The organism is Bacillus sp. 7705b (assembly GCF_002289525.1).
In the GTDB taxonomy this organism is placed as follows: domain Bacteria; phylum Bacillota; class Bacilli; order Bacillales; family Bacillaceae; genus Bacillus; species Bacillus halotolerans.
The window spans coordinates 1-57,671 of record NZ_NSDH01000051.1 but is presented as its reverse complement, the minus strand read 5'-3'; the positions used below and the strand labels follow the sequence as shown (position 1 = coordinate 57,671).

General features: G+C 42.1%; 61 protein-coding genes (1 of these 61 running past the window's edge). 14 read left to right on the top strand and 47 right to left on the bottom strand.

Annotated elements, in window-relative coordinates:
• The 4 genes from pdhC to CJU60_RS19695 all read right to left on the bottom strand — a co-directional run.
• A protein-coding gene (gene pdhC / locus CJU60_RS19710; protein ID WP_024121262.1) for a pyruvate dehydrogenase complex dihydrolipoyllysine-residue acetyltransferase crosses the window boundary here: on the bottom strand, positions 1–931 show its 5' portion. 398 nt of this gene lie to the left of the window's left edge; only the first 931 of its 1,329 coding nucleotides appear in the window; it begins with the start codon at positions 929–931; its stop codon lies off the left edge, out of view.
• 114 nt (positions 932–1,045) lie between these two features.
• A complete protein-coding gene (pdhB, locus tag CJU60_RS19705; RefSeq protein ID WP_014113660.1) occupies positions 1,046–2,023 on the bottom strand; it encodes a pyruvate dehydrogenase complex E1 component subunit beta in 978 nt (325 codons plus the stop codon).
• A gap of 3 nt (positions 2,024–2,026) precedes the next feature.
• Positions 2,027–3,142, bottom strand: coding sequence for a pyruvate dehydrogenase (acetyl-transferring) E1 component subunit alpha (pdhA, locus tag CJU60_RS19700; RefSeq protein ID WP_024121261.1), 1,116 nt, complete (start codon positions 3,140–3,142; stop codon positions 2,027–2,029).
• A 407-nt stretch (positions 3,143–3,549) separates the two neighbouring features.
• Positions 3,550–4,221 (bottom strand): YkyA family protein, encoded by a 672-nt coding sequence (locus tag CJU60_RS19695; protein ID WP_095714719.1) that lies wholly within the window; start codon positions 4,219–4,221, stop codon positions 3,550–3,552.
• 218 nt (positions 4,222–4,439) lie between these two features.
• On the opposite strand from CJU60_RS19695, the gene CJU60_RS19690 reads away from it, so the two are divergent.
• Together CJU60_RS19690 and def are read left to right on the top strand one after the other, a co-directional pair.
• A complete protein-coding gene (locus tag CJU60_RS19690; protein ID WP_010334100.1) occupies positions 4,440–4,592 on the top strand; it encodes a YjcZ family sporulation protein in 153 nt (50 codons plus the stop codon).
• 112 nt (positions 4,593–4,704) lie between these two features.
• Positions 4,705–5,259: a peptide deformylase gene (gene def, locus CJU60_RS19685; RefSeq protein ID WP_095714718.1), complete on the top strand. Its 555-nt coding sequence runs from the start codon at positions 4,705–4,707 to the stop codon at positions 5,257–5,259.
• A 41-nt stretch (positions 5,260–5,300) separates the two neighbouring features.
• On the opposite strand, the gene CJU60_RS19680 is transcribed toward def, so the two are convergent.
• Positions 5,301–6,074 (bottom strand): Cof-type HAD-IIB family hydrolase, encoded by a 774-nt coding sequence (locus CJU60_RS19680; RefSeq protein ID WP_010334098.1) that lies wholly within the window; start codon positions 6,072–6,074, stop codon positions 5,301–5,303.
• A 382-nt stretch (positions 6,075–6,456) separates the two neighbouring features.
• Between CJU60_RS19680 and rnpZA the strand changes: the two genes are divergently transcribed.
• Together rnpZA and rnjA are read left to right on the top strand one after the other, a co-directional pair.
• Positions 6,457–6,666: an RNA polymerase subunit omega 1 gene (gene rnpZA / locus CJU60_RS19675; protein ID WP_010334097.1), complete on the top strand. Its 210-nt coding sequence runs from the start codon at positions 6,457–6,459 to the stop codon at positions 6,664–6,666.
• 5 nt (positions 6,667–6,671) lie between these two features.
• The gene (gene rnjA / locus CJU60_RS19670) at positions 6,672–8,339 is read left to right on the top strand and encodes a ribonuclease J1 (protein WP_010334096.1); all 1,668 of its coding nucleotides are present in this window, start codon (positions 6,672–6,674) and stop codon (positions 8,337–8,339) included.
• 33 nt (positions 8,340–8,372) lie between these two features.
• Here rnjA and ade read toward each other — a convergent pair whose 3' ends face one another.
• The 5 genes from ade to abhA all read right to left on the bottom strand — a co-directional run bounded on the left by ade (position 8,373) and on the right by abhA (position 13,601).
• Positions 8,373–10,106 carry an adenine deaminase gene (gene ade, locus CJU60_RS19665; RefSeq protein ID WP_095714717.1) on the bottom strand — a complete coding sequence of 578 codons (1,734 nt, stop codon included), beginning with the start codon at positions 10,104–10,106 and terminating at the stop codon, positions 8,373–8,375.
• A gap of 156 nt (positions 10,107–10,262) precedes the next feature.
• Positions 10,263–10,928, bottom strand: coding sequence for a Ktr system potassium transporter KtrC (gene ktrC / locus CJU60_RS19660; protein WP_010334094.1), 666 nt, complete (start codon positions 10,926–10,928; stop codon positions 10,263–10,265).
• 71 nt (positions 10,929–10,999) lie between these two features.
• On the bottom strand, positions 11,000–11,830 hold the full coding sequence (locus CJU60_RS19655; RefSeq protein ID WP_095714716.1) for a gamma-glutamylcyclotransferase family protein: 831 nt from the start codon (positions 11,828–11,830) through the stop codon (positions 11,000–11,002).
• A 15-nt stretch (positions 11,831–11,845) separates the two neighbouring features.
• Positions 11,846–13,132, bottom strand: a complete 1,287-nt coding sequence (gene kinC / locus CJU60_RS19650) for a two-component sensor histidine kinase KinC (RefSeq protein ID WP_095714715.1) — start codon at positions 13,130–13,132, stop codon at positions 11,846–11,848.
• Between the two features lie 190 nt (positions 13,133–13,322).
• Complete coding sequence (abhA, locus tag CJU60_RS19645) at positions 13,323–13,601, bottom strand: transcriptional regulator AbhA (protein ID WP_095714714.1); 279 nt, start codon at positions 13,599–13,601, stop codon at positions 13,323–13,325.
• Positions 13,602–13,882: 281 nt separating this feature from the next.
• On the opposite strand from abhA, the gene mreBH reads away from it, so the two are divergent.
• The 3 genes from mreBH to CJU60_RS19630 all read left to right on the top strand — a co-directional run bounded on the left by mreBH (position 13,883) and on the right by CJU60_RS19630 (position 16,470).
• On the top strand, positions 13,883–14,890 hold the full coding sequence (mreBH, locus tag CJU60_RS19640; protein WP_024121252.1) for a cell shape-determining protein MreBH: 1,008 nt from the start codon (positions 13,883–13,885) through the stop codon (positions 14,888–14,890).
• A gap of 102 nt (positions 14,891–14,992) precedes the next feature.
• Positions 14,993–15,124 (top strand): protein YkpC, encoded by a 132-nt coding sequence (locus CJU60_RS19635; protein WP_024121251.1) that lies wholly within the window; start codon positions 14,993–14,995, stop codon positions 15,122–15,124.
• A 113-nt stretch (positions 15,125–15,237) separates the two neighbouring features.
• Complete coding sequence (locus CJU60_RS19630; protein WP_095714722.1) at positions 15,238–16,470, top strand: aminopeptidase; 1,233 nt, start codon at positions 15,238–15,240, stop codon at positions 16,468–16,470.
• A 27-nt stretch (positions 16,471–16,497) separates the two neighbouring features.
• Here CJU60_RS19630 and CJU60_RS19625 read toward each other — a convergent pair whose 3' ends face one another.
• Both CJU60_RS19625 and CJU60_RS19620 read right to left on the bottom strand, forming a co-directional pair.
• A complete protein-coding gene (locus tag CJU60_RS19625; protein ID WP_095714713.1) occupies positions 16,498–17,409 on the bottom strand; it encodes a ketopantoate reductase family protein in 912 nt (303 codons plus the stop codon).
• Positions 17,410–17,469: 60 nt separating this feature from the next.
• Complete coding sequence (locus CJU60_RS19620) at positions 17,470–19,089, bottom strand: ABC-F family ATP-binding cassette domain-containing protein (protein WP_024121248.1); 1,620 nt, start codon at positions 19,087–19,089, stop codon at positions 17,470–17,472.
• A gap of 184 nt (positions 19,090–19,273) precedes the next feature.
• Between CJU60_RS19620 and CJU60_RS19615 the strand changes: the two genes are divergently transcribed.
• A complete protein-coding gene (locus CJU60_RS19615; protein WP_010334087.1) occupies positions 19,274–19,543 on the top strand; it encodes a hypothetical protein in 270 nt (89 codons plus the stop codon).
• A 35-nt stretch (positions 19,544–19,578) separates the two neighbouring features.
• Here the strand turns inward: CJU60_RS19615 and sipT are convergent, their stop codons facing one another.
• The 16 genes from sipT to CJU60_RS19535 form a co-directional block, all read right to left on the bottom strand.
• A complete protein-coding gene (gene sipT, locus CJU60_RS19610; RefSeq protein ID WP_024121247.1) occupies positions 19,579–20,160 on the bottom strand; it encodes a signal peptidase I sipT in 582 nt (193 codons plus the stop codon).
• A 142-nt stretch (positions 20,161–20,302) separates the two neighbouring features.
• Positions 20,303–22,204, bottom strand: coding sequence for a PTS fructose transporter subunit IIABC (locus CJU60_RS19605; protein WP_095714712.1), 1,902 nt, complete (start codon positions 22,202–22,204; stop codon positions 20,303–20,305).
• 14 nt (positions 22,205–22,218) lie between these two features.
• Positions 22,219–23,130: a 1-phosphofructokinase gene (pfkB, locus tag CJU60_RS19600; RefSeq protein WP_024121245.1), complete on the bottom strand. Its 912-nt coding sequence runs from the start codon at positions 23,128–23,130 to the stop codon at positions 22,219–22,221.
• Positions 23,127–23,882, bottom strand: a complete 756-nt coding sequence (locus CJU60_RS19595) for a DeoR/GlpR family DNA-binding transcription regulator (RefSeq protein ID WP_024121244.1) — start codon at positions 23,880–23,882, stop codon at positions 23,127–23,129. The genes pfkB and CJU60_RS19595 overlap by 4 nt, the downstream gene beginning before the upstream one ends.
• Positions 23,883–24,160: 278 nt before the next feature.
• A complete protein-coding gene (skiZ, locus tag CJU60_RS19590) occupies positions 24,161–25,354 on the bottom strand; it encodes a sporulation-delaying-protein transporter subunit SkiZ (protein ID WP_095714711.1) in 1,194 nt (397 codons plus the stop codon).
• Entirely contained in the window at positions 25,351–26,043 is a 693-nt protein-coding gene (locus CJU60_RS19585) for an ABC transporter ATP-binding protein (protein WP_024121242.1), read from the bottom strand. Before CJU60_RS19585 ends, skiZ begins: the two co-directional genes overlap by 4 nt.
• Positions 26,044–27,180: an efflux RND transporter periplasmic adaptor subunit gene (locus tag CJU60_RS19580; RefSeq protein ID WP_044156044.1), complete on the bottom strand. Its 1,137-nt coding sequence runs from the start codon at positions 27,178–27,180 to the stop codon at positions 26,044–26,046.
• A 4-nt stretch (positions 27,181–27,184) separates the two neighbouring features.
• Positions 27,185–27,880, bottom strand: coding sequence for a YknW family membrane protein (yknW, locus tag CJU60_RS19575; protein WP_095714710.1), 696 nt, complete (start codon positions 27,878–27,880; stop codon positions 27,185–27,187).
• A 121-nt stretch (positions 27,881–28,001) separates the two neighbouring features.
• Positions 28,002–29,816, bottom strand: a complete 1,815-nt coding sequence (locus CJU60_RS19570; RefSeq protein ID WP_095714709.1) for an ABC transporter ATP-binding protein — start codon at positions 29,814–29,816, stop codon at positions 28,002–28,004.
• A 10-nt stretch (positions 29,817–29,826) separates the two neighbouring features.
• Positions 29,827–31,584 (bottom strand): ABC transporter ATP-binding protein, encoded by a 1,758-nt coding sequence (locus CJU60_RS19565; protein ID WP_095714708.1) that lies wholly within the window; start codon positions 31,582–31,584, stop codon positions 29,827–29,829.
• 236 nt (positions 31,585–31,820) lie between these two features.
• Positions 31,821–32,054 carry a molybdopterin converting factor subunit 1 gene (gene moaD / locus CJU60_RS19560; protein ID WP_095714707.1) on the bottom strand — a complete coding sequence of 78 codons (234 nt, stop codon included), beginning with the start codon at positions 32,052–32,054 and terminating at the stop codon, positions 31,821–31,823.
• Positions 32,047–32,520, bottom strand: coding sequence for a molybdenum cofactor biosynthesis protein MoaE (locus tag CJU60_RS19555; RefSeq protein WP_095714706.1), 474 nt, complete (start codon positions 32,518–32,520; stop codon positions 32,047–32,049). The genes moaD and CJU60_RS19555 overlap by 8 nt, the downstream gene beginning before the upstream one ends.
• The gene (mobB, locus tag CJU60_RS19550) at positions 32,520–33,041 is read right to left on the bottom strand and encodes a molybdopterin-guanine dinucleotide biosynthesis protein B (protein WP_095714705.1); all 522 of its coding nucleotides are present in this window, start codon (positions 33,039–33,041) and stop codon (positions 32,520–32,522) included. Before mobB ends, CJU60_RS19555 begins: the two co-directional genes overlap by 1 nt.
• Positions 33,002–34,294, bottom strand: coding sequence for a molybdopterin molybdotransferase MoeA (locus CJU60_RS19545; protein WP_010334072.1), 1,293 nt, complete (start codon positions 34,292–34,294; stop codon positions 33,002–33,004). Before CJU60_RS19545 ends, mobB begins: the two co-directional genes overlap by 40 nt.
• Before the next feature lie 17 nt (positions 34,295–34,311).
• Positions 34,312–35,331 (bottom strand): MoeB/ThiF family adenylyltransferase, encoded by a 1,020-nt coding sequence (locus CJU60_RS19540; protein WP_095714704.1) that lies wholly within the window; start codon positions 35,329–35,331, stop codon positions 34,312–34,314.
• A gap of 51 nt (positions 35,332–35,382) precedes the next feature.
• A complete protein-coding gene (locus CJU60_RS19535; protein ID WP_095714703.1) occupies positions 35,383–35,982 on the bottom strand; it encodes a molybdenum cofactor guanylyltransferase in 600 nt (199 codons plus the stop codon).
• Between the two features lie 132 nt (positions 35,983–36,114).
• Here CJU60_RS19535 and CJU60_RS19530 point away from each other — a divergent pair, with 132 nt between their 5' ends.
• Positions 36,115–37,080, top strand: coding sequence for a coiled-coil domain-containing protein (locus CJU60_RS19530; protein ID WP_024121231.1), 966 nt, complete (start codon positions 36,115–36,117; stop codon positions 37,078–37,080).
• A 41-nt stretch (positions 37,081–37,121) separates the two neighbouring features.
• On the opposite strand, the gene rok is transcribed toward CJU60_RS19530, so the two are convergent.
• From rok to ahpA, 3 genes are all read right to left on the bottom strand, one after another.
• Positions 37,122–37,697: a transcriptional regulator Rok gene (rok, locus tag CJU60_RS19525; RefSeq protein ID WP_024121230.1), complete on the bottom strand. Its 576-nt coding sequence runs from the start codon at positions 37,695–37,697 to the stop codon at positions 37,122–37,124.
• A gap of 451 nt (positions 37,698–38,148) precedes the next feature.
• Positions 38,149–38,607 carry a thiol-disulfide oxidoreductase YkuV gene (gene ykuV, locus CJU60_RS19520; protein ID WP_024121229.1) on the bottom strand — a complete coding sequence of 153 codons (459 nt, stop codon included), beginning with the start codon at positions 38,605–38,607 and terminating at the stop codon, positions 38,149–38,151.
• Positions 38,608–38,688: 81 nt separating this feature from the next.
• The gene (gene ahpA, locus CJU60_RS19515) at positions 38,689–39,231 is read right to left on the bottom strand and encodes a biofilm-specific peroxidase AhpA (RefSeq protein ID WP_010334066.1); all 543 of its coding nucleotides are present in this window, start codon (positions 39,229–39,231) and stop codon (positions 38,689–38,691) included.
• A 244-nt stretch (positions 39,232–39,475) separates the two neighbouring features.
• Here ahpA and CJU60_RS19510 point away from each other — a divergent pair, with 244 nt between their 5' ends.
• Positions 39,476–40,279 carry a mechanosensitive ion channel family protein gene (locus CJU60_RS19510; protein WP_024121228.1) on the top strand — a complete coding sequence of 268 codons (804 nt, stop codon included), beginning with the start codon at positions 39,476–39,478 and terminating at the stop codon, positions 40,277–40,279.
• 34 nt (positions 40,280–40,313) lie between these two features.
• Here CJU60_RS19510 and CJU60_RS19505 read toward each other — a convergent pair whose 3' ends face one another.
• The 16 genes from CJU60_RS19505 to fadH all read right to left on the bottom strand — a co-directional run bounded on the left by CJU60_RS19505 (position 40,314) and on the right by fadH (position 54,146).
• A complete protein-coding gene (locus CJU60_RS19505; protein WP_010334064.1) occupies positions 40,314–40,559 on the bottom strand; it encodes a YkuS family protein in 246 nt (81 codons plus the stop codon).
• 60 nt (positions 40,560–40,619) lie between these two features.
• The gene (locus CJU60_RS19500) at positions 40,620–41,744 is read right to left on the bottom strand and encodes an N-acetyldiaminopimelate deacetylase (RefSeq protein WP_095714702.1); all 1,125 of its coding nucleotides are present in this window, start codon (positions 41,742–41,744) and stop codon (positions 40,620–40,622) included.
• 70 nt (positions 41,745–41,814) lie between these two features.
• A complete protein-coding gene (dapD, locus tag CJU60_RS19495) occupies positions 41,815–42,525 on the bottom strand; it encodes a 2,3,4,5-tetrahydropyridine-2,6-dicarboxylate N-acetyltransferase (protein ID WP_024121226.1) in 711 nt (236 codons plus the stop codon).
• A gap of 105 nt (positions 42,526–42,630) precedes the next feature.
• The gene (locus CJU60_RS19490) at positions 42,631–43,086 is read right to left on the bottom strand and encodes a flavodoxin (RefSeq protein ID WP_024121225.1); all 456 of its coding nucleotides are present in this window, start codon (positions 43,084–43,086) and stop codon (positions 42,631–42,633) included.
• Positions 43,087–43,101: 15 nt separating this feature from the next.
• A complete protein-coding gene (locus tag CJU60_RS19485; protein WP_095714701.1) occupies positions 43,102–43,995 on the bottom strand; it encodes a WD40/YVTN/BNR-like repeat-containing protein in 894 nt (297 codons plus the stop codon).
• Positions 43,985–44,461 (bottom strand): flavodoxin, encoded by a 477-nt coding sequence (locus tag CJU60_RS19480; RefSeq protein ID WP_095714700.1) that lies wholly within the window; start codon positions 44,459–44,461, stop codon positions 43,985–43,987. The genes CJU60_RS19485 and CJU60_RS19480 overlap by 11 nt, the downstream gene beginning before the upstream one ends.
• 117 nt (positions 44,462–44,578) lie before the next feature.
• Positions 44,579–45,460: a transcriptional regulator CcpC gene (ccpC, locus tag CJU60_RS19475; RefSeq protein WP_095714699.1), complete on the bottom strand. Its 882-nt coding sequence runs from the start codon at positions 45,458–45,460 to the stop codon at positions 44,579–44,581.
• A gap of 146 nt (positions 45,461–45,606) precedes the next feature.
• Positions 45,607–46,050: a cyclic-di-AMP-binding protein CbpB gene (gene cbpB / locus CJU60_RS19470; RefSeq protein ID WP_024121221.1), complete on the bottom strand. Its 444-nt coding sequence runs from the start codon at positions 46,048–46,050 to the stop codon at positions 45,607–45,609.
• Positions 46,051–46,188: 138 nt separating this feature from the next.
• Positions 46,189–46,380 (bottom strand): AbrB antirepressor AbbA, encoded by a 192-nt coding sequence (abbA, locus tag CJU60_RS19465; protein WP_003218673.1) that lies wholly within the window; start codon positions 46,378–46,380, stop codon positions 46,189–46,191.
• Positions 46,381–46,519: 139 nt separating this feature from the next.
• The gene (locus tag CJU60_RS19460) at positions 46,520–47,038 is read right to left on the bottom strand and encodes a ribonuclease H-like YkuK family protein (RefSeq protein ID WP_095714698.1); all 519 of its coding nucleotides are present in this window, start codon (positions 47,036–47,038) and stop codon (positions 46,520–46,522) included.
• A gap of 109 nt (positions 47,039–47,147) precedes the next feature.
• Positions 47,148–47,387, bottom strand: coding sequence for a YkuJ family protein (locus tag CJU60_RS19455; RefSeq protein WP_003218671.1), 240 nt, complete (start codon positions 47,385–47,387; stop codon positions 47,148–47,150).
• 190 nt (positions 47,388–47,577) lie between these two features.
• Positions 47,578–48,486 (bottom strand): manganese catalase family protein, encoded by a 909-nt coding sequence (locus tag CJU60_RS19450; protein WP_095714697.1) that lies wholly within the window; start codon positions 48,484–48,486, stop codon positions 47,578–47,580.
• A gap of 247 nt (positions 48,487–48,733) precedes the next feature.
• Positions 48,734–49,957, bottom strand: a complete 1,224-nt coding sequence (locus CJU60_RS19445) for an EAL domain-containing protein (RefSeq protein ID WP_024121218.1) — start codon at positions 49,955–49,957, stop codon at positions 48,734–48,736.
• A 152-nt stretch (positions 49,958–50,109) separates the two neighbouring features.
• Positions 50,110–50,658, bottom strand: coding sequence for a hypothetical protein (locus CJU60_RS19440; RefSeq protein ID WP_024121217.1), 549 nt, complete (start codon positions 50,656–50,658; stop codon positions 50,110–50,112).
• 95 nt (positions 50,659–50,753) lie between these two features.
• Positions 50,754–53,069, bottom strand: coding sequence for a glycoside hydrolase domain-containing protein (locus CJU60_RS19435; protein ID WP_095714696.1), 2,316 nt, complete (start codon positions 53,067–53,069; stop codon positions 50,754–50,756).
• Between the two features lie 312 nt (positions 53,070–53,381).
• Positions 53,382–54,146, bottom strand: coding sequence for a 2,4-dienoyl-CoA reductase (gene fadH, locus CJU60_RS19430; RefSeq protein WP_095714695.1), 765 nt, complete (start codon positions 54,144–54,146; stop codon positions 53,382–53,384).
• A gap of 144 nt (positions 54,147–54,290) precedes the next feature.
• Between fadH and CJU60_RS19425 the strand changes: the two genes are divergently transcribed.
• From CJU60_RS19425 to CJU60_RS19410, 4 genes are all read left to right on the top strand, one after another.
• The gene (locus CJU60_RS19425; RefSeq protein WP_095714694.1) at positions 54,291–55,151 is read left to right on the top strand and encodes a metallophosphoesterase; all 861 of its coding nucleotides are present in this window, start codon (positions 54,291–54,293) and stop codon (positions 55,149–55,151) included.
• A gap of 57 nt (positions 55,152–55,208) precedes the next feature.
• A complete protein-coding gene (locus CJU60_RS19420; RefSeq protein WP_081638296.1) occupies positions 55,209–55,703 on the top strand; it encodes a L,D-transpeptidase family protein in 495 nt (164 codons plus the stop codon).
• A gap of 75 nt (positions 55,704–55,778) precedes the next feature.
• Positions 55,779–57,071, top strand: coding sequence for an MFS transporter (locus tag CJU60_RS19415; protein ID WP_044156081.1), 1,293 nt, complete (start codon positions 55,779–55,781; stop codon positions 57,069–57,071).
• Positions 57,072–57,196: 125 nt separating this feature from the next.
• Positions 57,197–57,661 (top strand): YkyB family protein, encoded by a 465-nt coding sequence (locus CJU60_RS19410; RefSeq protein ID WP_024121211.1) that lies wholly within the window; start codon positions 57,197–57,199, stop codon positions 57,659–57,661.
• The last annotated feature ends 10 nt before the right edge of the window (positions 57,662–57,671 follow it).

Genomic DNA, 57,671 nt, shown 5'->3' with positions numbered 1-57,671 from the left:
CAGCAGCGATACCGATGTTGAAATAATGTTTTTGGATTACTTCATCTGTTTTATCGTCAATTGACGTGTTTAAAACAGGGAATTTTTTCAGTGCAGATGTAAGAGCTTTTACAACGTAAGGCAAGTATGTCAGCTTGATGCCTTGATCAGCAGCAACCTGTTTGAACTGTTTACGATGTGCAACAAGGTTTGTTACGTCCACTTCGTCCATTAGTGTTACGTGAGGAGCAGTGTGTTTAGAGTTAACCATCGCTTTTGCAATTGCTTTACGGATACCACTCATTTTTTCGCGAGTTTCTGGGAATTCACCCTCTGGAGCCGGTGCAGCAGCCGGTTTAGCAGCTGTTTCTTGAGGTGCAGCAGTTTCTTGCGGCGCAGCTTCTTGCGCTCCTCCGTTTACAAAGCTGTCGATATCTTCTTTCACAACACGTCCGTTGTTGCCTGAACCTGTTACTTTACGGATATCTACGCCTTTTTCACGAGCGTATTTACGTACAGAAGGCATAGCGATCACGCGTTTGTTCGGGTCAACTTCAGCTTGATCCTGCTGTCCTGCACCAGTTTCTTTAGCAGGCTCTTCAGCACGCTCTTCTTTCGCAACATCTTGTCCAGCTTCACCAGTAGACTGAACTTGTGCTTCAGTTTTTGCGTCGCCAGACTCATCGCTGCCTTTAAATTGAAGGTCTTCGTAACCAGGTGCATCAAACGTAATGATCGTTTGTCCAACAGTTGCAACCGTTCCCTCTTCAACTTTTAATTCTAATACTTTTCCTTTAACAGGTGAAGGAATTTCTACTACTGCTTTATCATTTTGGACTTCCGCCAGTACATCATCTTCGTCAACCTCATCGTTAGGCTTGACAAACCATTTTACGATTTCGCCTTCGTGGATACCTTCCCCGATATCTGGAAGTTTAAATTCAAATGCCACAGTTCTCGACCTCCTAGTTTGATTAAGCAATTTTAAAGTTTACAACGTAAGCATTGAAAACAGATATATAATAGAGGGAAAACGTTCATCTTCCCTCTCGATTATGCAGTTTGATTAAAATTCAAGTACTTTTCTTGCTGTTTCAAGAACATCTTTATGGTTTGGAAGCCATACGCTCTCCGCTTGAGAGAAAGGAAATACTGTATCAGGCGCAGCCACGCGAAGTACAGGTGCTTCCAAGCTCAAGATCGCACGGTCATTAATTTCTGCTACTACGTTTGCAGCAATACCGGCTTGTTTTTGTGCCTCTTGAACAACAATCGCGCGTCCTGTTTTTTCTACAGATGCGATGATTGTATCAATGTCAAGCGGGCTTACAGTGCGAAGGTCGACAACTTCAGCAGAAATGCCGTCTTTTTCAAGCTCCTCGGCAGCTTTTAATGATTCATGAACCATTGCGCCGTAAGTGATGATTGAAAGGTCAGTACCTTCACGTTTTACGTCAGCTTTGCCAAGCTCAATTGTGTATTCTTCTTCAGGAACTTCCTGACGGAAAGAACGGTAAAGCTTCATGTGCTCTAAGAAAACAACAGGATCGTTGTCTCTGATCGCAGAAATCAAAAGTCCTTTGGCATCGTAAGGAGTTGATGGAATAACAACTTTGATACCAGGCTGTTGTGCAACAAGACCTTCTAAGCTGTCAGCGTGAAGCTCAGGAGTATGAACACCGCCGCCGAACGGAGAACGAATGGTTACAGGTGAAGTCCAGCGTCCGCCAGAACGGTAACGCATACGAGCCATTTGGCCAGAAACTGAATCCATTACTTCGTAAACAAATCCAAAGAATTGGATTTCCATTACCGGACGGAAGCCGTTTAAGCCTAAACCAAGGGCAAGACCGCCGATACCAGATTCAGCAAGTGGCGTGTCAAACACACGGTCTTCACCGAATTCTTTTTGCAATCCTTCTGTCGCACGGAATACGCCGCCGTTAACACCAACGTCTTCTCCGAAAACTAAGACATTTTCGTCATTTTTCAGTTCTGTGCGTAACGCATCCGTGATTGCTTGAATCATTGTCATTTGCGCCATGGCTTACTTCGACTCCTTCTGTGTATAAATTTCAAATTGCTCCTCAAGGTTATGAGGCATTTTTTCGAACATGATTTTCATTAAATCAGTTACTTTTTGCTTAGGCTCAGCATCCGCTTTTTTGATCGCCTGCTTAATTTCTTCTTTTGCATCCTCAATTACTTTTGTTTCTTCTTCTTCAGACCATAGGCCTTTGTTTTCAAGGAACGCACGGAAGCGTACAAGCGGATCTTTTTGCTCCCACTCGTTTTCGATTTCTTTTGTGCGATATTTAGTCGGATCGTCACCAGCCATTGTGTGCGGGCCATAACGGAATGTCAGTGTTTCAATCAGTGTCGGGCCTTCGCCGTTAATCGCGCGTTCGCGTGCTTCAGCAGTTGCAGCGTATACAGCAAGCGGATCCATTCCGTCTACTTGTACACCCACAATACCGGCAGCTACTGCTTTTTGTGCAATTGTGCCTGCTGCAGATTGTTTTTCAACTGGAGTTGAAATCGCGTAACGGTTGTTTTGTACAACGAAGATCGCAGGTGCTTTATAAGCGCCGGCAAAGTTAATTCCTTCGTAGAAGTCCCCTTGTGAAGCTCCGCCGTCACCAGTGTAAGTGATTGCGACAGCTTTCTTACCGCGTTTTTTAAGACCTAGCGCAACACCGGCCGTTTGAATGTATTGAGCACCGATAATGATTTGTGGAGAAAGGGCATTTACATCATCAGGCATTTGGTTACCCCGGAAATGTCCGCGAGAGAACAGGAACGCTTGATATAATGGAAGGCCGTGCCAGATTAACTGAGGCACATCACGGTATCCCGGAAGAACGAAGTCTTCTTTTTCAAGCGCGAAATGTGTAGCAATCTGAGAAGCTTCTTGGCCCGCAGTAGGAGCGTAGAATCCGAGACGTCCTTGACGGTTTAATGAGATAGAGCGCTGATCAAGCACACGCGTAAATACCATGCGGCGCATAAGCTCTTTCAATTGATCATCAGTTAAATCAGGCATCGCCGCTTCATTCACGACTTCTCCCTTTTCATTTAAAATTTGGAACGTTTCGAACTGCTTTTTAATGGCATCAAATTGCTTCTTACTATCAACGATTACTTTTTTCGTTTTTGCAGCCATACTAAGTCACCTCTTCCTTTCTTTTAAACAGTCATTAGACGTGCATTCCTTTTATACATACAAACTTAGGGTACCCTAAAGTATCAGCAGCAAGTCGTATATATTTTAGCCGATCCCCAGTTTGCCGAAACCATTTATGTAGGATAGTTACACTCTGCTTTGAACTGTATTATTTCGAAGTTGTAAAAAACTAATACAACACCGCTTAACATGGATTAGTTTACACCATATAAAGAAGAACCGTCAATCGTTTTCATCGCTGATTTTCAATAAATGTATTCGCTTTACATTTTCTATAAAAAAACAGATGCAACCTGCACCTCAAACTGTACTAGTATAACCTATCACACTGTACTACAATAGAAATTTAAATTTTGAATAGAATTTAAAAAAAGAGCTGATCATAGTCAGCTCTTTTTTATGTGATAGCCTGCGGCGTCATATAAATCTTCGCGGGCTTTATTATATTTCTCCGTTTGCACATCAAATTCTCCGCTTTGTTTAAGGACTTTTTTATAAGAAGCATTTGCTTTTTCGATCTGCTTTTCAAGCTTATCCAGCGTCAAGTCTTTGTCTTTCAGAAGCTTATACAGTTTTTTATCAAGTTTAATGGCTTTTTCATATTCTTCAGACATAGAGCTGTATGCTGCATATCTTTTTTCCATATGATCTGCCGCAGTCTCAGCCTTTTTCTTTATGTGTCTATCCTTAATAGTTTCAGCGGATTTTTTTGCTTCCTCAAATTCTGATTCGGATTTCTCGATGCTCTCATTTTCAAGCTTTAGATGTTCTTCACGTTTATTTACATTCTCTAACGCCTCATTTGATAAAGAAACGATTTTTTTATAATCATCCATATTAAGCTTGATGACATCATTGTAAAGAGCATGTTCTTTTTTCTCTAATTCCTCGAGCGTTTTCTGTTCTTCTTGAAACGGCTTTTCTAGATCAGCGACTTTTTCTAATGAGTCATGAAGTGAGTCCAGCGGATCCTGTCCCACACACCCGGTTAAAAGTAAACTCAAAGCGCAAAAGGCTCCGATTTTCACACCGTGTCGCCGTTTTATTCTGTCTTTCACGTTAAATCCCCCAATCTTGACATTTTCTACTATAGAATCCATAAAGATATTTGACAATAGCCAGATGGTTATCTCATGGTTTGCTGAACAAAAAATCAAATCTAAATCGTGAAAAATCAGGACAGATGACCATACAACTTTTTTGTTTTTACATAGGTTATTGTAGACGCTATGCCTACTACAAGGCTCTGGCGTAATTAAAAGAGGAGGTTATGTTCATGTACGGTTATGGATATGGTTACGGCGGAGGCTGCTGCAGTTATGGTTACGGATATGGCGGAGCAGGATATGGCCGCACATTTGCGTTAATTGTTGTTTTATTCATTCTGTTAATCATTGTCGGAGCTGCTTATTTAGGCGGAGGCTGTTAATCATTACACAGTAAAACACTGACCAGCCATTTACGGCTGGTCATTTGTTTCGTTGCACCTTTACGAAGAAATCCGATATAATTTACATATTAAGCTTTAGGAGTGAAGTTTCTTGATTACTATGGAAAACATCGTGCGCGACGGCCACCCTGCCCTAAGAGTGACAGCAGAGCCTGTCGGGCTGCCTGCCACAGAAGAAGAAAAACAGCAGCTGGCAAATATGATTGAATTCGTAAAAAACAGCCAAAATCCGGAATTAGCTGAAAAATATAAGCTGCGTCCCGGCGTGGGACTCGCGGCTCCTCAAATTAATATTAATAAACGGATGATCGCAGTCCATGCAGAAGATGCTTCCGGGAAGTTATACAGCTATGCATTGTTTAATCCAAAGATCGTCAGCCATTCCGTTGAAAGAAGCTATTTAACAAGCGGTGAAGGCTGCCTGTCAGTTGATGAGGCAATTCCCGGCTTTGTTCCGCGCTATGCTCGTATCAGAGTGAAAGGAACAACACTGGAGGGTGAACAAATTGATATTCGTTTAAAAGGATTTCCGGCGATTGTATTTCAGCATGAAATCGACCATTTAAATGGCGTTATGTTTTATGATCATATCAATAAAGAAAATCCTTTTAATGAACCTGAAAATGCGATTGCGATTGACCGCTAAAAGAAAATATGCGGCTGACACTCTAAGTGCCAGCCGCTTTTTTATTTTAGCAGGCCTAATTCTTTGACAGCATGAGCAATTCCATCCTCGTCTACGGGCTTTGTTACAAAATCCGCAACTTCTTTTAATTCAGGAACGGCATTCCCCATGGCAACGCCTGTTCCGACAAACTGAATCATTTGCAGATCATTTAATCCGTCGCCGAAGGCATATGTATCGCTGATATCAAACGGAAGACGCTCGATTACTTTTTTAATCCCCTCTGCCTTTGATCCGCCGCGCGGCAGAACATCAGTTGAAAGCTCATGCCAGCGCACAAGATCGAATTCAGGAAAAGCCGCATAAACTTTTTCTTCTTCATCCTGGCAAAACAACAGAAGCTGAAAAATTTCTTTTCCTTCATAGAAGAGGTCATCGGTTTCAGGATAGTCGGTCTTCAGGCTGCCGATTCCCTCCAAGACATGAGGATGGTCTGCAACAGTTGCTTTCATTGTATCTTCAGCCATAAACACAACCGGGTGGCTTCCTTCTCCCGCCTGCTTTAACAATCTTCTGATAGCCTCTTCAGGCAGCGGATTCTTATAAATCACTTCTTTTTCAAAGACGACATACTGACCATTGTAGGAGATAAATGAGTGAATGCCTAACTCCTCTAAAATCGGTTTCACCAGAAACGGGGACCGCCCGCTGGCGATAAACACATGGTGTCCCTGCCGCTGAAGCTCTGCTACCGCTTTTCTTGTACTTTCCGGTATTTTTTTGTCATGATCATATATCGTGCCGTCAATATCGAAAAAGATTAATTTTGAGTCCATCGTTATTCCCCTTTATGTCTTAATCTGCAATTCCCACACTCATCATACAAAAAGATTCCGGTTCAGCAAACCATTTCCCTCAAAAACTAAATAAAATTCCATTAATATCCACGAAAAGTCCGTGCTAAACTCCGTATACTATTTGTATACAACAACCTTGGACAAGTAACAATTGAAGGAGGGACCTGCGTTATGCTTAGGAAATTAAAAAAGAAGCTCAGAAGACAATGGAACGGAATGCTCCGCAGGAAAGTCATTGCCTGATAAGGGATCTGTCACTTTTTCAAAGGTCCTTATTTTGCTCAAGACTTTCCTTATATTCCGTTTTCGAATATAATAGAGTAAGGCGAGTCTAACATACGGCATTTAAGGAGAGATTTGGATGATTTATAAGGTATTTTATCAAAAAAAAGCTGAGGAAGTACCTGTTCGGGAAAAAACAGATTCACTTTATATTGAAGGCGTATCAGAGCGTGACGTCAGAACAAAACTGAAAGACAAGAAATTTAATATTGAATTTATCACACCTGTTGACGGTGCTTTTTTAGAATATGAGCAACAGAGTGAAAATTTTAAAGTATTGGAGTTATGAGCGGTATGAAATTTGTAAAAAACGATCAGACTGCTGTTTTCGCCCTCGGAGGACTGGGCGAAATCGGTAAAAATACGTATGCGGTGCAGTTTCAGGATGAAATTGTGCTGATTGATGCGGGGATCAAGTTTCCCGAGGACGAACTGCTCGGTATTGATTACGTCATTCCCGATTACACGTATTTAGTTAAAAACGAAGATAAAATTAAAGGGCTTTTTATCACTCACGGGCACGAAGACCATATCGGCGGCATCCCGTACCTGCTTAGACAAGTCAATATTCCCGTTTACGGCGGTAAACTCGCGATCGGCTTACTTCGGAATAAACTTGAAGAGCACGGATTATTAAGACAGACTAAGCTTAACATCATCGGTGAGGATGATATCGTAAAATTTCGCAAAACGGCTGTGTCATTCTTTAGAACAACACACAGTATTCCGGATTCCTACGGTATTGTTGTAAAAACGCCGCCCGGAAACATCGTACATACTGGAGATTTCAAATTCGACTTTACTCCAGTCGGCGAGCCGGCAAACTTAACGAAAATGGCCGAAATCGGCAAAGAAGGCGTTCTGTGCCTCCTTTCAGACAGCACAAACAGTGAAAACCCGGAGTTCACTATGTCTGAACGCCGTGTCGGAGAAAGCATTCATGACATTTTCCGCAAGGTGGACGGCCGAGTTATCTTCGCTACATTTGCGTCGAATATTCACCGCTTGCAGCAGGTAATTGAGGCTGCTGTATTAAATGGAAGAAAAGTTGCCGTATTTGGACGCAGTATGGAATCGGCTATCGAAATCGGACAAACTCTCGGCTATATTAACTGTCCTAAAAATACGTTTATTGAACATAACGAAATCAATCGCATTCCTGCCAATAAAGTAACAATCCTGTGTACAGGAAGCCAAGGGGAACCGATGGCGGCTTTATCCAGAATTGCAAACGGCACACATCGGCAGATTTCAATCAATCCTGGGGATACAGTCGTATTTTCTTCATCCCCTATCCCGGGCAACACAATCAGCGTGAGCCGCACAATTAACCAGCTGTATCGTGCGGGGGCCGAAGTTATTCACGGACCTCTTAATGATATCCATACATCCGGTCACGGCGGACAGGAAGAACAAAAGCTGATGCTTCGTTTAATCAAGCCTAAATTCTTCATGCCGATTCACGGTGAGTACAGAATGCAAAAGATGCATGTCAAGCTTGCGACAGATTGCGGCATCCCTGAAGAAAACTGCTTTATCATGGATAACGGTGAAGTATTGGCGCTTAAAGGCGATGAAGCTTCAGTTGCCGGTAAAATCCCATCCGGTTCAGTATACATCGACGGTAGCGGTATCGGTGATATTGGAAATATCGTGCTTCGCGACCGCAGAATTCTTTCTGAAGAAGGTCTTGTGATCGTCGTTGTCAGCATAGATATGGATGACTTTAAGATTTCAGCGGGCCCTGACTTGATTTCCAGAGGGTTTGTTTACATGAGAGAATCAGGTGATTTGATCAATGACGCCCAGGAGCTTATTTCAAACCACTTGCAAAAAGTTATGGAACGAAAAACCACTCAATGGTCAGAAATCAAAAATGAGATCACGGATACGCTTGCTCCGTTCTTATATGAAAAAACGAAACGCCGCCCAATGATCCTTCCGATCATTATGGAGGTTTAAAAAAAGATGCACTCCTAAGTGAGTGCATCTTTTTTATTGCAGTGCTATATGCTGAAATGACTTTACATCAAACAACCCTGTTGTCGTCATTTTGATGTCAGGAATGACAGGCAAAGCCAAAAATGAAAGCGTCAAAAATGGGTTAAACCGGTCTTTGAAACCGATGAATGAGAGCTTTTCATGAAGCGTCATTAAGCTTTGATTCACCAATTCTGCAGATTGGTCGGATAATAACCCCGCAATCGGCAGAGGAACCGAGTGAAGTTCTTCCCTGTCTTTTATAACTGTTAATCCGCCACCAATTTCCTGCAGCTTATTTACTGCGGTTGCGATATCGGTGTCATTTGTCCCCACGGCAATGATATTATGCGAATCGTGTGAAATCGTTGTTGCAATCGCCCCGCTTTTCAAACCAAATCCATTCACAATACCAAGTCCCGTTTCTTTTAATCCCTTATGCCGTTCGACGACTGCAATCTTTAACAAGTCAAGATCGATGTCAGGCTGAAAAATGGATGCTTCCGGAGCCGGAACACTCATCAGGCGTGTTTCAAGCTGATTTGGTATGATTTGAATGACATTCATCTGCTGCTGGGGATCAATTGGCATATGAAAATCCTGTTCGGAAAGAGGAGCAGCAAGGTTAACGGAATGAAGCAGCGCCGGATCTGGTGTTAGCGTATGAGCTTGTGCCTGACAGACTGCTTTATTATCTTCAGCAACAGTTTGTCCTTTTACCAACGTCTTTGTGACAGTGACATTTTCCACATCTGAAATAAAGAGCAAATCGGCGTCAAATCCCGGAGCAACCGCTCCCTTTGTATCTAGTCCGTAGCATTCCGCTGCATTCAGGCTTCCTAATTGGTATGCCAAAAACGGATCGAGACCTGCTTGAATAGCCATTTTCACCTGATGATTCACACTTCCCTCTGACAATAAATCATCTACGTGTTTATCATCAGTACAGAAAAAGAAACGGCGCGCATTCTTTTCATTAACAGCCGGCAGCACTTTCATTGTATTTTTGGCGACTGACCCTTCTCGCATCATGACGTACATTCCTCTTCTGATACGATCCAGCGCTTCTTCCTTCGTCGTTACCTCATGATCGGTCAAGACAAAAGCGGTTCTGTAAATATTGATGAGATCAGTTGACAGGCCTGCTAAATGTCCGTCAATCCGTTTCCCCGCGCTCCGGGCATCAAACAGCTTATTAACCATGTCTGCTTCACCCTGCTCAACCGATACATAATCCATCACTTCAGCCAGACCCAATACCTCTTTCTCTTCGTAAAATGGCTTCAAATCGGCCGCCTGAAGTACCGCACCGGATCTCTCAAAGCTGGCGGCAGGCACACTGGAGGGAAGCATAAAATGGATATTCAGCGGTGTTTGGCGAGCCTGTTCAATCATAAATTTGATCCCTTCCTGACCGGACACGTTCGCTATTTCATGCGGATCGGTAATGATGGTCGTCACGCCATTCGGCAATACGGCTTTTGCAAACTCGATCGGTGTCACCATTGATGACTCAATATGTACATGACCATCAATAAATCCCGGCACAATGACTTGCCCCTCTGCATCAATGGTTTCTTCACCTTCATACAGGCCGAGGCCTACAATAACTCCGTCTGTTATCGCAATATCTTCATAAATCCACTCATGATTATATACGTCCATGATTTTCCCGTTCTTAATGACGATGTCAGCTTTTTGTCTGCGGGCTGAAGCATTCAGCCTTTTGACCAGCGCTTCTTTATTCAAATGGCCCCCTCCTCTTTTTTATTTATATGGTACAATATGCTATCGGAACGCTTATCCGTAGTCAATAAAATTTTAGTAAATTGGCGCTTAGTTCATTAAAGTTGTTATATTCTGATAATATGAAAAAACCGTCCCTAAGGACGGCTTATATTTCTTCTATTTCGTATGAAGAACTCTTTTCTCAAAACGTGAAATATCCGTAACCGATCCAATGACGATGAGAATATCTTCTTGATGTATCACTTCAGTCGCAAGCGGCGACACGATGACTTCCTTGCCCCTTTTAATCGCTACAATATTAATACCGTATTTCGCCCGTATATCTAAATCGAGAAGAGTGTTTCCGGCAAGACGGCTGTTGGCCACGATCTCGACAAGACTATGCTCTTCTGACAGCTCCAAATAATCAAGTACATTGTTGGAAACGATATTATGCGCAATTCTTTTTGCCATATCACGTTCCGGGTGGACAATGTGATCCGCGCCGATTTTGGACAGCACTTTTTCATGATAATCGTTCTGAGCCTTAACTGTAATCGTATTGACACCCAGTTCTTTGAGGATCAGAGTTGTTAATATACTCGCCTGAATATTTTCACCGATCGCAACAATGACGTGGTCAAAATTCCTCAAACCTAAATTTTTCAGAACAGATTCGTCGGTCGAGTCTCCGATGACGGCATGTGATGCAATCTTGGCATACTCGTTGACTTTATCTTCATCAATATCCATCGCCATGACCTCGACGCCCTCTTCGCTCAATGCTTTGCATATACTTCCACCAAAACGGCCGAGACCAATTACGGCAAATTCTTTTTTCATAGTGGTGCTCCTTTACCTAACATCATATTGATCAAATTTTAACATATTCTTTTGAAGCAGTGTTAATTTCATCAACCTTTTGGCAGCGAATTCATATGCTGCTTAAGCCGTTCAGTAAAGCCCGGGGTCAAATAAAGCTCCGCTCCCCGTTCAATCTCGATTTGATAATGCTGAGGAGGTGCTGTTTCTGCTTCTTTTCGGAGGACGAGAAAGGTTAAACAATCGGTATAGAGCTTTCCCCCTGCTTCAACGTTTACAAATGCCGGCCGATAGGTAAGAGATTCAACCCCTTCCCTTTTATACAAATAGGTGACAGCTGAAAAAGGAAGACGATACAGAACCCCTTCTGTCGTGCCTCCGTCTTCAGTGATATCCGCTCTTGAGCCGTCTGGCCTTTTTAACGTAAAGCGGGTTGTATACCCTTTTAAAACAGCTCCTCCCACTGGATCTTGAAAATAATGATCAACCCCTGCTTTTTGAAAACGGGCATTGTCCATACAAGATCCATAGGCAAAGTAGTACACGGGATCTTTAGATTTGCTGATCATCTGATGTTCTTTCCAGTCACCGCTGCCTATTTTCACAAAGTCAGCACAATCATCTTTTTCCATATAATATACAAGTGCTTCCTTGATTCCAGCATCAGTTTCGACATGTACAGATTTCTTGTGGTAGCCTTGATAAAAAAGATCAAGCTTATGTATACACGATTCATCTGCTTCATATATCTCACCGCAAATATAGCCATCAGCCCCAAACACGGCCGCGGGTTCCTCGGCTGCCGTATTAAAAAGACTTCCCTTTGTCCGCGCCTGCTCACTGATACAAGCCGACTGTGATAACAAATGATGATTTTTTTCATGCTTCCTTAAGGTCCCATATACAAACAGAAGCGAGTTCATCTTGTTTTTCCCCTCTCAGCTGTCAGATTTCAAAGGCAAAACAACTTGAAAGATGCTGCCTTTTCCAGCTTCACTTTCAATCTTCAATTCCCCGTTATGTTCCTTTAATATTCTCAAACAAATGGCGAGCCCCAGCCCTGTGCCTTTCTCCTTTGTTGAATAAAAAGGTTTTCCGATTTGCTCAAGCTTTTCCTGTGACATGCCGTTCCCTTCATCTTTTACGCTTATTACGACGTGTGAAGCTGTTTTAGCAGTGGAAATCGTTACGACACCGCCTTTTGGCATTGCTTCAATTCCATTTTTGATAATATTGATAAAAACCTGCTTCAGCTGGTTTTCGTCCCCTTTAATCATACAGGCTTCCGTCTCACCAAAATTCTTTTCTATAGCAATATTGGACAATATGGCATTCGTATCAAGCAATGTCGTGACTTGTTTCAAAATTTCATTGATTGGGTGCGTTTTAAATGTAATTTCCTGCGGCTTTGCCAGCAGCAGCAGCTCGCCGAGCACCAGATCAATTCTTTTAATCTCTGAAAAGATGATATCAAAATAATCTTTTCTATCCGGATATGATGTTTTCATAATTTGAAGGAATCCGCTGACGGACGTTAAAGGATTTCTGACTTCATGTGCAATGCCGGCAGCCAGTTCACTCGTGATTGACAGTTTCTGCGACTCCCTCGCAAGCCGTTCATTAATTTCCAGAAGCTCATCTTCAGCCTCTTTTCGCTCAGTGATGTCTGACATTGTACCCAGGCTTCCGGTAAATTGCTCATCTCGGTCATAGTAAAGTTTATAGTGAACCTCGCCCCAAAAAATCGTCCCGTTCTTTGTCACATATTTTGCCGTAAACATCCCCGAGGACGCTTTGTTTTTGATTTGAGTATTAATGTGATCAGCTACATGCTTTTCTTTTATGAAGTAATCATTATACATTGTCCCCATGCATTCACTGATCGAAAAACCTGTGATGGCTGCCCACGCTTGATTTAAGTATGTAATTTCGCCTTTTGCATTGGTTTGAAAAACGATCTCCTGTAAATTATCCATGATGCGGTTCTTCTCATCAGAAAGCTGTTTATACTTCCATTCATTATCTTTCATTTTCTTGACCAGCTGTTTTTTCTCATCGACATAATACGCCAGCATCCAGACACTGAAAATCGTTACTGCTGTATACACAATGTCAACAGGCCAATTAATCGGGTTTTTGCCTATAAAATAAAATAAATAATCCCAAAACATAATAAAAATCATCGCCAAAATAATGGAAATGATACGTGCTTGATATTTTCTCATATGACCACCTGCCGCTTGTGTTTCTCTGTTTATTGTACCATTCTTCGACAAATAATTGAGTAAAATATGTAAAGTATCCCAAATCATTCATTACCTTTTGTTCATGATGTCATATCTTAGGCGGCGGTAATCAGAAATCGGCACGCAAAAAAAGGCGGAGATTACACCATTCCGCCTTTTTCAACATATATTATTCTTTTAAAGCGGCTTGAATTTCTTCGAGAAGCAGCTGTGCGCCTTCAGGGCTTAACGTAATTTTACCGTTGCCGTACTCTTTATTTTCTGAAGTGATTTCCCCAGTCATTAAACAAACGCCATGAGGTTTGTACTTTTTCAAAATAATTTTATCGCCCTCGACAAAAAACTCAATGCTGTCTTTAATAGCAATATCCAGTGCCCGTCTTAACTCTATCGGCATAACAATACGGCCTAATTCATCTACTTTTCTTACAACACCTATTGATTTCATAAAAACCCTTCTTCCTTAAATGTTTCTTTTTTCATGTAATATTCAAGGTTGTACCTCAATATATCGTAGACGTACGAAACTTAGAAAAAGTTTCCCGCTTTCTTGAAGAATCGCAAGATATTTTTTCCATAAAACCGAAAAATGTATTACTTCTGTTACACCCTTCCGCAGTTTTTTACAAAAACATTTCTTTCCCGACGCACACCCCCAAAAATCACTTCTTTTCTTAGAAACTTTAAATGTAGAATCATATAAAATCAGGATAAAGATTGGGTGAAAACATGTTTCAATCAACTGAAATTGGAATTGACTTAGGAACAGCTAATATACTTGTTTACAGCAAAAATAAAGGAATCATCTTAAATGAACCTTCTGTTGTCGCAGTAGATACAACGACTAAAGCAGTGCTTGCGATCGGGACTGACGCGAAAAATATGATCGGTAAAACACCGGGAAAAATTGTCGCTGTCAGACCGATGAAGGACGGCGTTATCGCTGACTACGACATGACAACTGATTTGTTAAAGCACATCATGAAAAAAGCCGGAAAGAGCATCGGCATGTCGTTCAGAAAGCCGAATGTCGTTGTGTGCACACCATCAGGCTCAACTGCAGTGGAACGCCGCGCCATCAGTGACGCGGTGAAAAATTGCGGAGCGAAAAACGTCCATTTAATTGAAGAACCGGTGGCAGCTGCAATCGGAGCGGATTTGCCGGTTGACGAGCCGGTTGCTAACGTGGTGGTAGATATCGGCGGCGGGACGACGGAAGTCGCGATTATTTCCTTTGGAGGCGTTGTCTCCTGCCATTCAATCAGAATCGGCGGAGACCAGCTTGATGAGGATATCGTTGCTTTTGTGCGGAAAAAGTACAATTTGCTGATCGGTGAACGCACAGCTGAGCAGGTTAAAATGGAAATTGGCCATGCATTGATTGAGCATGTGCCGGATGCAATGGAAATTCGCGGACGTGACCTTGTGACGGGGCTACCGAAAACCATTATGCTTCAATCAAATGAAATTCAAAACGCGATGCGTGAATCTCTCCTTCATATTCTTGAAGCGATTAGAGCCACACTTGAGGACTGTCCTCCTGAATTAAGCGGAGACATTGTCGATCGCGGCGTAATTTTAACAGGAGGCGGGGCGCTTCTTAACGGGATCAAAGAATGGCTGTCAGAAGAAATCGTTGTACCTGTACACGTGGCGCCAAACCCGCTTGAATCCGTGGCAATCGGCACCGGCCGTTCTTTAGAGGTGATTGATAAGCTCCAAAAAGCGGTTAAATAATCCTTTTCTCGCAAAATCTCAGAAAGTAATTGAAATTCCTGCTTCTTTTTTCCTCTCTCGCTTCATATTGTGGGAAATGGAGAAACGATAAGGAGGAAACAGATGCTTAGAGATTTAGGAAGACGGGTAGCGATTGCAGCCATTTTGAGCGGAATCATTCTTGGAGGCATGAGCATTTCACTGGCAAACATGCCTCATGCGCCTGAAGGTACTGTAAAAATGAATCATCCATAAGTGTTGAAAAGCCCAAAACCATTTTGTTTTGGGTTTTTCTCTTTGCACTCCTTTCTTTTCTTTATAGGAGATTATTTGATATGATGAGAAAAAAGCACGAGGAGGAAAGATTGATGGATACATTTTCAGAGAAACTAAATACATATGCCCAGCTGGCGGTTGAGGTCGGGGTTAATGTCCAAAAAGGCCAGTATGTGGTGGTAAATGCTTCGACGGAGGTACGCGATTTCGTCCGTCTGATTGTAAAACATGCATATGAAAAAGGCGCAAAAAATGTAACAGTGAATTGGCAGGATGACGAAGTGGCCAAATTAAAATATGAACTGGCGCCGTTTGAAGCCTTTGAAGAGTATCCTGAATGGGAAGCGAAAGGCAGAGAAGAGCTTGCCAAAAAAGGAGCTGCTTTCATTTCAGTCGTATCCTCAAACCCAGATTTACTGCAAGGTGTAGATTCCAAACGGATTGCCGCCTTCCAAAAAGCTGCAGGCAAAGCGTTACATACATACAGACAATACATTCAATCTGATAAAGTGAGCTGGACTGTCGTCGGTGCTGCATCAGCAGGTTGGGCTCAGAAAGTATTCCCTGGCAAATCAGAAGAGGAAGCGACACAGCTTCTGTGGGAAGAAATTTTTAAAGCCACACGCGTAAACGAAGAAAATCCGGTTCAAGCGTGGATCAATCATGATCAAAACCTTCATGAAAAAGTTGATCGTTTGAACCAAAAACATTATGCTGCTTTACATTACCAAGCAGAAGGAACTGATTTAACAATCAAGCTGCCGAAAAAACACGTTTGGGCAGGTGCCGGAAGCGTAAATGAAAGCGGACATGAATTTATGGCCAATATGCCGACAGAAGAAGTATTCACACTGCCGCAAAAAGACGGGGTAGACGGATTTGTATCGAGCACAAAACCGCTAAGCTACGGCGGGAACATTATCGAAAACTTCACGCTCACATTCAAAAACGGCCGTATTGTTGACATTAAAGCCGAAAAAGGAGAAGACATTTTAAAAGAATTGGTCGAAACAGATGAAGGCTCTCACTATCTTGGTGAGGTAGCTCTTGTCCCGTACGATTCGGCTATTTCACAGTCAAATATTCTTTTTTACAACACTTTATTTGATGAAAATGCGTCAAATCATCTGGCGATCGGCAGTGCCTATGCTTTTAACATTGAGGGCGGAAAACAGATGTCTCGCGAAGAGCTTGTCAAAGAAGGCTTAAATGAAAGCATTACCCACGTAGACTTTATGGTTGGTTCTAAGGATATGAACATTGATGGAATTACTGAAGACGGAAAAAGAGAACCTATCTTTAGAAATGGAAATTGGGCTTTTTAAATAAAGAAGGAGGCTTTCGCCTCCTTCTTATTTTTGTGCTTCATACATTTGCAGATTGGCATAAACTGTTTCTAATATTGGTGTTGAAAGAGACAAACGCTTTGCTTTATCAAGCAAAAAGCCGTGCAGATGATCTCCTTCAGTCGTTTGGCCATTTTCCATATCACGAAGCATGGAGGATTTCATATGATAAGACATGCTTGTCATTGTGCGGAAGCTGTCTTCTTCAAGTTCTGGATCAGCCGGAACTCCTTCCTTGCGCAAGATCATGCCGATTTCCCCAATGAGTGTTCGCGCAGTGTGCCGCCCGCTCTCTGTTTCAAGGATTGGTCCAAGCGGTCTTTGAAATAAGGTTGTCATTCCTGCTTGTGCTGCAATAAACAGATATTTTTTCCAGATGTCTTTCTCAATATGCCCGCTAATGATGACCTCTGCCTTCACTCCTGCAAATGCTTCCTCAAGCTCTTTTATCCGTTCCGTGCGCTCACCGTTCCATTCACCGAACACAAAACGATGCGACGCACTTGTATGGTTGATTTCTCCCAGATTGTTTAAAGCACTTTCTATGAAGCACAGCCCGCCCAGCACCTGATCTTTCGAAAATGCCGTAAACAGCTGCTCGTAGTGACGATAACCGTTTAAGAAAGGAATAATAACTGATTCACTGTGGACAAAAGGTTTGACATCACTAATCACCTGACCGAGTGAATATGCTTTAGAAGCGATGATGATCACATCAAACTGTTCTTTTTCTCCTGCAGTGATTACTGCGGGCTGAAAGGACACGTCACCCTTTTCACTATGAATAACTAGCCCCGTTTGTTTTAACTGTTCAGCTCTTTTTTGGCGGACAAGAAACGTCACCGCATTCCCTTTCTCTGCAAGCCGTCCGCCAATATAACCGCCTACTCCACCTGCTCCGGCAATTAAAAATTTCAAGTTAATGTCCCCTTTCTTTTCTATGTACAAAAAAAAGCAGAGAATTCTCTGCTTTTTTTATTACGCGTATAGTTCAGCAAGTTTTTTCTGCACATCAGCATTTTCAAGGAACTCGTCATAGCTCATTTGCTTGTCAACAATGCCATTAGGCGTAATCTCTATGATTCTGTTGGCAATCGTCTGTACAAACTGGTGGTCATGTGATGTAAACAGCATAGCGCCTTTAAAGCTGATTAAGCCATTATTGAGCGCTGTAATAGATTCTAGGTCTAAGTGGTTGGTCGGTTCATCCAAAATTAAAATATTGGCGCCAGAAAGCATTGCTTTCGAAAGCATGCAGCGAACCTTTTCTCCCCCGGATAAAACATTTGCTTTTTTGTGTACTTCTTCACCGGAAAACAGCATGCGTCCTAAGAAGCCGCGTAAAAAGCTCTCACTTTGATCATGAGGAGAATATTGGCGAAGCCAGTCTACAAGATTTAAATCACTGCCTTCAAAATATTCGCTGTTGTCTTTAGGGAAGTACGCTTGAGATGTCGTCACGCCCCATTTAAATGTTCCGCTGTCAGCTTCCATTTCCCCGGAAATGATTTTGAACAAAGTAGTAACAGCCAATTCATTACGTCCTGTAAAAGCAATTTTATCTTCTCTATTCATAATAAAGCTGACATTGTCGAGAACTTTTACACCGTCAATTGTTTTCGTTAATCCTTCTACCCGGAGAACATCATTACCGATTTCTCGTTCCGGTGTGAAGTTGACGTAAGGATAACGGCGTGAAGACGGTTTAATATCATCAAGAGAAATTTTATCAAGAAGTTTCTTTCTTGAAGTCGCCTGTTTTGATTTAGACGCATTTGCGCTGAATCTGGCCACAAACTCTTGAAGCTGTTTAATTTGCTCTTCTTTTTTCTTGTTCGCTTCTTGAGAAAGCTTCAAAGCAAGCTGGCTTGATTCATACCAGAAATCATAGTTTCCGACGTAGATTTGGATTTTGTTAAAATCAAGGTCAGCAATATGTGTACACACTTTATTTAAAAAGTGACGGTCATGGGATACAACAATCACAGTGTTTTCAAAGTTAATCAGAAACTCTTCCAGCCACTGAATTGCCTGAAGGTCCAAGTGGTTCGTCGGCTCATCAAGAAGCAGAACATCGGGCTTGCCGAATAATGCCTGAGCCAAGAGAACTTTCACTTTTTCGGAACCGCCAAGGTCTTCCATCTTCTTCGTGTGAAGATCTTCTGAGATGCCGAGACCTTTTAGAAGGATCGCAGCTTCACTTTCTGCTTCCCATCCGTTCAGCTCTGCAAATTCACCTTCGAGCTCTGCCGCACGAATTCCGTCTTCATCCGAGAAATCAGGCTTCATGTAAATTGCGTCTTTCTCCTGCATGACCTCGTATAAACGCTTATGTCCCATAATTACAACTTTTAGCACTTCATACTCTTCGTACTCAAAGTGGTTCTGTTTCAGGATGGCAAGACGCTCGCCAGGACTCATATGAACATCGCCTGTCTGAGGCTCAATTTCTCCTGATAACACTTTCAGAAACGTTGATTTACCAGCACCATTGGCACCAATTAACCCGTAGCAGTTGCCTGGGGTAAATTTAATATTTACATCTTCAAATAACTTGCGATCCGCAAAGCGCAAGCTCACATTATTTACAGCAATCATTTAATATCCTCCATCATGTCTATCATCATTAAAAGTATACCATGAATGGAAGACAAGAGAAATGCTTCCCTGATAAAAGCAGGCAGAAACACTTCTACACTAAAAGGGAAAAGCTGTGGTACAATTGAAGGCAAAGAGGATGCATCCAGATGGAAAATCATACATTCTTACTCGGAGGAACACATTGAGGCTTTTAACACTGACTGAATATTGCTTATTGATCTTTTTTACAGGCTTTTATCTTGCCGTAACTGGCTTTACCGCCAAAGATATCGGCTTATATATCGGGATCGCCCTGATTTATATCTTCTCACATATCTTCTCTAAACGGTTATTAGAAAAACGCGGCAAAGAGAACAAGCAAGTGCATCTTTTCTTCAGTGTGCTGGCCATTATCGGTTCAGTATTTGTCACTGTATTATGCATTGCATTAGTCGCTTCTTTTTCCAATTAAAAAACGCCTGCTGTCCAAAGGCCAGCAAGGCGTTTTTATTTGGTTTGGCGCATTTCATTAAACGGGAAAAATACAAACTTCGACGTACCCACAATCCGATCTTCCGCAATCAGTCCTAGGCCATTTCTGCTGTCCATGGAGTTTAGCCGGTTATCCCCCATGACGAAATATTTGCCTTTCGGTACTTTCACCGGGCCAAAGTCGCCTGTAAGACTGACACCAAGCTTTTCTGCCTCTTTTTTATTTTTAGACAAATAAGGCTCGGCAACTTTTTTTCCGTTTATATAAAGCGTGTCATCCTTCATTTCCACGGTTTCTCCAGGCTTACCGATCAATCGTTTGACGTAATGGATTTTTGAAGTCTCACCATTGATAATGACGATATCTCCCCGCTCCAGCTCACCGATATAGTGTACCGTTTTATTGACAAACAGTCTTTCGCCGTCATGTAAAGTGGGGTACATAGATGAACCTTCGACTAAATACGGTTCAAATAGGAAGTGGCGGATAATGAGTGCCAGCAGGACAGCAATGACAATTGCTTTTCCCCATTCCCAATACGTATTGGTTTTTTTCTTCCCCGCTTTTTCAGTTTTTGTTTGATTTTCTTCGGTCAAAGTGTTTCCTCCTAGACGATTGCTATGTCAGTTGTTTCCCTTCTTTTACTTTATCATAATTTATTATAAAATACATAACTTAACCGCGCTGCCGCGAGAAGATAGAGAAAAAGCGTCCTTTAGTAACAGGACGCTTTTTTCCTTATTTTTCAGTTACAGGTTTTTTCACGATACCTAGGATAATCGCCATAACCACAGCACCAATTACAATACTTAATAAGTAAAGGAGCGGATGGTTTGTAATAAAGGCTACGAATATGCCCCCGTGAGGTGCAGGAAGGGTTACACGGAAGAATTCAGTTAATCCGCCGGCAACCGCTGCACCGACCACAGCCGCTGGAATTACGCGAAGCGGATCAGCCGCAGCAAACGGGATTGCGCCTTCTGTTACGAATGCCGCACCCATGAAGTAGCATGTAATACCTGCTTCACGGTCACGCTGAGAGAACTTGTTTCTGAAAATTGTTGTTGCAAGTGCGATACCTAGCGGAGGAACCATACCGCCGGCCATGATCGCTGCATGAGGCGCATAGTTGCCTGCATCAATCATCGCGATACCGAACGTGAAGGCTGCTTTATTAAGCGGACCGCCCATGTCGATCGCCATCATACCGCCTAAAATAATACCCATTAACACCAAGTTTCCAGTACCAAGGCTTTGAAGCCAGTCTGTTAAGAAATTCATGAATGCTGCTACAGGTGTATTGATTACAAATTGCATTAATACGCCAGTGATAAAAATACCAAACAGCGGATAAATCAATACAGGCTTCAATCCATCAAGTGACTGAGGGATAAACACAAATACTTTTTTCAATAAAATCACGACATAACCAGCAAGGAATCCGGCAATCAAACCGCCTAAGAATCCAGCATTCGCTTGAGTGGCCATAAACCCGCCGACCATACCAGGAGCAAATCCCGGACGATCTGCAATACTCATCGCGATAAAGCCGGCCAGAACTGCAACAATCAGTTTTAATGCATTGTCGCCGCCGATAAAGTTCAATGCTGCAGCAAACGTATTGTAGCTAGGATCATTCGGATCTGAAGAATGGATACCCCAGAAGAATGAAATTGCAACGAGTATACCGCCGCCCACTACGAATGGAAGCATGTTGCTGACACCGCTCATAAGGTGCTTATAAAACGCGTTTCCAATGCCGCCAGATTTGGCTTTTGGTTCATTTTCATCACTTTGAGCAGAAGAACCGCCGCCGCTGCCTTGATAAATCGGTGCGTCTTGATTCACCGCTTTTTCGATAAGCTCTTGCGGACGTCTGATACCTGCCGTTACTGGAACCTGAAGCACGCGTTTGCCTTTAAAGCGCTCCATTTCAACCTGCTTGTCCGCTGCGACAATGATTGCAGGTGCATCTTCAATTTCTTGAGCAGTTAACTTGTGCTTAATACCGCTTGAACCATTTGTTTCAACCTTAATCTCAACACCAAGCTCTTTCGCTTTTTCTTTAAGGGCATCCGCTGCCATGAAAGTATGGGCAATACCTGTCGGACAAGCTGTAACCGCTAGGATTTTACCTTTTCCGGCTGGTGCTGGTGCCGTTTCTTCTTCTTCCTCTTCGTCATCATCTTTATCATGCTGATTGATAATGTCAATAATCGCGTCTTCTGATTCAGCTTCAAGCAGCTGTTTGCGAATTTCTTCACGCATTAACAGCGTAGACAGTCTTGACAGTGCTTCAAGGTGAGTGTTGTTTGCACCTTCAGTCGCTGCAATCATGAAGACCAAGTGTGCCGGCTGGCCGTCTAGTGATTCATAATCGACACCGTCTTTTGAACGCCCAAACGCAATCGCCGGGTTGATAACGCTTGCCGTTTTCGCATGCGGAATAGCGATTCCTTCACCGATACCCGTTGAACTTTGGCTTTCACGATTTAAAATGGCTTCTTTGTAGGCTTGTCTGTCATTTAATTTTCCAGCCTTATCAAGAACTGTGACCATTTCGTCAATAACGTTTTCTTTTTCTTTGCTTTCAATATTAAGCTTTATCGTATGCTTCGTTAAAAGCTCAGTTATTTTCACTTTTGTTTCCTCCTCTATAGACGTGTGACCTTAACTTCAGGAAGAAGCTGCTGGACAAATTCTTCTGTACCAAGTTCCTCAGAAAACGCGGTAGCGCTGCCTGATGTAACTCCTAAGCGGAATGCCTCTTCAAGCGGCAGCTGCTTGGAAACACCGGCAAGAAAACCTGCAACGACAGAATCTCCTGCTCCGACTGAGTTTATCAATTTCCCCTTTGGTACGTTTGCAAAGTAAACGGCATCCTTCGTAAACAGAAGCGCTCCGTCACCGGCCATGGATACGATTACATGCTCAGCGCCTTGTTCTACAAGCTTTTTCCCATAAGGAACAGCTTCTTCAACAGATGAAATCGTCGTTCCGAACATTTCACCAAGCTCGTGATGGTTTGGCTTCATCAAAAACGGTTTCATTTCTGTTGCTTTCATAAGCGCTTCGCCAGAGATATCTAACACAACACGCGCGTTCTGCTGTTTGCAAGCCTCTGCGATTTTTTCATAGGTATCTTGAGGCAGTGAAGATGGAATGCTTCCAGCAAGAACGACAATATCCCCCTCTTGCAAAGATGTAAACTGTTCTAAAAAGGCATTGAAATCTTCGTCTGAAATCGTTGGTCCCTGACCGTTAATTTCCGTTTCATCACCAGTTTTCAATTTCACATTGATGCGGGTATCTTCTTTTACTTCAGAAAAAGCTGTTTCCAGGTTTTCTTCGCGCAAAAATGTTTTGATATATTCTCCGGTAAATCCGCCGATAAATCCGAGCGCTTTTGACTGAACATGATGTCTTTTCAGCAGTCTCGATACGTTGATGCCTTTTCCCCCTGGATACTTTGTATCGTATGCGGAACGGTTCAGGCCTCCTACAGTAAAATCTTCAACGTGAACAATATAATCGACAGATGGATTAAGTGTTACAGTATAAATCATGGTTTCACTACCTTTACGACAGTTTTTTCTTGGTAATTATCGAATGTAAGCTCTTCAGCGTCAGTCGTAATGATTGTTGCGTCACCTATGCCGGCAAATGCCGAAAATGAAATTTCTCCAAATTTCGAAGGGTCCGCTAAGACGTAAGCGTGTTTTGCCTGTTTGACAGCCTTCGTTTTCAAAAGGGCTTCATCAGGGTCAGGCGTTGTGAAGCCGGCCTCTGTATGCACACCGTTTGCCCCCAGAAAACTCTTATCGAATCTGTACTGATCCATGGCAATCAGTGAAGCGCCTCCGATAACCGCACCCGTTCTGTGCTTTACATATCCTCCAAGCAGATAAAAAGATATTTCTTTCCTTATCAATGCGTCGATGTGCATAACCCCGTTCGTGACCACAACGATATCTTTGCTTTTATCCATAAAATCAATCATGTGCAAAGTCGTCGTGCCCGCATCGAGATAAATGCAATCCCCTTCCTCCAAAAGTGAAGCGGCTTTTTCAGCAATCTTCAATTTGTCTTGAAGGTTTTTGGATGATTTTTCAAGCATATCAGGTTCAAGTCTGATATCGGAAAGCTTGGCAGCTCCCCCGTGAACACGCTTTAAAAAACCGCGTTCTTCAAGCGTCGATAAATCTCTTCTGATTGTAGATTCAGAAGCATTTGTAAGATTTATGAGCTCTTGAATCTTTACCACATCACGCTTTTCTATTTGATCAATAATCAACTGATATCTTTCAGGAGTTAGCATGCTTCACCTCCTAATGAAAACGTATTCATTTTGAATACATTTTCATTGTAAACGCTTTTTTTACAATAGGCAACTAAAATCATTCAAATTCATTCAATAACTATCAAAATCTTTCACGTTTCTCCATATTAACGTATGTATATAGGGTTTGTAAACTGTAAATTCGACAAAAATAAGGACAATTGTATGACTTTTTCTTCTTATCTTAATGTAAAAAGTCTTTTATATTCATAGTAAAAAGCACCAAACATAAAAAAACCTCATGCATATGCATGAGGTTACTCGTAACGCAGCGCTTCAATCGGATCGAGCTTGGCAGCTTTATTTGCAGGAAGCATTCCAAAGACAACGCCAATAAGCATACTGAACAGCACGCCTCCGCATACGACCTGCCAGGATACTAATGACGGCCAGCCGGCAATGGCAGAAACCAGCGCGGCCCCTCCGTATCCGATCCCGATCCCAATCAGTCCGCCGATAAGCGTTAATACGACTGATTCGATTAAAAACTGGGTCAGAATTTGTCCTCTCGTCGCTCCGAGAGACTTCCGAATCCCAATTTCCCGCGTTCGTTCTGTCACTGACACGAGCATAATATTCATGACACCGATTCCGCCGACTACAAGCGAAATGCCTGCAATTGAGCCGATAATCGTGGTCATGATTGTTGTGATCTTTCCAATTCCTGCTGCAATCTCTTCCATGTTCATGACTTGATATGAATCCTCAGTGCCATGATGGTCATTCACCAGCTGTGCCGCTTCTTTTCCGATAGATTTTATATCATCAGCCGATTCGACCTGCAATGACACATTACTGAAGTCACTTGTACCGAAAGACGATTTCATCATATTAAACGGCACATACATTTCACTTAGTCCGAAAGACAGCAAACCTGTTTCCTTCTTCAGCACACCGATAATTTCCACAGGCTGTCCGTTTACCCAGACAACTTCACCGAGAGGAGAGGATTTATCAAACAGCTCTTCTGCCATTTTTTGCGATATAATGCCCGCCCTTTTTCCCGCAAGAAAGTCATTATCAGTAAAGGTTCTCCCGCTTTCTATTTCTAAGGAATTGACATTCATATATCCGTCGTTGATTCCGTTAATGGTTACATCGGTTTCTTCCTCATGATAACGCGCCTTCATGCTTTCAGAAGTCGATGCAACCACTTGTTTTATCCCTTCTATATCTTTTAATCCGCTAATATCGTTTTCTGTGAAAGTTGACTCCGTTACGGCGTTCGGATTGCTTGCAAGCTCTTCGTCACTCGGCATGTAGTATAGTTCCACCGTATTTCCCGGACCGCTGATGGACTGCTTAAGCATCTGCTCGCCGCCCTGTCCTACAGCAACGACGACAATAACAGAACCAACACCAATTATGATTCCGAGCATCGTTAAAATGGAACGCATTTTATGTGCAAGAACAGAGCTCAAAGCCATTCTGACGTTTTCTAACAGACTCATTCCCCCACGCTCCTTTGTCCGGAGCCGGGAGGAACAATTTCTCCGTCTCGCACCATAATGACCCGGTTCGTGCAATCTGCAACTTCCGGCTCGTGGGTGACAAGTACAATCGTTGTTCCCTCGTCGTTTAACGCTGTAAATTGGTCCATAATCGCTGCACTTGTTTTCGTATCCAACGCGCCAGTCGGTTCATCCGCCAAAATTAATTTTGGTTCATTGACGATTGCCCTCGCAATGGCCACACGCTGCTTCTGACCGCCGGATAACTCATTCGGCATATGAAGCATCCGATCGGCTAATCCGACCTTTTCTAAGGCTCTTTCGGCTCTCTCTTGGCGTTCTTTTTTTCCAATGCCGGAATAAATCATCGGCAGCTCGACATTTTTTTTAGCGTTCAGCCGCGGGAGAAGCTGGAATTGCTGAAAGACAAAACCGATGGATTTGTTGCGGACTGCGGCCAGTTCTCTGTCTTTATAAGAAGAGATGTCTTCGCCGTCCAGCTTATATATACCGGAAGTCGGACGGTCTAGACAGCCGATAATATTCATAATCGTTGATTTTCCCGATCCTGACGGCCCCATGATCGAAACGTATTCCCCTTGATTGATGTTCAAATCAATCGAATGAAGAACATCAAACGTTTCTCTGCCGATCTGGTAGCTTTTTCGCACATTTGAAAGCTGAATCATTTATGCTTTCACTTCCGTTCCGTCAGCCAAATCATCAGCAGGATTTAAAATGACCTGATCATCCTTAGAAATTCCTTCTTTTATTTCCGTTACATCATCTGTTACTTCCCCGATTTTGACGTCGACTCGCTTGGCTTTACCGTCCTTTACTGTATACACATAATATTGATCATCTTCTTTTTTAACTGCCTTAGAAGGAAGCGTATTGGTTTTCCGCTTATCCGTTTCTATATTCATAATGAATTTAAAACCTGGCTTTCCTTCAGGAAGATCACCTTTTATTTTGACTTGAAGCGGGTATTGTACCGCCTGATCTGTGCCAGCTGCTGCCGCGGCGTTATCCTGCTGATCCGGTACTAGTCCGACAGCTGAAACTGTACCTTTCCATGTTTTATCCTGAATGACATCTGAAGTGAGTGTGACCTTTTGGCCTTTTTTGACTTTAAGTGTATCGTATTCAGACAATTTTCCTGAAACGACAAGGTCTTTAGGATTGCCGATATGTATGACGGGCTCTTGAATATCTGACTTTTTTGATGCTGCTTCCTGGTTGACAGAAATCACAGTGCCTTCAATCTCGCTTTTCACTTGAAGATCTGACACTTGATTGGCAAGCGACTGCCGCTGAAGTTCAGTTTGCTTTAATTCAATTTGAGCCGTTTTTTCCTGCATTTCAAGCTCTGTGCGCTCAGAGTCAACTTGTTTTTCTGCTTCTTTCTTTCCAAGCTGTTTTGTCAGTTCTTTTTCTTTACTGTCCAACGCTTGTAGCTTTTCTTGAATCTGATCGATTTGCAGCCGGTTCGATTCAGAGGTCAATTGATTCTGTTCTTTTTCCAGACTAAGCTGCTCATTCGTATAAGTGACTAACGGCGTACCCTTTTTAACTTTGTCGCCTTCCTTTACTTTAATGTCGTTCAAAGTTCCTTTATCGGCTTCATAAAACACATATTGTTCATTTGAAAATTTAAGTGTGCCTGGAACCATAACCGTTGACGATATCTTTTTTTCTTCTAGACTGCCCGTCTCGACCTTCTGGCCGGCGCTGCCGCTTGTCGGAGCGGCAGACCGGTAAATATTAATTCCTATAAAAAGAGCGACTAATGCTGCAATCCCAATTCCAATCCAGACTTTTTTCATCTATTTATGCACCTGCCACAGAGTTTATCGCCCCTGAAACAAACGAAAATGCGACCAAAAGGACGAAAAGAATAATAACGGATATCCACCCTGCTTTTTTGGAGATGCCTCCCGTTTTGTGAAGACCGATCGCTAATAATACATAGCTCCAAATGCTGAAGATTTCAAATGTATTTAATACATTGGCTAAAGGCATGTCTGAAGGAATAATTCCCGCAAGTGACGTCATGCTGTAAAGTGAACTTGTGTCAGTTGTAAAAGCAACAATTCCGTTGATCAATAATCCTAAGCTGCTGATTAAGGAGACAAACAGACCGAGAGAAAGCATTTTCTTATACGTCGTTACGCCTCCTGATATTTTCACACAGAGCCAATAAATGAGAGGTGCAATAAATAAAGCTGCAATTCCGCCGAGAATCGAACCTGCCATTGCTCCAAACTTGGTAATAGTGGCGACAGTTGAAATCTGCTCAGGCGATAAACCTTCAGTATCCGTCGCTTTAAGAAGCTCGCCATAATCCGTTCCGAGACCCTGCAATACAGCACCAACTATGATGATTGCCGCAACAATCAAGAGCGGGCCCCATACAACCGGCCTTTCTCTTATTCTCTCAAATTGAGTTCCAGGACTTGTGATCACTCCAAAAAGGGATGGCTTTTCAGTTGACACTCCGCCGTTTTTTTCTACATTTGCTTCCATATATAAAACCTCCTTGAACATATCTAGCTGATAATACGAAAGAATCTAAAAAAAGTTTCATATTTTTTTAAAAAATATCCAAATCATTCAAAAGGCCTTCAGACTTTCAAACTGAAGGCTTTTATTCGGCAGCTATGCTGTATTGCGCTTTCACCAGTCCTGCATAAATACCTCCTTTCGCAAGCAGCTGTTCGTGGCTGCCCTCTTCCATTTTCCTGCCGTGATCAAGAACGATGATATGGTCGGCGTCGCGGATCGTGGACAATCTATGGGCAATCATGACGGCTGTACGGCCTTTCAGCAAAGTTTTTAAAGCCTGCTGGATTTTGACCTCTGTCTCTGTATCAATGCTTGCCGTGGCTTCGTCAAGAATGATAATAGCAGGATCTGCGAGCAGCGCTCTTGCGAAGGAAATGAGCTGGCGCTGACCGGCGGATAGTACGCTGCCCCTTTCTTCCACTTCTGTTTCGTATCCTTCTGCTAAACCAGATATAAACTCATCCGCTCCGACTGCTTGAGCAGCTTTTATCACTTCTTCGTCTGACGCATCCGGCCTTCCGAAACGAATATTTTCCATAATCGTTCCCGAGAAAATAAACGTATCTTGAAGCACAATGCTGATTTGAGAGCGTAAACTGGCAATGGCCAGGTCTTTTATCGGAGTGCCGTCTATTTTAATGGTTCCTCCTGTTGCATCATAAAATCGGCTGATTAAATTGGCAATCGTTGTTTTCCCGCTCCCCGTGTGTCCGACTAGTGCAAGTGTCGAGCCTGCAGGAATAGAAAAGGAAACGGCATGAAGTGCTTTTCGTTTTTCATCATAAGAAAATTCAACCTCTTCAAAGATGATATGGCCTTTAATATTTTTCTTGTGAATGGCATCCCGCTTTTCCTTGACGTTCGGCTGTTCGTCTAAAAACTCGAAAATCCGCTCTGACGAGGCCATCCCCATTAACAATTGGTTATAAACCTGGCCTAATCTTGAAATAGGCTCCCAAAACATGCCTAAATAGAAGGCGAAAGATACGAAGACACCTATTGTAATAGTTTGGTTCATGATGAGTGTGGCGCCATACCATATTAATACAGCCGTTCCTATCGCATTTGTCATTTCTACCAGCGGACGGAACACAGCATTTTTTCTTGTTGCTTCCCGCCATGATTGATAGTTCTCCTGATTGACTCCGTCAAAATACGCCATGTTTTCTTGTTCCTGCGTGAAAGCCTGCGTTACGCGGATACCTTGTATGCTTTCGTTTAAATGGGAGTTCAGCTTTGATTGTTTCAGACGCACCGTTTGCCATGAACGGCGGATTTTTTTTCTGAGACTTGTTGAAATAAAAAACATAATCGGCAAAGTCACCATGATGGCTATGGTCAGTTCAGGACTCAGCGTGAATAAAATGATGACGACTCCCGCCAAAAGCAATAAATCTGTTAATAAGTTAATCACGCCGCTTGTGAAAAGCTCCTGAAGGGAGTTAATGTCATTCATAATTCTGACGAGAATAGACCCTGCCGATCTCTGATCAAAAAATCGGTGGGACAAGCGCTGCACATGGGTAAATAAATGCTGGCGCAAATCGTAAATGACATGCTGGCCAAGCTGGTTCATCCATCTGATCCTTAGCATATTGGCTGCATAATTAACAGCGTATAAAACGCTGATCAAAATAATCAGCTGCATCAGCAATTCCGAATTCTTTGCTGTAATGGCTTGATCGAGAACATAAACACCGATCAGAATAGGAATGACAAGCTTCACAGCAGTCCCAATCAAAACGGTGAGAAAAGAAAGCGGCAGAATTGTTTTTCGGTACGGTTTGACATAGCTTAACAGCCGCCACATTTGAGCCCAGTTAAACGGTTTTTCAATGATTTCATCTGAAGAATAATAGAAACGCTCCAAAATCCCCTGTTTTTTTGCTTGTTTCATATGTTCCTCCCTAACCGACCTGATGCGGCTCATTTATCATATTGGCATCCCGGTATTGCAAATCGTATATCTTTTTGTAATAGCCGTTTTTGGCAAGAAGCTCGTGATGAGTGCCTCTTTCACGAATGCTGCCTTTATCGAAGACGAGAATTTCATCTGCGTGTTTCAGTGATGAAATGCGGTGAGCGATGATAAACGTTGTGCGGTTTTTCATGACATCTTTTAACGCAAGCTGTATGCTGTGCTCCGTTTGCATATCTACTGCACTTGTAGCGTCATCTAATATTAAAATGCTTGGATTTAAGCAGATGGCTCTGGCAATAGCAATCCGCTGCTTCTGGCCGCCTGAAAGCCCCATCCCCCTTTCTCCAAGCATGGTGTCATATCCGTCAGGCAGTTCCATAATAAACTCGTGAGCCTGAGCCCTTTTTGCCGCAGCTATAACGTCCTCCATCGAAGCATCCGGCTTCCCGTATAAAATATTTGATCGAATAGTAGATGAAAATAGGAATGATTCTTGAGGTACGACTCCAATATTTGAGCGAAGGGTTTTTAATGAATAATCTGTGATAGGTTTATGATCAATCGTGATGATTCCGCCTGCCGGACTGTAAAATCTAGTGAGGAGCTGTGTGACTGAGCTTTTTCCAGATCCCGTAGGGCCCAAAAGTCCGATCATCTTTCCGCTGTTGGCTTCAAAGCTTACATTGGAAAGCGCGTTCGTTTGCTCATTTTTGTATGCGAGAGTCACATCTTTGAATGAGACATCTCCGGTTAACTTTGGCTGGTGTAAAGCATGAGCATGGTCTTTAATGTCTTCCTCTTCATCAAGAATGTCTAACAGACGCTCTCCTGAGGCTTTTGCCTGAGAAAACATATTAATCACAAAACCTAAGTTCATGATCGGCCACATCATATAACTGACAAGACTGAAGAAAGCGACAAGCTCACCCGGATTCAGCTGATTTTGCATGACCAAATAGCCGCCGTAAGAAAGAAGAGCCACAATACAAATATTGCCGATAAATTCCATCAGCGGAAAATACGCAGACCAGATGAATGACGTTTGTAAATATGTTGTTCTGTAGGCCGCATTTGCCTTATTAAAGGCGCTGATTTGAAAATCTTCTCTTGATAGTGACTTAACTGTGTTGATGCCGCTGATATTTTCCTGCACCTTTGTATTGAGCTTCGCAAACGATTTTCTGATACCTCGGAAGGCAGGGTGTACTCTTTTGTCAAATTGATATACTGCGATCGCCAGAAAAGGCAAAGCAGCGATTGTGACCAACGTCAGAGGAACCGAATAGTAAAACATGACTGATAAGCTGATCGCAACCAGCAAGCCGAATCGAATAAACTCAGCAAGCCCATAGGATAAAAAAAACCTAAGCCCCTCAACATCGGCTGTCAGCCTGGACATCAAATCACCTGTTTTGGCATTGTCATAGTAAGAAAAAGAAAGCCTCTGCAGTTTTCCATACAGGCCATTTCTCAGCCGATAAACAGATTTGATTCCAAACATATCACCTAAATACTGATGAAAAAAAGTGGCGGTTCCTTTTACAGCCATTACCGCAATAAATCCCAGACTGACCCATACTGCAAGCTGATACTGTCTCCCCAGTACGATCTCATCAATCGTAATTTGCAGAATGATCGGATAAACGACCGTTATCGCTGTCATCAAAAACATCGCCAGAAGCGACCACATAAACACCTTTCTGTACGGCCAATAAAATGATTTTAATCTTTTAAATGTCTCCATATCCAGCACCCTTCCAGTTTTTTCACCCTTACTATATCGATTCCCGAAATAAATTTCTATTATTTTTCCAAAATTCAATCTAATGATGGAGATGGTCTCTTACTTTATATGGTGGGACTATGTAAAATAAATGCTTACAGAAAATCATTGTATGCAGGATGAGGAGCAGGATATGCAAAAAACGAGAGATATGGCTTCTAACGCAAAAACCGGACGGCTTTATCGCCGTCCAGTTTTCATCCCCCGCTGACAGGAGGAATAACAGCCACCGTGTCACCGGAAGATACAGAAGTATTTTCTTTGACGTAGCTTTCATTTACGGCAATCATAGCCGTATCAATTGATTCAAGTCCGTATTGTTCCTTTAATACTGCTTTTACATCATCGGTTGTTACTTGTTCCATATCAATTTCAAGCGTTGACGTGCCGGCCTTTTCAGCAAGTCCCGCAAACAAAAGAATGTTAATCATGCTGCTCTCCCTCACTTAGATCTGGTTTTCCATTCGGATAAGCTGTTGTCTCAAGCTGGTCACCAATCCATTGCTCTCCGTCTTCCCAAATTTCTTTTTTCCAAATAGGCACTATTTGTTTAATGCGTTCGATTGCATACTCATTGGCTTCATAAGCAGCTTTTCGATGGGGGGAAGACACAGCGATGACAACTGCCGCTTCGCCGATATCCAGTACACCGATCCGGTGTGTGATAGCAGCTGAGGCACCTTTCCATTTCTCTTCTATTTCAGCCCCGATTTGGGCCAGCATCTGCACAGCCATCGGTTCATAAGCCTCATATTCCAGCCTGATTGTTTTTTTTCCGTTTGTCCACTCCCGAACCGTCCCGATAAACGTGGTAATAGCTCCAGCTTCCCGTTTCTCTACCTTTTTTATGATATCTTCAGTAACGATGGGTGTTTTCGTGATCTCAAATCGACCCATTACACAGATTCCCCCTTCAGCTGTGAAAGCACATAATCAACTCCTGCTGGATCATCCGCGTGAAAAACGGGTAATCCTTGGTGCGAAGCCACTTGTTCTTTTTCTCTGTACATGATTGCGATTATATTTACTGCCTGCAGTTTGGCCAGATCATCCTTATCTCGTACTATAACGACTTTAGGATAAGGAGCTTTTTTAAAGCCTTCTATGAGCAGGCAATCCATATCGAGAAAGCGATATAACTCGATCAGCTGCGGGAGATCCCATTTACGGCGGGCCGTAAGCTGTAAAACACCTGCTCCTTCTACTGCTGTTATATCAGCTCCTGCGGCTTGGTAACGGTCAGTGTCTTTTCCTTCAGTGAATACTTCCGGTTCGCCGCCATGACCGTGATGCTTCAAGCAGCCTGCATGCAGCCCCTGTTGTGCGGCTTTTTTAAGTATACGCTCTATCAACGTTGTTTTTCCGCTGTTTTGGAACCCTACAATTTGGACGATTGGGAAAGGACGGACCAAGGCCACTCACTTCCATTCTCTTCTCTGATCAGCAGCACGTGAACCGCTCTGCCCGATTCGTAACCTCTCGTACCGCCCGGCAGGATGATAAACGCATTCGCCTCTGCAAGTGAAGTGACAGAGCTTGACTTATCCAATCCAACGGGAGCCGCTAACAGCTTTCCTTCCTGATGGTGTACATAAGCACGTACAAATCGGGTAAAAGGATTTGGCTTAGGAAAGTCCTTAGTCAAAACTGCTTCTGCGCAAATGGGATGCGGTTTATCATGAAGCAGCCATGTCCGGATCATCGGTTTTACAAACAGTTCAAAACCGACATAGCATGCCGATGGGTTACCTGACAGCCCAAACAGCAGCATATCATTTGCATGAGCCACAGTCGTTACACTTCCTGGACGCATAGCAACTTTATTAAAGAGCACTTCCGCCCCGAGTCTTTCATAGATTGCAGGCAAAAAGTCAAAGTCACCAACTGACACGCCGCCTGTTGTGATTAGAAAATCAACCTTTTCCATTGCTTCTTTGACCGCAGCAAAGCTTTGATCAAGATCATCGGAAATTTTCCCTAAGTAAAGAGGTGAAGCGCCCGCTTCAATGACTTGTGCATATACCATACTTGCGTTGCTGTTACGGATTTTCCCCGGCTCCAGCGGGTCACTGACATTCAGCAATTCTGTGCCGGTTGCGATGATCCCAACAACAGGCTTTCGCACGACAGGCACAGAAGCGTATCCAAAGGTTGCCAGAAGAGCTGTTACTCCCGGGGTAATTCGAGTGCCCTTTCTGACTAAAACGCTCCCTTTTCGAGCATCTTCGCCTGTTTTTGAAATATTGTCCCCTGGGTGGAAGCGGCGTTTTAAGGACATAAACGGCTGACCATTCTCTTCAAAGGTTTGAGTCAGCTCAATCATGACCACGGCATCCGCGCCTTTTGGAATTTGCGCACCTGTCATGATTCGCACTGCCTGAAACGCAGCAAGTTCTTTCTCAGATACAGCCCCTGCTCCGATATGGTCAATGACCTCAAAGCGGACAGGGTGTTCGCGTGAAGCTTCAGCCGTATCGCATGCTCTGACAGCAAAACCGTCATATGGCGAACGGTCAAATGCAGGCACATGGTGATCTGCCGTTACATCTTCAGCTAAAAATCGGTGAAGGCTGTTTTCAAGCGCCACCCATTCTGTTTCCCCTCGTTTTTGAAATCGGCCAACACGCCGAACAGCTTCATCTACCGGTATCGGTGTTCTTTTCTCCAGCATTCTGAACCCTCCTGTTGTTACAATCCGATTACTCTTGCCAACACAGAATTGGCTTCTTTCACATCACTTGTTCCGTGAATCAGAGCCCGTCCGTCATTAAAAATGACGATTCTAAAATGTTCATAATAGATATGAAGCAAAAATGCATTGGCCTCTACCTTGCCGATTGTTTTCAGCCGACTGACGAGCTCCTGCTTCGGTATTCTTTTTAATGACTCTGATCTGACTTGAACCGTATCACGGCCGCACAGTACAGCGGCTTTTGGCGTGTTCCAGTCTTGAAGATAAGGATAAACTGCGTGTGCGCCACATGACGGACAATCTTCGACTCGTACATCGCTAACGTTTATTTTCATATGTGAATTGTTCCAGACATCAAACGTGACAAAGCCGCGCTGTATCGCTTCTATGTTTCCCGTTAACAGTTTCAGTGCTTCTGCCTGCTGATAGGCTGAAACCATATGGACCGCAGGGGGAATAATCCCCGCTGTATCGCACGTCGCTCCGCCGACAGGAATTTGTTCAAACAAACAAGACAAACAAGGTGTCTCCCCCGGTATGATCGTCATGAACATCCCTTGACTGCTTACACATGCGCCATAAATCCACGGTGTCTTTGTTTTCTGAGCTAGATCGTTGATAAGCATACGTGTTTCAAAATTATCTGTCGCATCGATAACAATATCCGCTTTTTCAATCAGCGGTTCAAGTGTTTCAGCCGTCCCCTCTGTAACATATGCCTCAATATGTATGCCGCTGTTTATAGCGGATAAATGTTCTTTGGCAGCCATAGCTTTCGGCATGCGGAGTTCTGCATCGCTTTCTGTATAGAGCTGCTGCCTTTGCAGATTGCTCCATTCTACATAATCACGGTCAATGATGGTGACGGTTCCCACTCCCGCTCTCGAAAGCCCTTCAGCTCCGGCTGTTCCGAGCGCTCCTGCTCCTACGATCAGCACGCGGCTGTCTGCCAGTCTTTGCTGGCCCTCTTCTCCAATTTGCTTAAATCTGATTTGCCGTGAATAACGCTCCTCCATCAAACCTGATCTCCTTATCTTTTATGTCAATCATACCATGTTTTTCTCCCGTCAGTCCCAGCAGGAGAATGTTTTGAATTCTTCCAAACGCCTATAGTCATCGCGTGTATTAATATTCATAAACTCTTCCGGCACTGCCGCGATTTCCTCTGCCTGTACGTAACGAACTGAAATACGGTCTAACAAATCTGATATTCTTAATTTTTTCTCGGATAGCTGTTCATATAGAATAGGCATGATCCTTTTATGATACAGTGCTATCAATGGCTGCTCTCGTCCGCCTGATATCGGGATGACTGCGTCCGTATCGGCAGTCACCATGCGCCTGAGTTCCGCCATCGTCCTTCTACGTATTAACGGTGTGTCACAGGATAGAATCGTATAAAGGTCACCGTCTGTCTTTTCAAAAGCAGTATAGATACCAGCCAATGGGCCCATTCCCTGGAACGGCTCCGCGTCTTGATATACTTCGGTTTCGCCATTTTCTTGAAATCTATCGATAAACTCGGGACGGCTGATGATGACCGCTTGCTCACCCAGCGACTTTTTAGCCCATTCGTAAAACATTCGGCCTCTCCATTTTACAAACGCCTTGGGCTCCCCAAACCGGCGTGAGGCTCCTCCTGCTAAAAGTACATTTATATGTTTCATGCTCTCACCTCTAGTTACCAAAAGCATAGCAAAAGCAAGGCCCCAACGCCAATGCTTGTCTGTTTATTAAAGAGGAATAGCTGTTCAGTATTTGCATATTGTAATGTTAACATCATGAGGGAGATGGTTCGATTGAAAAGAACAGGTCCTTTTTTCCATGACGTGTCACAGGAGAACCTTTATTTAAAATCAGAGCTGTCAAGGTGCCGTAAACTAATTTCCGAGCTTGAGGCAAGCTACTTCCATCAGAAAAATAACAAACTGCTCAAAGAAAATACCAATATGAAAGAAAAACTTCAGCAGCTGTCCGCTGAGCTAAAGCAAATGTCAATGAAAGAACAACACGCCTCCTATACGAGCCATACACTGCATCAAATGAGAGCCGAACTGCTCGATAAAATCGTCACCTTGCAGGAGCTTCTTTCCGCAGAAACCTACAAACGCAAAACCGAAATCGAAGAAAAACATAAGCTTCATATCGAAAAAATCAAAATTGAGGAAGAAAATAAAAATTTGCATAAACAAATTATTCATCTTAATACCTCTATCCAGCGGGAACAGAACGAATTGTTTCAAGCCAAGCAGCAAGCTGAAACGATAAAAGCCGAAAACGGACGCTTGAAAGAGCAAATGATAGAAAAAGAATACCAGCTAAAACATATCAAAATAGAAATAGATCATATGAAAGACCGAATCATAGAAACGAAAGAAAGGCTGCTTGAAATAGAAAAAACGAAAGAAAAACTATTTCAAGAAACTATTATTTCGTACAAACGGCAGCTTGATGAAAGTGATGCCTGGATTGCTTCTCATTTTGCCGATATTGATGGCGGTGCGAAACAGAAAGAAAAAACGGCAGAAGAAGCTCAAACCGTTTACGCACCGTCAAGTCATGTAGAGACCATCCTTGAAGATGTCACAAAACAAGTAAATGAGCTTCAAAAACAGCTGACCAGAGCCCAATCATCTGACCAGCTTATCAACCATAAAATTGAAGAGCTGAAGAGCCGTGCCGCCGAAGAAAAACCTTATCAAAAATGGGTGTATAAGCTTAATCTTGAAAAAGAAAACAAACCTTCACCGAAAAAAACCCAATAATAAAAAAACTGCTTGAGCTCCCAAGCAGTTTTTCTGTGTGCTTATTCTGTTGCTGATTCAGCTGATTCGATGTCACCCTCTAAAATGTACTGGCCGCGATACGGTTTTTTCACTTCCGGATACATTTTAATTAAACTTTGCATAAACGTTGTCATATTAGGGATTTCAAGACCGCTTTCCTTTTCAATCTCTTTTTGAAGTTCGGAGCTCTTAATTGCCGCGTTGTGGCGTTTTAATGTTTTAATAGCCGCTTCACGCAGTTTAGCTGCTTTAGATCCCGGTCTTGCCGTTCCTCTTCTTCTTCTAGTCGCTCCATCTGGTATACCGGCAGGAAGAGAGGAAATAGATTGAAGCTGAGGCTGGGCGGACTGCTGCTGTGATGGCGGCTGATAGCTTCTGATTTCCTGAGCTGCAAGCTCGGCGAGAACTGGCAGAGAGTCAGTTTTTCTTTCAGAACGGAACTCCTTTTTCGTTTCGGAAGTGCTTCCATTTCTGTCCAGCTCTCTTAATTTTGCGTATATTTTATCGCGTTCAATTTGATATTCACGAATGACTTTTACTTCAGCTTCATTTAATTGTTCTAATCGCAAGCGCAAAGCTTCTCTTTCATTAAACATTCCTCAATGTACCCCCTATCAGAATTAACATCTTTAATTAAGATATTAGATTACAAAAGTAATTTTATCAACTATTATTTTAGCATTTTACTATTATATTTACTCTATGAAAAATTCCTTATTTTCTGAAAATGTTTTATTTTTTAACAGACCTCTTTATTCACAAGGGTTCAAGAGCTTATGTCAGTCATTTGGAATAAAGTTGAAAATATATCTTTTAATTACTTCTTTAATGAAATTTAGTGTAATATCTACAATTTTCGCGTGCAGGGATATGAAAAATATCTAAATATGCAGAAAAACATAAGAAATTAGGTCTCGTTTTTAGAAGATAAATCATTAAAAAGCGTTTTTCTTATACCCAAATATGGAAAAATAAGCTTCTTACTCTTTTCCTTTTTTGCGCAAATAAAAAAACCTGATTAGGATCAGGTTTTTAATTTGCGCACAATTATTCAGCTTCTTGTTCTGTTTCAGCCAGAACGCGGTTCACACGTTTTTCAAGCATTTTCATGCCGCTGCCGCCGGCTTGAAAATGACGAAGCTGTCCGGTTTTATCAAACACATAGTACGCAGGCACATACTCGTTTTCAAATGCGTCGGTTAAGGCATGGTCGCTGTCAACAAAAATAGGCTGAGTAATGTCATGTTCAGCAGCTACTTCTTTGATTTTGTCGAGATCCAGGTCATCTTCGGAACGAGGCATATGAACAGCTACAACGTTCAGCTTGTCTTGATATTTGTCACGGAATTCATTCACCTGCGGCATTGCTTCTTTGCACAGGTGGCAGCTGATGGACCAGAAATGAATAAGTGTCGGTTTTTCTCCAATCAGTTGTTCTTTTGTTACTTCACCATTGAACCAAGCTTTTTCTCCTGTCAATTCAGGCATTGGCTGACGTAATTTCATCGCTTTTCCCTCCTAGTGAGCAGTAAGAGTCAAAAAGGCCTAACGAATTGTTAGACCTTTTTCTTTCGTTCTCAAAAAGAATTAAAGTGTTTTTTGACCTGGTTTCCAGTTAGCCGGGCATAGTCCGCCTGTTTGAAGTGCTTGAAGTACTCGAAGCGTTTCATCAACGTCACGGCCGATGTTGTTATGGAAAACCGTTTGATATTGTAGCTCGCCTTCAGGATTGATAATAAACAATCCGCGAAGTGCAACGCCTTCTTCTTCAATTAAAACGCCATATTCACGGGATACTTCATGGTTAGTATCAGCAGCAAGCGGATATTTCAGCTGACCAAGACCATTTTCTTTACGGTCTGTGTTGATCCACGCCAAGTGAGTATGGATTGTATCAGTTGAAACGCCGATCACTTCAGCATCAAGATCTTCGAATTCGTCATAACGGTCAGACATCGCTGTAATTTCTGTCGGACAGACAAAAGTAAAGTCCATTGGATAGAAGAAAAGAACCGTCCATTTATCGTTTTTCATGTTTTCTTCAAGACTTACTTTGCCAAATTCCTTATTTGCAAGGACTGCTTCCATTTCAAAACGAGGAGCTTGTTTACCTACCATACGTTCTGCCATATGTATCCCTCCAATTGATAGTTTGGCTTTAAAAGCCAGATGAACAAGAAAATAAAGGAAAATATTCCTTATTTCGTCAATAACCTCACAATGACTATTATATCGAACCGCATTTTCCCAGTCAATTTTTAACAAAGAATACATGTCTTTGCCTTCGACATTTTACGGTAAAAAGTTTAACATGTTCATGTATAGGGAAACAAACTTTAACATGCTGTAACACATTCAGAAAGGAAGCTCCAACATGGATTTTATTACACAGTATGATTGGACAGGTCTTGTCACCAGTGCGGGTGTTTTACTCATTAAGCTCGTCATTATGATTTGCCTCTATTTTATCGTTCGATCTGTAGGCATGAGAATTATTAAACATCTATTTGCAAAATTTGAAGCCCAAAACAGCCTGTCAATCGGACGCGCTCACACGCTCCGAAGCCTGACACTTAACGTATTTGCTTACATATTGATTTTTATTTTTTTCGTTATGGTTCTGGATTTGTTTCATTACGATCCGAGCGCTCTTTTAGCAGGTGCGGGAATCGTAGGTCTGGCGGTCGGTTTTGGCGCCCAAGGCCTTGTCAGCGACATCGTGACAGGTTTTTTTATTCTGCTTGAAAAACAATTGGATGTCGGAGATTATATAACCGTTGCGACCTTTGACGGAATTGTGGAGCAGGTCGGTTTAAGAACGACCCAAATCCGCAGCTTTGACGGCACACTGCATTACATTCCGAACCGGAACATCACAAATGTAAGCAACCATTCCCGCGGCACGATGCAGGCGCTGGTTGATATTAAAGTCCCGGCTGAAAGAAACCTCGATGAAACCATTCACATCTTACAACATGTATGTGACGAAACGGCAGCTGCTCTTCCGCAAATAAAAGAGGGTCCTAATGTCATTGGCATTCAAGAGCTGGGAACCTCTGAAATTGTGATCAGAGTCATTGCCAAAACAGAAAATATGGAACAGTGGCGGGTCGAACGAGTGCTGAGAAAAGAAATAAAAACCGCACTCGACCGCGCTTTTCCTAAAGAAACAGAATAACAAAAGAACCGAAGCTTTTGCTTCGGTTTTCACTTTACTGAATTCTGCTTTCAACTTCGCTGCAAATTTCTTCAGCAGTCATCCCGGAAGCTGTAATGACCGGTGCTTGTGTTACTGTATCGGCAATACCTTGCACATTGTTGTCTAGCCCTGTTACGACACAGCAGTCACAGCCTTTTGCATCTGCAGGACTTTTCATCATGACAACGTCATATCCTTTTTCTCTTAATGCAGCTTCTACATCTGATAACGACTGTTCAATTCCTATTTTTTTTGTCATAAAGAACACCTCCGTTAAATAGGGTGCTCATCATATGGCATTTTATTCTTTCCATTGTACTTAATTGGCATAAACAGAAAAATAACCTGTCATCACGTTAACCGCTGTTTCGATCGCATTTTCATCAGGATTCAGCTTCGCGTGATGGAGACCGTGCGCGGAATCAGCGCCGAGCCAGAACATGAAACCCGGGTATTTTTTCAGCATGTAGCCAAAATCCTCTCCTGTCATCGCTTCTTTTGCTTCGATTACTTGTGCCAATTTTTGCTCAGCAACAAAAGACATAAACTCCTCTGTGAGCCCGCTTGTATTGTAAACTTGGTGATACACAGACGGATACGTCACTTTTCCTTTACAGCGGAAGCCGATTTCGATTCCCTTTACTAAATCTTCGATCCGTTCCTTTACCTGCTTCATGGATTCTTCAGAAAGCGTGCGGATTGTGCCTTCCAGGCGAGCTGTTTGCGCAATAATATTTTGCGCGGAGCCGCCCGTAATCGTACCGATAGTAATCACAGCGCTGTCCAGCGGGTCTGTGTTTCTGGAGATGATCGTTTGCAATTGAGTAACGAGTGTGCTTGCCGCTACAACCATATCCTCAGCTAAGTGCGGATAAGCGGCATGCCCCCCTTTGCCTTCCAGGTCAATGACAAGCTCTGATGTATTCGCAAAAAGCAAACCGCTTTTTGTCGCAATGGTGCCGACCGGAAGCTCTGGAGCAATATGAAGCGCAGTGATGAGATCAGGCTGCCACTTTTTTAAGACGTCGCTCTCAAGCATCGGTTCCGCTCCGCCTGGCCCTTCCTCTGCCGGCTGAAATAAAAAGAGCAGATCATGCTTAACAGGGTGATGAACAAAGTGGTCGATGATGCCCAGCGCAATCGTCATATGCAAATCATGTCCGCAGGCGTGCATGTTGCCGTGATGCTCTGATGCGAATGGCAGCCCTGTCTGCTCTTCGATTGAAAGCGCGTCAATGTCCGCTCGGTATCCGAGCATTTTTTCCGGCGCTGTTCCGTTCACTTTCACAAAAAGTCCGGTTCTCCATTTTTCAATTTCAATTCTGTCTTTCGGATATTGCTCCAAGACGTTTAATAAATATTGCTGTGTTTTGAATTCCTGAAATCCAAGCTCGGGTATACGGTGCAGATCTCTGCGAATTGCAATGAGCTCCTCTTTCTTCATTTTCGTTTCCTCCTGCCTATACGAATAAGGCGTGGATATATCATCCACGCCTTTTTGATCAAATCATTCCTTACAGCTGGCGTAATTCCTGCTTGATTTCAGTTTTGCCTTTTGTTTTCTCATCGATATCTTTGATTTTCTTAGCAGGTGTTCCTGCAACAACTGTGTATGGCTCAACATCGTTCACTACGATCGCTCCCGCAGCGACAACAGCTCCTTTACCGACTGTTACACCTTCGAGTACGACAGCATTTGCACCGATTACAACGTCGTCTTCAATGACAACCGGTTTAGCGGATGGCGGCTCAATAACGCCTGCAAGCACAGAACCCGCACCGATGTGACAGTTTTTACCGACAGTAGCTCGTCCGCCAAGAACAACGTTCATATCGATCATTGTACCTTCTCCGATAACTGATCCGATATTGATAGAAGCCCCCATCATGATGACTGCGTTATCGCCGATTTCAACTTGGTCGCGGATGATCGCACCCGGCTCGATGCGCGCTTTGACATCTTTAAGATCAAGCATAGGAATCGCAGAGTTGCGGCGGTCATTTTCTACCACGTAATCTTCGATTTTGCTTTGGTTTTCTTCAATTGCTGTTTTGATTTCGCTCCATTCACCGAAAACAACACCAGTGTTTCCGTTTAGAAAAGCTTTCGCAGATTCACCGAAATTGATTCCTTCCAGCTCACCTTTTACATAAACCTTTACAGGTGTAGATTTTGTGCTATTTTGAATAAATGAAATAATTTCATTTGCGTCCATCATTTTCATATGTATAGTCCTCCTCCTGATTTTCTACCTCATTACTGTATCAAAGGAAAGATACAAAGACAAGAAAAAAAGGAAACACCCGCTCGGCAGTTCCCTTTGCATCTATCAGACAGCACAGCCGCTTTTTCTGGCAAATTGTCTGCCGAATTCCTTTAATACTTCTTCTTCTTCCCCTTCAGGATTCATTTCAACCTTTACGGAAGGAAGCACAATTTCGCCGCCTCGTTCTTTTATTTTCTCTTCAAGCGTATCTACAGCACCGCAGAAATATTCATATGCTGTATCACCGGAACCGAAAACGGCGCATGTTTTTCCGGTAAAGTCAAGGGCTTCCATTTCTTCGGCAAGGTCAAGAAATTCGTCAGGCAGATCACCGTCTCCCCATGTATAGGTTCCTAAGATGATATGTTCATAATCATTAAACAGCTCGGCATCATCAATGTCCATCGCTTCAAATCGATCTACTTCCGCTTCCGCCTCCTGAAGACCCTTTTCAATCAAATCAGCCATGGCTTCTGTGTTGCCTGACATCGTTGCGTAAACCAGCAAAATCTTCCCCAATTCCGTATTCCTCCTCTAATGAATCATTGCTGAAACTTCGTACGGCTGGACAAATTTACATTCATACAAGCCTGCACAAAAGAAATTTTCTTTTTGATTGGCGACTCTCCATCCATGACCTTTAATGGTATCGAACCATTTTAGCTCTCGGGCCTCAAGATCAGCCTGATAAATCCTCGAATAGCCATTTTCGTCTTGAGCCGTTGTGACATAAATAATGCCATCATCCTCTGAAATATCAAGAAACGATTCTTCTTTTTTGACCATGCTGGAATGTATCGTGACTTCTTCAGCCGTTAAAATATGTTGTGCAGTGACGGCTCCGCGCTTTCCTTTTGCAGAGCCCATTGCAGCAACCAGCCATTTTTCATCGAACACAAGCATGGATGCCGTCATACGGCTGTCTTCTTTTTTTACCATTCGGAGAGCGCCTCGCTTGAAATCGTAAGCCCAAATCCCTCCAAAACATTCGTGTATTTGTGTACCAATATAAAGATTCCCGCCATGCAGACACAGTGAACGGATAACAGGCGGATGTTCAAATTCCGCAAAGGGTTTGGCAACCCGCCACGAAATACCGAAGTCTTCTGATACATAAATGCAGTGCTTGCCATGGGCGCAAACAAATCCATCATTCCTGCCGGTAATCGACCACACTGTCGCATTTGTCGGGAAGCTCGACATCGTCCAGCTTTTCCCTTCGTCAGATGAACGAATGATCGTTCCCTTTTCACCGACACCGAATAAGTAAGGACCGATGTAACTGATGCAGTGTATTTTCGCTTTTAAACGAAAAAGCTTTTTCCAGCCTTGTTCCAAAGAATAATGAAAAATGCCTTCTCTTTTTACTGCCACAAAATAGCCAGAAAACGCCGATGCCGCAACAGCTGTCGCCCCTTTATGAAACATGGCTTTTTCCCTTGTTCATAAAGTCTGCCCATGCAAGAAAACCTCTTGCAAATTCTCTGCAGCTTTCCACATCATCATCCGTTTCAGGGGCAAGCTCAATTTTAAGTGTTTCTTGATAGACAGCAGCTCCCGCCTCTTGCAGCATGTCACTGAACAAATTGACAGCTTCGCAAAACTTTGGATAAGAGTAATCCCCCGAGCCGAAGCAAGCTGTTTTCAAACCGTTCAGCTGGAGCTGCTGAACCTCTTCGAAAAAGTCCTCTGCTTCGTAAGGCAAATCGCCATCTCCCCATGTGTAGGTGCCAATGAGCACATAATCATAAGAAGTCAGAGCTGATGCTTCCGCCTCATCCATATCGATGCAATCAATGTCTAAACCATATTCCTGCAGTGTATCTTTTATAATTCCGGCAATGTCTTCGGTATTTCCTGACATGCTGGCATATGTAATCAAGGCTTTTGCCATGTTATCACCTCTTAATTGATAATGATTTTCAATATCATATGTATCACTTTAAATGATAATGATTTTCATTGTCAATATATATTAATAAAAAAAGACAGCCTTGTGCTGTCTTTTCTCTTAAAATGGGTGCTCTTGATCAAGCATCTCCTTTACAACTGAAACAAAAGCTTGAACTTGCTTCAGTTCAAAAGCAGGTTCATAGCCTAATAACCAGGTATCCCGCCCGATAGGGTTTCCTTTAGCGTCTAACAGAGGCATTTTATTGACTTTGTCTTCGTTCTGAAGGGTAACAGACGGCAAAATCGCATATCCGATCCCGTGCAGCGCCATCTGTTTGCACGTTTCAATTTGATCAACCAATATAGTCTGTTTTGGCGACGTTTTAAATTTTTGATGCCACCAATGCTGAATCTCCTGAAAATAAGTGCTGTCGCTTTTAAATTGGATAAACGGCCGTTCTGTATGAGCAATATCTTCTATACAAGAGATTTCAGTGTCGACTAAATACAGATGGTCTGTCATTAAATAGTCTTTGCGGCCTTTCCACTCGGGGTTTCCTCTAATAATGCCAATATGAACCTGATCCTCATAAAGGCTTTTCAGCATTTCGCTGCTCCAGCCGGTAATGAGCGAGACCTTTGCATTCGGATACTTTTCCACATACGTTTTTAGAACTTTTGGAAGCCAATGCTGGCCGATGATGGAGGCGACGGCAAGCTTCAGTGTGCCGTGAATTTCCCCTTCGAGCTCATCGATATTTTCTCTAATTCTGTCCTGCTCTAACGTAACGTCATTCGCAAACTGAATGATTTTCTCTCCGGCCGGCGTTACTGTCAATCCTTTTTGGGATCTTAAAAATATCTTTGTCCCCCACGCCTTTTCAATGGTTTGTAAACGCTGAGATAAAGCCGGCTGGGATACAAAAAGCCGTTCCGCCGCCTTTCTCATATTTAACTCCTCAGCTAAAACTACGAGCATATGAAGCTCTTGAAGCTGCATGTCGTCCTCCTTTTTATTATCAATAAGTTTTTCTTATCTTCTATTCTAATAAAATCTTAGTTTATGATTCAAGTCCTTTTCACCCCAATTTATGTATGCGCTTTCTTTATTGCTCTGCAAATAGAATAAAAAATAGGCTGAGCAGCCTACTTGTTTAATGAGCGAATATGCTTATTCAATTCCTTCAAAACCACTCTTCTTGTGAAAATCCCCTCAAAGACCTGATCATCATTTTCAACGCAAACAAACCCGTTATCAATGACCATGCTGAATCCTTTGATAATCGGATCATTTATATGAAGACGCGGAATATCAGTCAGCATAACTTCCTCAACGGTAATTTGGTCAAGCTTTTCAAATTCAATTCTTTCAAGACCAAAAATGCTGTTCATGATCATATTGGTTCCTATTAAGCCGTGTAAACGATATGACGCATCCAGCACCGGGATGGCTGTGTACCCTGTTTTTGTCAGCACTAATAAAGCGTGCTCCAGGTTGTTCCCAACTTGAACGTGCGCTACTTTGTCCGCCTCAATCATAAATTGTCCGACTGTTGCCTCAAGAAGCTGATCTGATTGCAAGCTTATCATGTTTTCGACCCCTTTTCATTTTCATCAACACATACATTCCCTATACTACAATAATATAAACTTTATCAGTATTTGTCGAAAAGTTTCCTTCAATAAAAAAGATACTCTTTGGAGGAGTATCAATTATAAGGTGTGCCATTAATTTTCAAATCGAAATCGGTCGTATAGCGTTACAAGTTTTTTGTAGGTGGTTCCGTCAACGTTTTTGGTTCCTGTCTCTATATCGTTGATCTCACTGCTTAAAAGCTCGATAGCATACTCATGATTGATCAGGATATTCAGCAGAAGTTTTTGTTCTTCTTCTGTAAATCGTTCACCGATAAGACTCATTCGTAATCAGGCCCCCTGTTTTATACTGAATACCTCTGAAAGCAAGAAAACTTACTTTCAGCTCTACCGCTAGAATAAGTAATCAGAAAACAATCGTCAACCGCATAATTCGACATTTCCCTCGACTTGCGAGCCGGAATTATTTTGTAAAACGATTTGCATAGCTGAAGGCTGTGTATGAATCCGGTTTGATTTTAGCCTCAATCCCCATTGAAGTTATGCGCCCTGTCATTTCTTGAATCAGTTCTTTTGTAAGCCCTTTTTTCCCAATATCCAAGTGAACCTCAAATGTAAGATCCGCCCCTTCGCCTGTAAAAGGCAGGAGCAGATCAGTAATATCCATCAAGTGTCCATCCAGAATATAGGCGGCTGTTTCTTGACTGTACGCCGTTTCTAACGAAATCTTTTCACGAAGGCTATGTATGGGTCTGTCGACTGCGTGGTTTTTCAAGCAGCCCCAAGCTCCCTTGCCTGTACGATGCAAATGTAATGCAGTAATAAACTTTGTGTAATCACGATAAACCTGTGAATCGGTTCCGATCGATAACACATATGAAGAACGGTGATCCCTTCGAATAAAGGCTTTAAGCCGCTCCATCACATCTTGAAAGGTCATCTGTGCTTCTGAAAGATTATAAAACAGAAAAGAATCGGCCATGACGACACTCCTTTTCAAGGATTTACAACCATGAAACAAGTATGTTCCTTACCGTTTATTTCGATTACATGCTGCAAAGCGAAAGCTTGTTTCCCCTATATCAAGAGTCTTACTGCAGAAGTTCAAAGATTTCGATTGAAACCATGTCGATATTATCAAACGGATATGTGTTCGGCTTTTCACCTTTTTGGAAAACCGTCAGTTCAAACGTTTGATTTTTTTCGAAATATTTAACACTGCATATTTTCTCACCATTTACTTCGAAGTAGCGCTGCATTGGCTCGTTAGCCGCTTCCGCCGTTTCTTGCAGACTTTGCAGCCGTGTGATGATACCCATTAATTGTGACATTCTAAAAAAAGACTCCTTTCAAAAAACAACTTCAAATCAACAAGTATTTATTATAATACAAGTTCTATTGAGCATCATACCATAAAGTCGGACAGGATGGCATTTTCCCTGCTGAATTTAAGAAAAGAAAAAAAGTGAAAAAACTATTTTTACGTAGTTTGAGGCTTTTTTTGGAATGTCATACACACAATTATGATTTTTTTGATATTCCGGCAGAATCCAACAGCCTTTTTGCAATTTCGTCAAAATCCTCTTTTGAAATCCCGGGAGCAAATTCCTCCGGCACTTCTCTGAAATCAGGAACGGGCGCTCCCTTAGGGCTCCCCTCAATGACATGAAGCTCACTGCCGTCTATCGGATGCTCACCTTTCCAGATTTTATTGATATCCTTGTAATCCGTATCACTGAATGTATACAGCTTCGTATGAATTCCCTGCTCTTCGAATTTTCTGGCTGTATCAAAATGTTTATTATCAAGGTTCGGGATCGGAAGCATTTTGCCGATATTTACGCCAGTCGCAATCTCAAGCGCTTTGGCATACGCCACGATATGAACGCCGCCGCGCACGAGCAAATAACCGATCATTTCTCTGGCCACCGGATGATCAGTCATTTCATACACTCTCATTTTGTGAGTTCGGGCGCCGCATTCCAGGAAAAAGTTATGGAGCAAATCCAGCACCAGATTTCCACTGTTAAATACATTTTCACCGGTCCAGGCTTTCCCCATCGAATCAAACGGATAAGACGTTTGAGCCGTTTCAATAAAATGCTGGGAATTTCGTTTATTTTTTGCATCTCTCATCGGTGTAACGTCGGGATCACCTTTAAATGTCGAACCTGTCAGTATTAAAGATATCGTATTAGACACAAGCTCAACATGGCCGAATTCTTCAGCGGTAATGCTTGATACGAGATCGTAAAACGGTTTTAATTTTTTCTTGCTGCGAAAGTTAAAGGACTGGAACATATAATTATTAAGAGTGGACATTTCACCAAATTTGCCGCCTAACAGCTCTTGAACCGCCGCTGCCGCATTTGGGTCAGGATGTTCTGGGGTTGGAAGGTCAATAAGCAGTCTGTTGCTCCTTTTGAACATGTTTGTACCTCCTAGTGCCGTTGTTTACCACTAATAAGGTTTATTGTTTCTATGGATTGTCTTATGCGTTGACAAATAAAAAACTTGGCGGGGGTAGCGCCAAGCTTTTCGGATCTTGATCTGATAGAGGGGTTGGGGAACAGAGAGTAGCTTCTCTCTATAATTAAATGATAATGATTCTCAGTATCAATGTCAATCGTTTTTTGATATTTTTTTCAATTCATAAAAAAAACGGCTCTTCAGCCGTTTAAATCAATCCATCCTGCTCATATAAATAAGAATACGGCAGGTCTATAAATAGATATATTTGATCATCCATCGGATATGAAAACGTTCTGATCATTTCGCCTGTTTCCAAATCGCTGTACAAATCACTGAAAAACCCTTTTCTGAGGTTTCTCATTCTCATGATGTTCTCCAGAAAATAAGGACGCCAGCTCCAGTTCTTCTCCGTATACTCCGGCTGATAAATCCATTCTCCGTCTTGTTTAAAAACATTTCCAGTCAGCTGATCGCCTTCTCCATCACAGATATAAATTCTAAAGCTGCAATCCGTCAGCTCTTCCGCCAGCTTTTTAATAAAATCATCATCCGGGGACTGGCTGTTTTTCCGCAATGATGTAACAGCTTGGTGCACCCGTTTGTAAAACTGTTCAGAGTGCTCATAGACGGTTTCTAGTTTCTTTTTCTCATGAGTGATAAATTGGTGAAATTCAGTCTTAAGTCTTCGCTTCAATACATCTCTCTCTAAAAACGTTTCTGACGGGGACACCAAATAATAGCCCTGAAAATAGCGGCCGCCGTTTCTCCATGCGTATTGAAGCTGAAAATTCGCCTCAATATCTTCGTAAAGCAGCGCCGCACCGATTTTTCTTGCTAATAATGAAATGCTGTACAGCACATGCTCATAAGACGGAGATGGCTGTGAGATTTTCAGCGCCTGTAAATCGATTTTTAACAAATCTGGCGATAGCAGCGCAATTCTGTCCAGATTGCTGCTTTCTTTTCCGATATTATCAACTGCAATTTTGATTCCGTATGTACGATAGTAGGCAAGCATATGGTAAAGCTGCTCAATGTCCCCTTCAAAATTGTGCTCCGTAATTTCAAGCACGAAACGATGAAGTTCGATCCCTCTCGCTTCATATTCTTTCAGAAGCTCAAGAAAGCTTTCGCCGTGATCTAGCATTAAAAGATTGGCATCCTGATTCATAAAAATCAGCAGATCAGAATCCGCTTCTAAAAAGCGGTCAAGAGCCTGGCGGATAATTCTGTTATCAACCTCTAACTTATATTCTTCGGGTATCCCCGCATCTAAAAAAAAGGGTCCGAGACTTTGAATTTCTGAATCTGCCAATATACGTCCCAGCACCTCATATCCGACGATTTTCTGCTCCTCGGCACTGAAAATCGCCTGGTAATATGGGAGGACATCATCAATGTTCGTTAAAATATCAAGTGGATCCAACATGTTATCACCTGCTTCTCTATCTTTGTCTGATTATACGCACAATTATAACTACACCACAAATTTCAAAAAAATCATAGTATGGAAAAGAGGGTCGTATGGAGTATGTTAAAAGAAGAGGAAAATTTTTTTGAGATTATCAATCTACAGACTGGTTAATTAAGAATTTTATTCATTTGTTTCACAATAACCAAGACAAATACAAAAATAACAGCATTATAACTAGCAGCTGTCCAAAAGTAAAGATTCCAGTCAGTGCCTTTATACATCCAATCATCATCATGTTTCATATTATAGAAAGTTCCTTTTTTATCGTAAGTGCCAAATGTAAGAGTTGTTAAACCGGCGACACTCTTTGAAACGTCAACTCCATACATTGAACCGACATTGTCAGTATAGTTTATTTTCATATGCGTGTAATCAGATAAAACTTTTTCTACCCGCTTGGTTGGCAGAGACACATATAATACAGCTGACGTATCTCCTCCGGGCCCAGCCAAATACTCTCTAGCTTTAATAAATTTTGTTTCATCAGGAAAATCTATGTGGTATAGTTTTTCAAATCTTATTATTTCATTAGAAGTAAGATTTGTATTTTGATAATACTCTGGGGAAAAAGCACAAATAATAAAGTACCAAATATTAAAGATGATAACTAAACTGCTTAAAAATAATACAACTAACTTTTTTAACAATTTCTTCAATGAATCACTCCTTAATCTTTAAAAATTATATCATAAATTTGAATAGAAAATAAAACAAGCGAACGACCAGTTTTAACGTTCGCTTGTTTTGCAGTTTATTCAGATATCATTTTTTTCTCAATAACATCTCTAAATGCTTGTGCTGTTATTTTTCCAATCTCTTCACTATAATCCTCAACATCAAAAGCACGTTTAAAGGCTAACCTAATTGGAACAACAACTGGGTCAAGGTTTGTATTTAAATAATACTCTGCTTCAGAGAAAATTTTGTCTAATGAACCATCAAATCTATTATTTACAAATTGAGTGAACCTATTCATAAACTCATTATTATTATAGTAATCTCTGATTACAATATTCAGAGGTTGAGCATTAGCACCAACTGATGTCTTATTCGCCAGATTAATTGCATCTACATCACTAAATAAATCATCTAAGCTAAATTGATACATATTACCTATTATCTTTGTAGCCGCATCATAAGGCGAATTAAATTCTTGAGCATGTAATTTCATGTCCTGTATTGTTGTTAATAGATCTCCAGTCCAACCAGCAAAATCTCGTAAAGTTTGAGAGTAACCACCACTATAAATAATGGCATTATAAGTTGCCATAAGATGCTGTGTTCCTATGACAGTTTTCGATTTAGGATCAACAATTCCATTTACTAAATCTTCCCCTAGCGCTTTATCAGCCCATTCACGATAAATAGGATCAATCTGGCCTGCAGTAGGCACCCACTTCCACCCTTTATAGTTATCCTTTCTTAAATACTGGGCAACCAACTCATTAGCTAATTGTGTTTTTTCTACTCCGTTATTTAAATCGCTTTGCATTTGGGCATATTTTTCAGCTGTTTCGTATAAAACATCAATTTGGTCAAAAAACTTTTTATTCTCTGAAGAGACTTCATTTATGGTATTAACTCCATTATCCAAACCTGAACAAATATCATTATCAATTTGTATCATTCCAGAACCACTTCCAACAGTAATTGTTGAAATTTGGTCAAACGCCCAATTGTAAGGCAGGGAGTATCCTAAGTTTCCACTAAAACCGGTAGACATACCACTTACAAAACTTGCAAATGCTAAACCTTTTTTAGAAACTGAAGTACATACATTTCTAGGTGCATAAATGCCAATTTTGTAAGTCGAACCTAAAAAACCATTCATTATTTCATTAATACCTTCGAAGTGTGGAATAATATTGTTGTTTAAATCGTTACCATAAGCATCATAATCTACTGCAAAATATATTACAGTGTTATTTTTAAACCCATATTCTTTTGCTGCCTTATAAGCTGCAAGCGCATCTTTTTTTCCTTGTTCTTTATTAAAATAAGTTGCTTCTCCCCCATAGGTTTGATAAATCGGAAAAACATTTAAACCTGATTTTAAGATTGTTTCTAATTCACCTGGTTGTATTTTTTTATTTAGTGTACTCCCCGGCGCATTTGTTAGATATCGCCCTACAATCTTATAACCTGCCCTCTTAAGGGACTCCGCCCTGTCCGATGTAATTTGAGTAATTGAGTCACAAGCAACTCCTTTTCGATTAGGGTCTCCAGTACTTACTAGAAGTGAAGCCCATGTTTGAAAGTCGGCAGTACCACTCTGTTGTAATTTTGCAAAAGACTGAAAAGCCTTTACTTTTGATCTTACAGATTCAGAGTATACTCCATCAAAAGGAACATTGTAGCCATTAAAGATTAGAGCAGCTTGAAATAAATGAATAAAACTGTTTTTTTCATCTGTTTCTCCAATTCTTAATACAGGAATCAATCTTTGAGTAGTTGGTCCAAAATTCCCATTAGCTATACTATCACTTAACCCTTCCTCGTACTGTATTGCATAAACAAGAGACTTTTGAGTATCCCTTGAATACAGGCCATCACAGGGCATAAAATAGAAATTCTCTCTATTGTTATATTTATTATTTAGCCATTGCTGTATTGAACGAACTTTCTCTGACGCCCCATTTAAAAGGATATAAGAGTCCATGTTTAATAAAGCTTTAAACACTTTAGGCGTTACTACACCGTCTGTTTTAGAAAGCCCCATATGCAATTGCATTTCTGCTATCGCGCCTTTCGTTCCCTGTCCAAATGTACCCGTTAATCCACCTGGACCATAACCTTTACAATATAGGGCACCTTGAACAATTTTCACAATATTTTTTTTTGAATTAGATGACATAGAAATTGGGCCTAACTCTCCAAGCTTTCTCAAAGTTGTAGGACCAAAGCTGTCGGAAGTCTGTATAATTCCCAATTCTAGTTGTAAGGCTCTAGTTAATGCATACATTGTTTCCCAGCCAGTTTTCCCATTTTCCTCAATGGGATTATAGCCACTTTTCCCCTTGTACGTTTCATTGAGCCATTCCTGAGTTAATAATACCATTTCGTCCATTATTTAACCTTCCTCCCATAATAATATAAACCTAATTAATTCATTCCTATAATTCCTCTTTTTAGTTAAAGAGGTAATTATATGAATGTTTTAATCTAAGTTCTTCATACTTCGCCTCCCCTTTTGAAATATAACTTTCATATATTAGGTGGCTTACGTATGACACCAATTCCTCTTAAACAATTAGAGCTTTATGTGTTATCTTAATAGGTTTAATTGGATAGGAAGAAGGTTAATTTTGGAGGTTAAACTTTTAAACATAAAAATTTCACTTAATAATTTCAATATTTACTGATAAATATTATTGTGAAATTAAAACGGATAAGGATTCAGCCATTGCCCCCCATCCAGAGTGACACATTCCCCATTCATATAGGAAGCTTCACCAGAAAGCATAAACGCGGCCAAAGCGGCGATTTCCTCGGGTGTGCCGAGCCGGCCGAGCGGCACACTGTTCAGCGTGCGGGACTTCGCTTTTTCCGATTCAAAAAGCTTCTCTGCACCGCCTGTTCGTTCAATTGGACCGGGTGCAATCGCGTTTGTGCGGATCCCGTATTGACTGCCCCACTCTACGGCAAGAGTTCTAGTGAGCGACAATACGCCAGCTTTTGCCGCAGCGGAATGAACAACCCCCGCTCCCGCTCCCCACGCATATGTGGCGGCCATATTTAGAATAACACCCCTCTGCTGATGCTCAATCCAGTGCCTGGCTGCGGCTTGGCTGCAAAAAAACGTACCATTTAATACAATCTCAATTACCGCTTTCCATCCATTGGGCGTGAGCTTTTCTGCCGGGCAAATAAAATTGCCGGCCGCATTATTAATAAGTGCATCAAGACGCCCAAACACATGTAACGCTTCTGCAGCCATTTTTGCTGCCCCAGAATCAGAACGGACATCCATTTGAAAACAGGCAACTTGGCCCTCAAAGGTTTCAATTTCTTTTTTTGTTTCTTCAAGTGCTTCATGGTTCCGCCCTGTTATCATGACATTCCAGCCTAATTCGGCCTGTTTTTTTGCCATTGCTTTTCCCATGCCGCTTGACCCGCCGGTAATAATAACAACCTTTTTTTCCATTGTATGATCCCTCCTGTTATGAATGAGTATTCATTCAATATTATTCTATCATTATATGCAAGCTTATGTCAGCACATGCTGAGATGAGATTTTTTCAAGATACAGGTGATATAATAGAAAAACTCTACTAAAGGTTGGTTTGAAATGAAAAAGATGTCCAGAAGACAATTTTTAAAAGGAACACTCGGCGTTTTTGCGGCCGGGGTTTTAACGGCCAGCGGGGGATATGGCTATGCCCGCTATCTGGAACCGCATATGATTGAGACTACTGAGCACACGATTAAAAGCTCTCTCATTCCCCATGGATTTGACGGTTTTAAAATCGTGCAGTTCAGTGATACACATTTAAGCGATTATTTTACGCTTGAAGACTTTAGAACTGTCATCCTGACGATCAATGAAACTAAGCCTGATTTAATTGTTTTTACCGGGGATATTATCGATAACCCTGATACGTATCAACATTATCAGGCAGTGATTCCTTTTTTGAGAAAGCTGCAAGCACCCTTCGGCAAGTTTTGTGTTTACGGCAATCATGATCACGGCGGCTATGGAACCGATGCTTATAAAAGCCTGATGTCATCAGGAGGTTTTACGGTATTTCGCAACGCCTATCAAAAATTGGCGCTCACAGACGGCAGCGAAATTGAGATCACTGCGCTCGATGATTTAATGCTCGGCAAGCCCGATTATGAAGGCACCCTATCGAAACTAAGCGAGAGGCTGTTTTCCATTCTGCTCGTCCATGAGCCTGATGCTGCCTTGAATACAAAAACATATCCTGTCAATCTGCAGCTATCCGGACACACACACGGCGGGCAGATCCAGCTGCCCTTCTACGGACCGCTTATTACGCCTCCGTACGGAAAAGTCTATACCGAAGGAATGTACCAAACAGGCGACACTCATATTTATGTGAACCGCGGCCTCGGGATGACGAGACTGCCTTTGCGATTTCTGGCTAAACCTGAAATCACAGTCTTTACATTAAAAAGCACAACTTAATGTAGCAGAATGGGTTCCTCATCAATACTTATAAATAAAAAAGGGAGGATGAGGAAACTGCTTACGTACCAGATTAAACAAGGCGATACACTCACCAGCATCGCGGCCGATTTCAGAATCAGCACTGCTGCTTTGATTCAAGCCAACCCATCGCTGCAATCAGGAGTTATCGCCGGACAGCGCATTGTCATCCCCGGTCTGCCAGACCCAAATACGATCCCATATCATATTGCAGTCTCTATTGGGGCTAAAACCCTTACTTTGTACCAAAATAATCAGGTAATAAAAACTTATCCGATCGCCGTCGGTAAAATACTGACACAAACACCAACTGGCGAGTTCTACATTATTAACCGCCAACGCAATCCCGGCGGCCCATTTGGCGCTTATTGGCTGAGCCTTTCAAGGCAGCACTATGGAATACACGGAACGAATAATCCCGCTTCGATTGGCAAGGCTGTGTCTAAAGGCTGTATCCGCATGCATAACAAAGATGTTCTAGAACTCGCTTCAATTGTGCCAAACGGAACAAGAGTCATGATTAACCGGTAATGTTTTCTTATTTGTTTCAAAAACAGGCGGTTTATAATATGATAAAGTGGGACCTTTAGGGTAAGGAGCGTTTTTATGGATATATTTAAAAATCGTAATTTTGTTCGTCTATTTTTCGCAGCACTCGCTTCTCAAATGGGCACGACAGTAGGCAACATGGCATTTGCTTTTTTCTTGCTGGACCGCTTCAGCAGCCAGCCTTCTTATACAACCTTGGCTGAACTGATGTATTCCCTTCCTACAGTATTTGTGTTTTTGCTTGTGGGAGTCGTTGCGGACCGGTTTGACAGAAAAAAAGTCGCGGAAAACTGTGATTGGATCAGAGCCGCCCTGACTGTCGTACTTTTTTTCACTTTATTTACCGGCAATATTCCTCTTGTTTTCTGTATTTTGTTTGTCAGAAGCGCTGTAACCAAGTTTTTCTTTCCTGCAGAAAACAGTTTAGTACAAGCCATCCTGCCGAAGGAGCATTATGCGAAAGCGGCCGGGCTTAATCAGATGCTTTTTAGTATCTTTATGGTATTTGGCGTTGGAATCGGTGCTTTTATGTATAACACAATCGGAATTCATGGAGCGATTATTCTTGATTTTGTCAGCTTTATTATTTCCGGCCTGCTTATCCGCACCTGCCGGATTCCGAAAGAAGCCAGACAGCCGAACGGCACATTTAACTGGAGACAAGCTTCCGTCAAGGATTCGATAAACGATTTTAAGGAAGGCATTGTCTACATTTTAAAAAACAAGCTGCTGGCCTCTCTTATTTTCGGTTTCTTTGTTTTTGGTTTTGTGAACGGAGGATTTGCTGTATTGCCAATGTTTACAATGAAGTATGGACTGGCCCCCGACCGTTATGAATGGCATACATCAGTATTTACGATCGCAATCGGGTTTGGTCTTTTGGCAGGAAGTGTGATCGGCACGTTAATCTCTAAAAAAGTGAAGCCTCACTTTTTAATGTCGGTGCCGATTTTAATTGCGGGCTTGCTGATTTTTGTCCTTGGCTACACCAAAGTTTTATGGGTGTACTATGCAACTACTTTTGTACTGGGGATGTGCATCGGTCCGGTAAACATCGCCATTGGGGGATGGATGCCTAAGATTGTCCATCCGAAGCTGATGGGACGTGTAAGCGGCTGGCAAGATCCTTTTATGATGTTTGCGCAGTCTTTGACACTTGGCTTAGTGGCGCTGTTATTCCCTAAGTTTGTATCAAACATCGATTATCTGTATTACGGCATGGGCGTTTTCATCTTAGCTGTTTTCATTTTCTATTTTGTCGCACTGCCAAAATACAGTGCGCAGGCTGTGGAAGTGAATGTACAGGAAACATTTCAGGCTCAGCCGAAAAAGAAAGCAAAATCTGTATAATATAAGTTGAAAATGCGCTTTTTTTCCATAGAAAAAGCGCATTTTTGCATTCAATATTTGCATTTCAACCTTAAAAAAGTATAATCTAATCATAAGAAATTTGATAAGAGCAAAGGAGAGAAATAATGGACGACCATGCATACTCGAAAGATCTGCAGCCAACCGTAGAAAATCTTTCAAAAGCAGTTTACACCGTGAACCGCCATGCAAAAACCGCCCCCAACCCTAAATACCTATATCTGCTGAAAAAACGGGCTTTGCAAAAGCTTGTCAAAGAAGGTAAAGGAAAGAAAATAGGGCTTCATTTTTCAAAAAATCCAAGGTTCAGCCAACAGCAATCGGACGTGCTTATCTCAATCGGAGACTACTATTTTCACATGCCTCCAACTAAAGAAGACTTCGAACATCTTCCGCATTTAGGTACACTTAATCAGTCGTACCGAAATCCAAAAGCTCAAATGTCTTTAACAAAAGCAAAACACCTATTGCAAAAATACGTCGGCATGAAAGAAAAGCCGCTTGTGACGAATCGCCAGCAGCCCGCTTATCATAAGCCTGTCTTTAAGAAACTCGGCGAGAGTTATTTTTAATAAAAAAAGC

Bases quoted from the DNA above. Each gene is read 5' to 3' on its own strand.
- yknW (WP_095714710.1), bottom strand. From the start codon at position 27,880: ATGGAAGCAAATGTAGAAAAAAACGGCGGAGTGTCAACTGAAAAGCCA.
- kinC (WP_095714715.1), bottom strand. From the start codon at position 13,132: ATGAGAAAATATCAAGCACGTATCATTTCCATTATTTTGGCGATGATT.
- abhA (WP_095714714.1), bottom strand. From the start codon at position 13,601: ATGAAATCAATAGGTGTTGTAAGAAAAGTAGATGAATTAGGCCGTATT.
- moaD (WP_095714707.1), bottom strand. From the start codon at position 32,054: ATGATTAACATTCTTTTGTTTGCGGGACTTGCTGAAAAGGCCGGCACG.
- CJU60_RS19655 (WP_095714716.1), bottom strand. From the start codon at position 11,830: ATGAACTCGCTTCTGTTTGTATATGGGACCTTAAGGAAGCATGAAAAA.
- CJU60_RS19690 (WP_010334100.1), top strand. From the start codon at position 4,440: ATGTACGGTTATGGATATGGTTACGGCGGAGGCTGCTGCAGTTATGGT.
- CJU60_RS19585 (WP_024121242.1), bottom strand. From the start codon at position 26,043: ATGATTCAGCTTTCAAATGTGCGAAAAAGCTACCAGATCGGCAGAGAA.
- pdhA (WP_024121261.1), bottom strand. From the start codon at position 3,142: ATGGCTGCAAAAACGAAAAAAGTAATCGTTGATAGTAAGAAGCAATTT.
- CJU60_RS19580 (WP_044156044.1), bottom strand. From the start codon at position 27,180: ATGAAAAAAGTCTGGATTGGAATTGGGATTGCAGCATTAGTCGCTCTT.
- cbpB (WP_024121221.1), bottom strand. From the start codon at position 46,050: ATGATAAGCTTGCAATCAGATCAGCTTCTTGAGGCAACAGTCGGACAA.
- CJU60_RS19535 (WP_095714703.1), bottom strand. From the start codon at position 35,982: ATGAAACATATAAATGTACTTTTAGCAGGAGGAGCCTCACGCCGGTTT.
- CJU60_RS19450 (WP_095714697.1), bottom strand. From the start codon at position 48,486: ATGTTCAAAAGGAGCAACAGACTGCTTATTGACCTTCCAACCCCAGAA.
- CJU60_RS19635 (WP_024121251.1), top strand. From the start codon at position 14,993: ATGCTTAGAGATTTAGGAAGACGGGTAGCGATTGCAGCCATTTTGAGC.
- CJU60_RS19455 (WP_003218671.1), bottom strand. From the start codon at position 47,387: ATGTCACAATTAATGGGTATCATCACACGGCTGCAAAGTCTGCAAGAA.
- pdhB (WP_014113660.1), bottom strand. From the start codon at position 2,023: ATGGCGCAAATGACAATGATTCAAGCAATCACGGATGCGTTACGCACA.
- CJU60_RS19500 (WP_095714702.1), bottom strand. From the start codon at position 41,744: ATGAAGAAAGAGGAGCTCATTGCAATTCGCAGAGATCTGCACCGTATA.
- CJU60_RS19510 (WP_024121228.1), top strand. From the start codon at position 39,476: ATGGATTTTATTACACAGTATGATTGGACAGGTCTTGTCACCAGTGCG.
- mreBH (WP_024121252.1), top strand. From the start codon at position 13,883: ATGTTTCAATCAACTGAAATTGGAATTGACTTAGGAACAGCTAATATA.
- abbA (WP_003218673.1), bottom strand. From the start codon at position 46,380: ATGAGTCTTATCGGTGAACGATTTACAGAAGAAGAACAAAAACTTCTG.
- CJU60_RS19425 (WP_095714694.1), top strand. From the start codon at position 54,291: ATGAAAAAGATGTCCAGAAGACAATTTTTAAAAGGAACACTCGGCGTT.
- CJU60_RS19555 (WP_095714706.1), bottom strand. From the start codon at position 32,520: ATGGGTCGATTTGAGATCACGAAAACACCCATCGTTACTGAAGATATC.
- skiZ (WP_095714711.1), bottom strand. From the start codon at position 25,354: ATGAGTCTGTTAGAAAACGTCAGAATGGCTTTGAGCTCTGTTCTTGCA.
- CJU60_RS19565 (WP_095714708.1), bottom strand. From the start codon at position 31,584: ATGGAGACATTTAAAAGATTAAAATCATTTTATTGGCCGTACAGAAAG.
- ykuV (WP_024121229.1), bottom strand. From the start codon at position 38,607: ATGAAATTACGTCAGCCAATGCCTGAATTGACAGGAGAAAAAGCTTGG.
- fadH (WP_095714695.1), bottom strand. From the start codon at position 54,146: ATGGAAAAAAAGGTTGTTATTATTACCGGCGGGTCAAGCGGCATGGGA.
- pfkB (WP_024121245.1), bottom strand. From the start codon at position 23,130: ATGATTTATACTGTAACACTTAATCCATCTGTCGATTATATTGTTCAC.
- CJU60_RS19570 (WP_095714709.1), bottom strand. From the start codon at position 29,816: ATGAAACAAGCAAAAAAACAGGGGATTTTGGAGCGTTTCTATTATTCT.
- CJU60_RS19480 (WP_095714700.1), bottom strand. From the start codon at position 44,461: ATGGCAAAAGCCTTGATTACATATGCCAGCATGTCAGGAAATACCGAA.
- dapD (WP_024121226.1), bottom strand. From the start codon at position 42,525: ATGAAAATGATGGACGCAAATGAAATTATTTCATTTATTCAAAATAGC.
- CJU60_RS19410 (WP_024121211.1), top strand. From the start codon at position 57,197: ATGGACGACCATGCATACTCGAAAGATCTGCAGCCAACCGTAGAAAAT.
- CJU60_RS19680 (WP_010334098.1), bottom strand. From the start codon at position 6,074: ATGGACTCAAAATTAATCTTTTTCGATATTGACGGCACGATATATGAT.
- CJU60_RS19505 (WP_010334064.1), bottom strand. From the start codon at position 40,559: ATGACAAAAAAAATAGGAATTGAACAGTCGTTATCAGATGTAGAAGCT.
- CJU60_RS19460 (WP_095714698.1), bottom strand. From the start codon at position 47,038: ATGGCCGATTCTTTTCTGTTTTATAATCTTTCAGAAGCACAGATGACC.
- ccpC (WP_095714699.1), bottom strand. From the start codon at position 45,460: ATGCAGCTTCAAGAGCTTCATATGCTCGTAGTTTTAGCTGAGGAGTTA.
- ahpA (WP_010334066.1), bottom strand. From the start codon at position 39,231: ATGGCAGAACGTATGGTAGGTAAACAAGCTCCTCGTTTTGAAATGGAA.
- CJU60_RS19620 (WP_024121248.1), bottom strand. From the start codon at position 19,089: ATGATTGCTGTAAATAATGTGAGCTTGCGCTTTGCGGATCGCAAGTTA.
- CJU60_RS19445 (WP_024121218.1), bottom strand. From the start codon at position 49,957: ATGTTGGATCCACTTGATATTTTAACGAACATTGATGATGTCCTCCCA.
- CJU60_RS19630 (WP_095714722.1), top strand. From the start codon at position 15,238: ATGGATACATTTTCAGAGAAACTAAATACATATGCCCAGCTGGCGGTT.
- ktrC (WP_010334094.1), bottom strand. From the start codon at position 10,928: ATGAAAAAAGAATTTGCCGTAATTGGTCTCGGCCGTTTTGGTGGAAGT.
- CJU60_RS19595 (WP_024121244.1), bottom strand. From the start codon at position 23,882: ATGCTAACTCCTGAAAGATATCAGTTGATTATTGATCAAATAGAAAAG.
- CJU60_RS19545 (WP_010334072.1), bottom strand. From the start codon at position 34,294: ATGCTGGAGAAAAGAACACCGATACCGGTAGATGAAGCTGTTCGGCGT.
- CJU60_RS19415 (WP_044156081.1), top strand. From the start codon at position 55,779: ATGGATATATTTAAAAATCGTAATTTTGTTCGTCTATTTTTCGCAGCA.
- rnpZA (WP_010334097.1), top strand. From the start codon at position 6,457: ATGATTTATAAGGTATTTTATCAAAAAAAAGCTGAGGAAGTACCTGTT.
- CJU60_RS19540 (WP_095714704.1), bottom strand. From the start codon at position 35,331: ATGGAGGAGCGTTATTCACGGCAAATCAGATTTAAGCAAATTGGAGAA.
- rok (WP_024121230.1), bottom strand. From the start codon at position 37,697: ATGTTTAATGAAAGAGAAGCTTTGCGCTTGCGATTAGAACAATTAAAT.
- CJU60_RS19435 (WP_095714696.1), bottom strand. From the start codon at position 53,069: ATGGACGAAATGGTATTATTAACTCAGGAATGGCTCAATGAAACGTAC.
- CJU60_RS19485 (WP_095714701.1), bottom strand. From the start codon at position 43,995: ATGTTTCATAAAGGGGCGACAGCTGTTGCGGCATCGGCGTTTTCTGGC.
- rnjA (WP_010334096.1), top strand. From the start codon at position 6,672: ATGAAATTTGTAAAAAACGATCAGACTGCTGTTTTCGCCCTCGGAGGA.